54 protein-coding genes (1 of these 54 only partly in view) are annotated in these 57,671 nt (G+C 56.7%); 20 read left to right on the forward strand and 34 right to left on the reverse strand.

Annotated features, from left to right (window positions below; genetic code table 11):
- Positions 1–156, forward strand: partial view of a LysR family transcriptional regulator gene (locus QA646_RS27405; protein WP_283060898.1) — the final stretch only. It extends 819 nt beyond the left edge of the window; the window shows 156 of its 975 coding nt (coding positions 820–975); its start codon lies beyond the left edge, outside the window; it ends in the stop codon at positions 154–156.
- A gap of 529 nt (positions 157–685) precedes the next feature.
- Here the strand turns inward: QA646_RS27405 and QA646_RS27410 are convergent.
- From QA646_RS27410 to QA646_RS27420, 3 genes are all read right to left on the reverse strand, one after another.
- Complete coding sequence (locus QA646_RS27410; RefSeq protein WP_283060899.1) at positions 686–1,099, reverse strand: DUF4168 domain-containing protein; 414 nt, start codon at positions 1,097–1,099, stop codon at positions 686–688.
- Between the two features lie 287 nt (positions 1,100–1,386).
- Complete coding sequence (locus QA646_RS27415) at positions 1,387–2,415, reverse strand: LLM class flavin-dependent oxidoreductase (protein ID WP_283060900.1); 1,029 nt, start codon at positions 2,413–2,415, stop codon at positions 1,387–1,389.
- A gap of 214 nt (positions 2,416–2,629) precedes the next feature.
- The gene (locus QA646_RS27420; RefSeq protein ID WP_283060901.1) at positions 2,630–3,742 is read right to left on the reverse strand and encodes a histidinol-phosphate transaminase; all 1,113 of its coding nucleotides are present in this window, start codon (positions 3,740–3,742) and stop codon (positions 2,630–2,632) included.
- A gap of 1,329 nt (positions 3,743–5,071) precedes the next feature.
- Between QA646_RS27420 and QA646_RS27425 the strand changes: the two genes are divergently transcribed.
- The gene (locus QA646_RS27425; protein ID WP_349254281.1) at positions 5,072–5,980 is read left to right on the forward strand and encodes a glycoside hydrolase; all 909 of its coding nucleotides are present in this window, start codon (positions 5,072–5,074) and stop codon (positions 5,978–5,980) included.
- Between the two features lie 277 nt (positions 5,981–6,257).
- Here QA646_RS27425 and QA646_RS27430 read toward each other — a convergent pair whose 3' ends face one another.
- The 3 genes from QA646_RS27430 to QA646_RS27440 form a co-directional block, all read right to left on the reverse strand.
- Positions 6,258–7,247, reverse strand: a complete 990-nt coding sequence (locus tag QA646_RS27430) for a LysR family transcriptional regulator (protein WP_283060903.1) — start codon at positions 7,245–7,247, stop codon at positions 6,258–6,260.
- Positions 7,248–7,360: 113 nt separating this feature from the next.
- Positions 7,361–7,951: a NodA family N-acyltransferase gene (locus QA646_RS27435; RefSeq protein ID WP_283060904.1), complete on the reverse strand. Its 591-nt coding sequence runs from the start codon at positions 7,949–7,951 to the stop codon at positions 7,361–7,363.
- A gap of 564 nt (positions 7,952–8,515) precedes the next feature.
- On the reverse strand, positions 8,516–9,271 hold the full coding sequence (locus QA646_RS27440) for an aquaporin (RefSeq protein WP_283060905.1): 756 nt from the start codon (positions 9,269–9,271) through the stop codon (positions 8,516–8,518).
- A gap of 659 nt (positions 9,272–9,930) precedes the next feature.
- On the opposite strand from QA646_RS27440, the gene QA646_RS27445 reads away from it, so the two are divergent.
- Positions 9,931–10,389 (forward strand): phasin, encoded by a 459-nt coding sequence (locus tag QA646_RS27445; RefSeq protein ID WP_283060906.1) that lies wholly within the window; start codon positions 9,931–9,933, stop codon positions 10,387–10,389.
- Positions 10,390–10,869: 480 nt separating this feature from the next.
- The gene (locus tag QA646_RS27450; RefSeq protein ID WP_283060907.1) at positions 10,870–11,175 is read left to right on the forward strand and encodes a DUF982 domain-containing protein; all 306 of its coding nucleotides are present in this window, start codon (positions 10,870–10,872) and stop codon (positions 11,173–11,175) included.
- A 111-nt stretch (positions 11,176–11,286) separates the two neighbouring features.
- Here QA646_RS27450 and QA646_RS27455 read toward each other — a convergent pair whose 3' ends face one another.
- On the reverse strand, positions 11,287–12,543 hold the full coding sequence (locus tag QA646_RS27455) for an ROK family transcriptional regulator (RefSeq protein WP_283060908.1): 1,257 nt from the start codon (positions 12,541–12,543) through the stop codon (positions 11,287–11,289).
- A 276-nt stretch (positions 12,544–12,819) separates the two neighbouring features.
- On the opposite strand from QA646_RS27455, the gene QA646_RS27460 reads away from it, so the two are divergent.
- The 6 genes from QA646_RS27460 (at position 12,820) to QA646_RS27485 (ending at position 18,784) form a co-directional block, all read left to right on the forward strand.
- Complete coding sequence (locus QA646_RS27460) at positions 12,820–14,286, forward strand: extracellular solute-binding protein (RefSeq protein ID WP_283060909.1); 1,467 nt, start codon at positions 12,820–12,822, stop codon at positions 14,284–14,286.
- Positions 14,287–14,355: 69 nt separating this feature from the next.
- Positions 14,356–15,285, forward strand: a complete 930-nt coding sequence (locus QA646_RS27465; RefSeq protein WP_283060910.1) for a sugar ABC transporter permease — start codon at positions 14,356–14,358, stop codon at positions 15,283–15,285.
- 1 nt (position 15,286) lies between these two features.
- The gene (locus QA646_RS27470; RefSeq protein ID WP_283054622.1) at positions 15,287–16,117 is read left to right on the forward strand and encodes a carbohydrate ABC transporter permease; all 831 of its coding nucleotides are present in this window, start codon (positions 15,287–15,289) and stop codon (positions 16,115–16,117) included.
- 33 nt (positions 16,118–16,150) lie between these two features.
- On the forward strand, positions 16,151–17,176 hold the full coding sequence (locus QA646_RS27475; protein ID WP_283060911.1) for a Gfo/Idh/MocA family oxidoreductase: 1,026 nt from the start codon (positions 16,151–16,153) through the stop codon (positions 17,174–17,176).
- A 76-nt stretch (positions 17,177–17,252) separates the two neighbouring features.
- Positions 17,253–18,419, forward strand: a complete 1,167-nt coding sequence (gene ugpC / locus QA646_RS27480) for a sn-glycerol-3-phosphate ABC transporter ATP-binding protein UgpC (RefSeq protein ID WP_283060912.1) — start codon at positions 17,253–17,255, stop codon at positions 18,417–18,419.
- A gap of 170 nt (positions 18,420–18,589) precedes the next feature.
- Positions 18,590–18,784, forward strand: coding sequence for a helix-turn-helix transcriptional regulator (locus tag QA646_RS27485; RefSeq protein ID WP_283060913.1), 195 nt, complete (start codon positions 18,590–18,592; stop codon positions 18,782–18,784).
- A 62-nt stretch (positions 18,785–18,846) separates the two neighbouring features.
- Here QA646_RS27485 and QA646_RS27490 read toward each other — a convergent pair whose 3' ends face one another.
- The 4 genes from QA646_RS27490 to QA646_RS27505 all read right to left on the reverse strand — a co-directional run bounded on the left by QA646_RS27490 (position 18,847) and on the right by QA646_RS27505 (position 22,578).
- Positions 18,847–19,563, reverse strand: a complete 717-nt coding sequence (locus QA646_RS27490) for a GntR family transcriptional regulator (RefSeq protein ID WP_283061016.1) — start codon at positions 19,561–19,563, stop codon at positions 18,847–18,849.
- A gap of 269 nt (positions 19,564–19,832) precedes the next feature.
- The gene (locus tag QA646_RS27495) at positions 19,833–20,336 is read right to left on the reverse strand and encodes a GNAT family N-acetyltransferase (RefSeq protein WP_283060914.1); all 504 of its coding nucleotides are present in this window, start codon (positions 20,334–20,336) and stop codon (positions 19,833–19,835) included.
- A 212-nt stretch (positions 20,337–20,548) separates the two neighbouring features.
- Positions 20,549–21,217 carry an HAD-IA family hydrolase gene (locus QA646_RS27500; RefSeq protein WP_283060915.1) on the reverse strand — a complete coding sequence of 223 codons (669 nt, stop codon included), beginning with the start codon at positions 21,215–21,217 and terminating at the stop codon, positions 20,549–20,551.
- A 74-nt stretch (positions 21,218–21,291) separates the two neighbouring features.
- Positions 21,292–22,578, reverse strand: a complete 1,287-nt coding sequence (locus QA646_RS27505) for a DegT/DnrJ/EryC1/StrS family aminotransferase (RefSeq protein ID WP_283060916.1) — start codon at positions 22,576–22,578, stop codon at positions 21,292–21,294.
- A 531-nt stretch (positions 22,579–23,109) separates the two neighbouring features.
- Here QA646_RS27505 and QA646_RS27510 point away from each other — a divergent pair.
- On the forward strand, positions 23,110–24,234 hold the full coding sequence (locus tag QA646_RS27510; RefSeq protein WP_283060917.1) for an ROK family protein: 1,125 nt from the start codon (positions 23,110–23,112) through the stop codon (positions 24,232–24,234).
- A 22-nt stretch (positions 24,235–24,256) separates the two neighbouring features.
- Here QA646_RS27510 and QA646_RS27515 read toward each other — a convergent pair whose 3' ends face one another.
- Positions 24,257–24,553 carry a hypothetical protein gene (locus QA646_RS27515; protein ID WP_283060918.1) on the reverse strand — a complete coding sequence of 99 codons (297 nt, stop codon included), beginning with the start codon at positions 24,551–24,553 and terminating at the stop codon, positions 24,257–24,259.
- A 390-nt stretch (positions 24,554–24,943) separates the two neighbouring features.
- Here QA646_RS27515 and QA646_RS27520 point away from each other — a divergent pair, with 390 nt between their 5' ends.
- The 3 genes from QA646_RS27520 (at position 24,944) to QA646_RS27530 (ending at position 26,746) form a co-directional block, all read left to right on the forward strand.
- Complete coding sequence (locus QA646_RS27520; protein WP_283060919.1) at positions 24,944–25,384, forward strand: SyrB-like regulator; 441 nt, start codon at positions 24,944–24,946, stop codon at positions 25,382–25,384.
- Between the two features lie 142 nt (positions 25,385–25,526).
- Positions 25,527–26,120: a hypothetical protein gene (locus tag QA646_RS27525; protein WP_283060920.1), complete on the forward strand. Its 594-nt coding sequence runs from the start codon at positions 25,527–25,529 to the stop codon at positions 26,118–26,120.
- A 32-nt stretch (positions 26,121–26,152) separates the two neighbouring features.
- A complete protein-coding gene (locus tag QA646_RS27530; RefSeq protein WP_283060921.1) occupies positions 26,153–26,746 on the forward strand; it encodes a hypothetical protein in 594 nt (197 codons plus the stop codon).
- Positions 26,747–26,899: 153 nt separating this feature from the next.
- Here QA646_RS27530 and hypE read toward each other — a convergent pair whose 3' ends face one another.
- From hypE to QA646_RS27610, 16 genes are all read right to left on the reverse strand, one after another.
- On the reverse strand, positions 26,900–27,946 hold the full coding sequence (gene hypE / locus QA646_RS27535) for a hydrogenase expression/formation protein HypE (RefSeq protein WP_283060922.1): 1,047 nt from the start codon (positions 27,944–27,946) through the stop codon (positions 26,900–26,902).
- On the reverse strand, positions 27,943–29,100 hold the full coding sequence (hypD, locus tag QA646_RS27540; RefSeq protein ID WP_283060923.1) for a hydrogenase formation protein HypD: 1,158 nt from the start codon (positions 29,098–29,100) through the stop codon (positions 27,943–27,945). Before hypD ends, hypE begins: the two co-directional genes overlap by 4 nt.
- Positions 29,097–29,324 (reverse strand): HypC/HybG/HupF family hydrogenase formation chaperone, encoded by a 228-nt coding sequence (locus tag QA646_RS27545; protein WP_283060924.1) that lies wholly within the window; start codon positions 29,322–29,324, stop codon positions 29,097–29,099. Before QA646_RS27545 ends, hypD begins: the two co-directional genes overlap by 4 nt.
- Complete coding sequence (hypF, locus tag QA646_RS27550; protein ID WP_283060925.1) at positions 29,315–31,588, reverse strand: carbamoyltransferase HypF; 2,274 nt, start codon at positions 31,586–31,588, stop codon at positions 29,315–29,317. The genes QA646_RS27545 and hypF overlap by 10 nt, the downstream gene beginning before the upstream one ends.
- 2 nt (positions 31,589–31,590) lie before the next feature.
- Positions 31,591–32,463 (reverse strand): hydrogenase nickel incorporation protein HypB, encoded by an 873-nt coding sequence (gene hypB, locus QA646_RS27555; RefSeq protein ID WP_283060926.1) that lies wholly within the window; start codon positions 32,461–32,463, stop codon positions 31,591–31,593.
- Positions 32,463–32,804, reverse strand: a complete 342-nt coding sequence (gene hypA / locus QA646_RS27560; RefSeq protein WP_283060927.1) for a hydrogenase maturation nickel metallochaperone HypA — start codon at positions 32,802–32,804, stop codon at positions 32,463–32,465. The genes hypB and hypA overlap by 1 nt, the downstream gene beginning before the upstream one ends.
- Complete coding sequence (locus QA646_RS27565) at positions 32,797–33,906, reverse strand: nickel-dependent hydrogenase large subunit (RefSeq protein WP_283060928.1); 1,110 nt, start codon at positions 33,904–33,906, stop codon at positions 32,797–32,799. The genes hypA and QA646_RS27565 overlap by 8 nt, the downstream gene beginning before the upstream one ends.
- A complete protein-coding gene (hybE, locus tag QA646_RS27570; RefSeq protein ID WP_283060929.1) occupies positions 33,903–34,301 on the reverse strand; it encodes a [NiFe]-hydrogenase assembly chaperone HybE in 399 nt (132 codons plus the stop codon). The genes QA646_RS27565 and hybE overlap by 4 nt, the downstream gene beginning before the upstream one ends.
- Entirely contained in the window at positions 34,298–34,993 is a 696-nt protein-coding gene (locus QA646_RS27575; RefSeq protein WP_283060930.1) for a hydrogenase expression/formation protein, read from the reverse strand. The genes hybE and QA646_RS27575 overlap by 4 nt, the downstream gene beginning before the upstream one ends.
- 355 nt (positions 34,994–35,348) lie before the next feature.
- Positions 35,349–35,642, reverse strand: coding sequence for a HypC/HybG/HupF family hydrogenase formation chaperone (hypC, locus tag QA646_RS27580; RefSeq protein ID WP_283060931.1), 294 nt, complete (start codon positions 35,640–35,642; stop codon positions 35,349–35,351).
- A gap of 145 nt (positions 35,643–35,787) precedes the next feature.
- The gene (locus QA646_RS27585; RefSeq protein WP_283060932.1) at positions 35,788–36,378 is read right to left on the reverse strand and encodes a HyaD/HybD family hydrogenase maturation endopeptidase; all 591 of its coding nucleotides are present in this window, start codon (positions 36,376–36,378) and stop codon (positions 35,788–35,790) included.
- Between the two features lies 1 nt (position 36,379).
- Positions 36,380–37,096 (reverse strand): Ni/Fe-hydrogenase, b-type cytochrome subunit, encoded by a 717-nt coding sequence (gene cybH / locus QA646_RS27590; protein ID WP_283060933.1) that lies wholly within the window; start codon positions 37,094–37,096, stop codon positions 36,380–36,382.
- On the reverse strand, positions 37,093–38,883 hold the full coding sequence (locus QA646_RS27595) for a nickel-dependent hydrogenase large subunit (protein WP_283060934.1): 1,791 nt from the start codon (positions 38,881–38,883) through the stop codon (positions 37,093–37,095). Before QA646_RS27595 ends, cybH begins: the two co-directional genes overlap by 4 nt.
- On the reverse strand, positions 38,880–39,992 hold the full coding sequence (locus QA646_RS27600; RefSeq protein WP_283060935.1) for a hydrogenase small subunit: 1,113 nt from the start codon (positions 39,990–39,992) through the stop codon (positions 38,880–38,882). The genes QA646_RS27595 and QA646_RS27600 overlap by 4 nt, the downstream gene beginning before the upstream one ends.
- A gap of 95 nt (positions 39,993–40,087) precedes the next feature.
- The gene (locus QA646_RS27605) at positions 40,088–42,106 is read right to left on the reverse strand and encodes an FAD-dependent oxidoreductase (RefSeq protein WP_283060936.1); all 2,019 of its coding nucleotides are present in this window, start codon (positions 42,104–42,106) and stop codon (positions 40,088–40,090) included.
- 711 nt (positions 42,107–42,817) lie between these two features.
- Positions 42,818–43,840: an L-histidine N(alpha)-methyltransferase gene (locus QA646_RS27610; RefSeq protein ID WP_260305691.1), complete on the reverse strand. Its 1,023-nt coding sequence runs from the start codon at positions 43,838–43,840 to the stop codon at positions 42,818–42,820.
- Positions 43,841–44,593: 753 nt separating this feature from the next.
- Here QA646_RS27610 and QA646_RS27615 point away from each other — a divergent pair.
- The 3 genes from QA646_RS27615 to QA646_RS27625 all read left to right on the forward strand — a co-directional run bounded on the left by QA646_RS27615 (position 44,594) and on the right by QA646_RS27625 (position 47,574).
- Positions 44,594–45,772, forward strand: coding sequence for a cytochrome P450 (locus QA646_RS27615; RefSeq protein WP_283061017.1), 1,179 nt, complete (start codon positions 44,594–44,596; stop codon positions 45,770–45,772).
- Between the two features lie 34 nt (positions 45,773–45,806).
- Positions 45,807–46,025: a ferredoxin gene (locus QA646_RS27620; RefSeq protein ID WP_283060937.1), complete on the forward strand. Its 219-nt coding sequence runs from the start codon at positions 45,807–45,809 to the stop codon at positions 46,023–46,025.
- A gap of 514 nt (positions 46,026–46,539) precedes the next feature.
- Entirely contained in the window at positions 46,540–47,574 is a 1,035-nt protein-coding gene (locus QA646_RS27625) for a porin (protein WP_283060938.1), read from the forward strand.
- A gap of 118 nt (positions 47,575–47,692) precedes the next feature.
- On the opposite strand, the gene hemN is transcribed toward QA646_RS27625, so the two are convergent.
- Together hemN and QA646_RS27635 are read right to left on the reverse strand one after the other, a co-directional pair.
- Entirely contained in the window at positions 47,693–49,039 is a 1,347-nt protein-coding gene (gene hemN / locus QA646_RS27630; protein WP_283061018.1) for an oxygen-independent coproporphyrinogen III oxidase, read from the reverse strand.
- A gap of 771 nt (positions 49,040–49,810) precedes the next feature.
- Positions 49,811–50,263: an SgcJ/EcaC family oxidoreductase gene (locus QA646_RS27635; RefSeq protein ID WP_260305697.1), complete on the reverse strand. Its 453-nt coding sequence runs from the start codon at positions 50,261–50,263 to the stop codon at positions 49,811–49,813.
- A 465-nt stretch (positions 50,264–50,728) separates the two neighbouring features.
- Here QA646_RS27635 and QA646_RS27640 point away from each other — a divergent pair, with 465 nt between their 5' ends.
- On the forward strand, positions 50,729–51,556 hold the full coding sequence (locus QA646_RS27640) for a calcium-binding protein (RefSeq protein WP_283060939.1): 828 nt from the start codon (positions 50,729–50,731) through the stop codon (positions 51,554–51,556).
- Between the two features lie 228 nt (positions 51,557–51,784).
- Here the strand turns inward: QA646_RS27640 and QA646_RS27645 are convergent, their stop codons facing one another.
- The 4 genes from QA646_RS27645 to QA646_RS27660 form a co-directional block, all read right to left on the reverse strand.
- Positions 51,785–52,081, reverse strand: coding sequence for a hypothetical protein (locus QA646_RS27645; RefSeq protein ID WP_104827840.1), 297 nt, complete (start codon positions 52,079–52,081; stop codon positions 51,785–51,787).
- Positions 52,081–53,706, reverse strand: coding sequence for an IS66 family transposase (locus QA646_RS27650; RefSeq protein ID WP_104826329.1), 1,626 nt, complete (start codon positions 53,704–53,706; stop codon positions 52,081–52,083). Before QA646_RS27650 ends, QA646_RS27645 begins: the two co-directional genes overlap by 1 nt.
- Positions 53,707–53,769: 63 nt before the next feature.
- Complete coding sequence (gene tnpB / locus QA646_RS27655; RefSeq protein WP_104826328.1) at positions 53,770–54,117, reverse strand: IS66 family insertion sequence element accessory protein TnpB; 348 nt, start codon at positions 54,115–54,117, stop codon at positions 53,770–53,772.
- Entirely contained in the window at positions 54,114–54,494 is a 381-nt protein-coding gene (locus tag QA646_RS27660; protein ID WP_145677531.1) for a transposase, read from the reverse strand. The genes tnpB and QA646_RS27660 overlap by 4 nt, the downstream gene beginning before the upstream one ends.
- A gap of 690 nt (positions 54,495–55,184) precedes the next feature.
- On the opposite strand from QA646_RS27660, the gene QA646_RS27665 reads away from it, so the two are divergent.
- Together QA646_RS27665 and QA646_RS27670 are read left to right on the forward strand one after the other, a co-directional pair.
- Positions 55,185–56,123: a LysR family transcriptional regulator gene (locus QA646_RS27665; protein WP_283060940.1), complete on the forward strand. Its 939-nt coding sequence runs from the start codon at positions 55,185–55,187 to the stop codon at positions 56,121–56,123.
- Positions 56,124–56,312: 189 nt separating this feature from the next.
- Positions 56,313–57,362 (forward strand): AraC family transcriptional regulator, encoded by a 1,050-nt coding sequence (locus tag QA646_RS27670; protein WP_283060941.1) that lies wholly within the window; start codon positions 56,313–56,315, stop codon positions 57,360–57,362.
- The last annotated feature ends 309 nt before the right edge of the window (positions 57,363–57,671 follow it).

Raw genomic sequence — 57,671 nt, forward strand, 5'->3', positions numbered from 1 at the left:
GCCGTTCAATGGCATGAACTGCACGATAGTGATCCGGGAAGCGTCTGGATGCGCGAAATGCTGTTTGAGGAGGCGGCCCGTATGGGTTCGCCAATTGGCATGACCGCGCCCCTCAGCAACCCAAACCAACACGAACGTTGTCCGGCGCACCTGTGATCCGAAAACTTCATCTTGCCATGGCGGTTATATGGCTGCCATAGGCCCGCCGTGCGTTAATGCTGCCGGTAAGCTTGTCCGTACCCACACGGTCTCGGCGACTGCTTTGACGATATGGAATTAGGTTAACACTGGGGATGTCAGTTCAGCGGGCAGCCGCGGGCGATCATCTCTCATCCAATGACCTCGATTTTTACCGGTCTGTCTTTCGCCCAACGATGTGGGAGATGCGACATGGCCGCGCGAGCTTCAACTGGAATGGTCTATTGGACAGTGGCACTTTGAGCTCCATTAGCAGATCCGGATAATGCACACGCGCGGCCGAAGAGTAGATGATGGAGTCCATCGCTCGTATGGTGAGTTGGCCGCCGGCAATTTGCCGCAGAGTATCAGTTTGACGTGCTCACTGCCCAGTTGAATCAATGTCGCGGACATCGCCATGAAGAACCCTGGTTAATGCCGCGGCAAGATTGTAGCATCAGCGCAGCCAATGGTGAGTGATCGATTTGGTTGGTAATGGTGGCGTTGCTCACTGCTGTGCGGGCGCGGGTTTCTGCAGTTTCTCCTGAACTTTCTTAACGAGAACAGGATCCTTCTGTGCAGCCGCCAGAATTGCGTTGTATTCGTCCACCGAAATATTGGGAGAGGTCTGAACGGCTTGTATCATCTGTTTCCGCGCCTCGCTCCGTAGCTCTTGCTTCGCTGTCTCATCCGCCGCCGCCTCGATCTTGGTCGCGTACTCCTGCCTGATCTTGTCGACCTGGAGATACGCGACGGTAAAAGCTTCGATCTTTTCGTCACTAATGGCCGCAGCCACACCATTGCCATTTGGTTGTGCTTGGGCGGGTTGCGCCGCTTGCTGCGCCAACGCAGGATTGCTGAGAAATATCAAGCCCAAAACTGCAACTGTCAATGAGGCGGCAGAGATGTGACGATCGATCATTTTAAATTCCTCTCATGTAGTGCGGGGACAACGCTTCTTTCCCACCGTAAAGCCAACAGCGGCGATATAGCCGGCAACGGTTGACGGGGATTCGGCGATTTGGCCTTCAACGCTTGCCGTAGGACAATCGCGAGGCGATCTGCTGACTATGGAGGGCCATTTGCCGAGAACGTTGTCATCATTAGCATATTAACCGGATGCGACGGCGAGGATTGTTGCTTGACATCTCGCATCCAATGGGGCGACCAGCACGGCGTAGGAAGATGTCGCTCGGGCTCCAAGGCGCATCAGTCAAGACGAGTCATAAATTCGGATTGAATGGTGGCTGCGGTGTAAAGGGAAGCGTCCAGCGGCAGGGTCCCAAATGCAAGTTGACAAAGAAGGTAGTTGGCGCCTGCCTCTTCTATCTGGTTCTGTAACGTTTGCCTCACCGACGCCGCCGACCCTGCGACGCATAACTCATTCTCAACTGCCTCGTCGAAAGTCAGCGGCAGGTTTGGTGGAGTCTGCAGGTCATTTAGCTCGTAAAGAAATTTAAAGCTGGTGAGCCAGTGTTCGTAGGCCGACGCTGCGAGCACACAGGCATCGCGATCAGAACGCCCAATCACGATCATGCGAAGCAATCCACGAAATGATGATTGATCATCTTCGCCCGTGTTCTCTTTTCGATGGGCGCGGAAGGCATCAGTAATTCTGCGGACAGAAGAAGACGGTCCAAGGCACGCGATGTTTGCGCCATTCGCCGCGGCCCAGCGGGCCGACTCGGGTCTACCTGTGGCAATCCACATCGGTGGATGCGGCCTTTGATGAGGTCTTAGTGTCAGTGGTATGCTGCTCAGCTCAAAATGCTGGCCCTTATGGGATAGCGTGCCGCCTCTCATTGCATTAACAAGAATTTCACTGGCTTCCGCATAGCAGCCTGGTGCCGCGTCAGCACACATCCCGAAATAACTCAATTCGATCGGGAGAGAACCGCGTCCAATCCCGACCTCAACTCTGCCGCCGCTCAATTGGTCCAGCATACAGATTTCTTCAAAAGCCCGCAGCGGATGATAAAGGGGCAGCAGCATGACGAGTGGCCCGATGCGAATCCAACGCGTACGCTGTGCGACGCTCGATAAAAACAAATTTGGCGATGGCCCTCTCCCATGCGGAGTACAGTGGTGCTCAGCAAGGTGATAAGCATAAAAACCAAGGCCGTCGCACGCTTCGGCTAACCTTAGGCGATCTGAGTATTGCTGGGCTATGTCGCAGCCGTTGTCGTCCAGATGATCGAAGATGCCGAAGGTCAGATTAGAAGGAACGGCATTTCCCATTCGATTGTCTCCAATGTTTGACGAAAGATATCGATTCAAGCGATCAAGAGGCCGGTCTATGCTCCAGCCATGGTTCTCCAGGACCAGGCCATCCAAAAGCACTACGGCCAGTGCAAATCGCAGATACGGGTGGTGTCGACCTAATTTGGTGCGGAGATCCCGGTATCGGCCAGGCAGCCTTGGCTGTCTTTATAGTGTGGGTAAAAAACGAAAATTAGCCGTGCTTGACCGGCTGCATCTTCAGGCTTTCAGAAATGTCAGCGGCGGCTGAAAGGAATGCATCCATTTGGGTTTTTGAACCGATGCTTACGCGAATATAATTTTCCAAGCCGTCATCGGGAAAGACGGCCACAAGTATCTTCTGTCTTCTCAACGATGCTTGCCACCATGTGCCGTTTTGCCCAGCTGGTACGCGAGCAAGTAGGAAATTGGCATGAGAGGGGGTCACCGAAAATCCAAGTTTAGAGAGGGTAGCCGTCGTTCGGTGTCTTTCATCTTTGATATGTTTGTGGTTCTCGGCGTAGGCGGCGCGGTGCGAGAGGATACTAGCACCGATCGCGTGGGCGATAAGGTTCATATTGAAGAGATTTTGGCTATTGCGTAACCTTCCGACAAGTTCAGGATGACCCAAGCCGAAACCAATGCGAATACCGGCGGCGGCGTAGCTTTTAGAAAATGTTCTTAAGACCAGCAGGTTCGAATGGCGATTAATAAGTCGTAGAGCATCGTCGGGCGCAAAATCGACATACGCCTCATCCAACACTATCAATCGGTCGGATTGCGCGGCGAGCCTGTCGATCTCGGCTATCGGTACAAAGGTTCCGCTCGGGTTATTCGGATTGGCCAGCAGGATGAACTTTGCATCCTTTGCGGGACCGAGAAGCAACTGCTCTGTGGGCAACGAATAAGATTTGCCCCATCCGATTTCGAGAAATCGAGCACCCTGTAACATGGCCAGTTTGCGATTGAACGAAAAACCTGGCGACATCATCGCCACGCTGTCACCCGGGGCAAGGAAAGCCCTGTAGATGAGCCCCAGCAGTTCCGACGATCCATTGCCGGCGATCACCTGATCGCAGGAGAGGCCATACGCATGGGCGGCCGCTTCCCGCAAGCAGCGGTTATCATCTTCGGGATAAAGATAATGCCGTTTGAGCGCGGCAATCGCGCTTCGCATCACCAGCATTGGCAACGGAAATGGATTCTCATTCGTGTCCAGCTTAATGCAATTGGCCTCCGGAGCCGGCTGTTTGGACGGAATAGCGTCTAGCTGTTTCACCGTCTGCGAAAGAGCGGAAAGCACGCCTTGCAGTTTTGCATCAGACATATTTTTTCTCCGTTTCAGTTAGTCGAACCCGCTAGCACGTGATCGGCGGTCCCAGCTGAAGCCAATGTGGCTTCGTTCCGCTTCGTCGAGGGCAGCAACGATCATCCTGTCCGCAGATCGCCACGCACCGCTGACCGTCTAAAACCGCAATTTGCCCAAGCCTTCGAAATAAGAGCGGCGCCTTTGGACCAATCGCCTCTCACGGTGCGATCTCAGGGGCCAATGCTGGCAGCTCGCCCCCGCCGTTTTCGAATGCGGCTAAACCGGCCCACAGCGTAAAAAGACAAGTGACGGAACGGCAGGCGAGATCGACAGCGTCGGGACTGGCGGCGACGTGCAACTCGCTTGGCTGATCACCACGGAAATCTTCATGCGGGGCCTCCTGGAGAATGAAATTATAAACTGAGAGCTGCGGTCTCGATCGAGACCTCAAAGACGGCCATAAGAGCGAGATTGATACCGTCGATCGGCGTATCAGGCATCCTGATCTGCTCATACCGCCGCCGCCGAGCCGACCATCGCCCTTGGGATCAATGGGGACATCACTGCCGAGGAGGCTTATCGTCATGTGTACCACCACTGATTAGCATTGTCGGACCACGTTCGGTGGAGCACTTCATCGCCTGTTTACTCTTGATCGGCCCATTGGGAAAATCGATTGATTTAATAGGACTCATCCAAATGTCGGATGGTTCCGGCACGCTTCGCCTCAAAGCGGCGAAATCCATCGACCAGCGCGGCAGGTCACGTCGGTTCGTGCCCGCGGCTGTCCAAGGCGGCGTCAGTCGCGGTAATGCAATAGACTGCCGCCCCTGGCTCATGAGGGCTCCTCGGCTCAAGGCCTCTTCGATACGGCAATATTCAAACCATGATCGCCTCGACACTCTACCTCTGAGACTGATGTTGGCCCTACCTCACTGTTTTCACTGGAGGATTATCTTATCGTCGAATTAGGTCATCTCCGGCCGGCTCCGCTCGATGGTGTTGGCACCTTTGGCGGCGCTGGCGAGGAGACCGACCGGCTGGACCGGGTGTTCGAGGAAGGGGCCGGACCATCGAAGCGCGCGCTTTTCTAAAGCAAGCCTGACCTCCGGCGCGAATGACATATGTTGATGTAAGCGCCGCTGCGAGCAGGGTCCCAACGTCGAGAAGCATGTTGTCTCCAGCCGCATGTCACAATCCGCCTTATCCTTTGGACAAAGGCGTATGCCGCGCAAATGCTCACCACCGCAGACTATCGTCGATAAATATATCCGTCGGTTCTTTCTTGGTATTTGGCACGGCTGTTGCGTCGCGTTTCAGGAAGACAATGCTTAAGGAAAGGTCATGATGATTCACGTATGCTCGATGGGGATGGTCCTGTGCGGTGGATATCTTCTTGCTGCATCCGCAGGGGGACTCGGCGGCACTGAGAATGGTTTATCTGCGTCGACATTGTCGATGGCTGATATATCCAATTTCGATACTTTCATAGTTCGCAGCCCACCGCCATCACTCGGCCTGGATCCGTTTTATGCCAAATATGCTGACGCAGCGGGCATACCCATTATCTCATCCGAAAAGGTTCCAGACACGGCACTGTTGATCGCACGTGACATTGTCCTCTACATGTTGTCAGAACGTCGTGATGTCCGCGATGCATTAATCCGGGCTGGGGCGCGGGTCGGCATCATGGCAATTGACGAGACGACGACTGACATTCCCGAGCAGCGGGATTGGCAGAAGCCGGCGCTCGATGATCCGCGCCTTACCCCAGACGAACGGCGAAATTACGCCAGCACGATTGCCAAGATGACTGCCCAGGAATACTGGGCCCAAAGGGCGCGCGGCATGGGCGGGCTCTACACGACGGGGGCCGTGGAAAATTTGATGGGCGTGCCCGGCACGCGGTATTACGGAGGAAACATTCTTGTTCACGAATTCTCACATAATATCTTCAACGCGCTTCGCACGGTGGATCCTGATCTCGTTGCACGAGTTGAAAAAGCCTATTTCCACGCCCGCGAGAAAGGACTCTGGGCGCGGTCGTATATGGAGAACACCGTCGATGAGTATTGGGCCGAAGGCACGCGGTTCTGGTTCAATACGAATATGGCTTACAGCCATGGTGAACTCACCGTTGCCACATCAGACGACTTCGAGGTTCACGATCCAGAACTCTACAATATCATGGCTGAAGTCTACCGTCATGATCACCACATTCTGGCGGATGTGTTTTACCGGCATTCGGCAAAGTAACAGCTAACGTCGATCGGCCTCGATAACGGCCGCTGCGCCTTCTGCCTGCAACCGCAATCGCAATCGCAATCGCGACCCGAGTTATGGCTGCTCGTCCTTCTTGTCTATCGGAGCGCTGCAATACGAATTTCCGTTCAACTGGAGCATACATGCTATTCTGCTGCGGCCGGACGCAAACTAATCTTGCCACCGGTTATCGCCGCGGGGGTCGAGCCCTGAAATCGGCTAGTGTAAATCTTAAACTGAAGGGCAAGCTAGATGACTTTTCCGGCCGATATCAAGTTCGCTGATTGGAAGTTGGCCGGACAGGGCTGGTGCTAATCCGGGTAATATGGGGCTCGGCCGCGGCAAGCGGCGAAATCATGCGGGACGCCTCCTTGAATATGAGTTCGCGTATCCATAGGCTTGCCGGATCACTATTGTGCAGAGCGGGCCATTGTACGGCTTCGGTGAACGGAAGGAGTAGTGGCAGCGGAAGCTCAACGATTTGCAAAGGTATCGTTTTTGCGAAATGATGTGCCAGCCGTAGGGGCATGGTTCCTATACGTTCGTTGCCCGAAACCATCGGCGGAATCATGCTGTAGCCATGTACGACGACGTCGATGCGTCTCTTGTGACCATATTCGAGCAAATACCATTCCTCGATGCCAGGCCTACGGACATTCCCGAACTTGACCACAACGTGTCCCATCGACATGTATTTCTCGAATGTGAGTGGCTCTGCCAGTTGCTTGTTCGAGGTGCAGCCTACGCACACGTGGACATCATCGAACAGCCTTGCTCGGGGCTGGGCCTTCGACGCGAACATTTCCGGCAAAATGAGAAGATCGACGTCGCCGCGCCGGAGTAAATCCTCATTGTCGTCGCCCGGGGGCCGAAATTCGAAGCTGACGGCAGGAGCTTCCCGCGCCGCGCGCTCTACGACTTTCTCGAAAAATACCAGCGCGACGTAATCGGAAAGGATAACCTTGAAGCGACGATCCGATTGGGCGGGGTCAAACGGCTCTCTGGAAATAATGGAGAGCTGAACATGGAGCAGAGCATCGCGCACCGCGGGCGCCAGGCTTTCTGCCCTAGGTGTGGGGATAAATTCGCGCCCAGCTATGGTAAACAGCTCATCTTGGAAGAAGGTGCGCAGCCGGGCGACGGCCGCGCTCATGGCCGGTTGGCTCAGGTTGATGCTGCGCGCCGCCGCCGTCAGATTACGCTCGCTCATCAGGGCGTCGAGCGCAACCAGAAGATTGAGATCAAGGCCATTGAACCGCATATCTCTTCATCCGAGGGTGGCCGGCACGATTCTGCCGATCGCCGGACCATATTGCGCTTGGGACCTTGAGCTCCACGAGGAGTCTATGCACTTCCGCAAGCAGTCGAGATAGGTCATAACTCCGGTCCGTTCCGGTCGATCATCGTACCGGGGGGCCAGGCGGAGATGGGCTGTCCAATAGGCAGAATGATGACAAGCGGATCCTCGACACGGGTGGGCGGCAAGTCGATACGCGCGTGTGGCAGCGTGGATCGCACGCTCACCTGCGACACAACCGTCAGCGGACTGTGTCGGCCAAATCTTTCAATGTGTTTTCGCAGCTCCGGCCGAACCGTACCGAAGGCGAATGGAACTTGAAACTTCTGCAATGTTGGAAGCATCACCTGGATCGAATGGGCGATGCCGAGCCCCTCAAGATCCGGGCGCACTCCATATAAACCCAGTTCAGCCACCAAAAGATCGACCCCGTCAATTTTGATGAAGCGGCGCAGTAAGCCCAGATGGGCCGCAACACCGATCGAGTCGTACGCGATCGCACGAAGCTCAGGTCGTGCGCCGGCCCAGCTTTGACTGCCTTGGAACGGCTTTGCGTTAAAAGCCCCAGTCGGCCCGTAGGTCTTTCGAAAGAACTCAGCGAGTTCGACATGATCGGAGAGTTGCAACTCATTTTCCCAGCACAATTTCCACTGCACGTCTGCGCGCATAAAAGACCTCTTTTTTGCCGTTGGCCGGACGATGTGCGGCTTAAGGTTATAATTTATGTCTCTAGCCTCAAGCGCAGGTTGTATATCAGCATACGTACGGCCCGATGGCTTTTCCGCCCAGGCTCACGCTCTTCGTCCTATCGTGCCGGGGCGAAGGCGATATTCCTTGACCCCAGCGGCCAATATCATGAGGCAAACCAAAACTGAAATGGCTTTTCTTCATGGAACTATGAGCAGCATTCATAATGTTCAGTGGAATATTCACATAGGCGAAGCCGTACCACTTTCGGAGGAATTCCTTGCAGGAGCATCGGCCGCAATATCGATCTGAGGTCTGTTTTCGGCCGTCGGACTAGGGTCTGGACCCATGTTTTTCAGATCATGGCCGCCGTCTGATTTTCTTCTTGTGAAAGAAGATTGATCGCGCGCCTTTAAAGGCGAAATTGGAAGCAGCTTAGGTGACTATCGACGGGGAGAAACCAATTGACATGTAGCCCCAAATGTAATGGCTCGGGGGCAGGGCGCTTGGCGGTCAAAGGGACGTGAGGTGCGTTCAAATCTGGATCAGGGGCGGGACCGGAAGTGGCGAACTGCATCAGCTCTACTTCGCCCCGCAAGAGTGGTGCCGTTGCGCTTCAGCGGATTGCTTGTTGGTCGAAACGCGAGAACTTCACTGAGTTGCAGAAGGCCCGCCGCGACGGCACCGAGCATTGGTGCAATTATGTAAAGCCAGAGTTGAGCGCGCGCCGTCTCCCCTGCGAAGAGTGCTGGGCCGAGCGACCGTGCAGGGTTTACAGAAGAACCCGAAACCGTAATGCCGGCCAGATGGATCGCAACGAGGGTAAGACCAATCGCAAAACCTGCTACAGTGCCCGAGCCATCCTCGGCCGTGCTTTTGAGAAATACCGTCACGAACAGAAACGTGGAGATGAACTCAAACAGGAACGCAGATCTTGCCCCATAGGCTCCCCAGCCGTTTTGAGCGAAACCTTCTACCGCGATGTTGTAACCGCCGACTTTGTCCATTGCTATAACGTAGAGTGTGCCTGCTGCTGCGATAGCGCCCGCACTTTGAGCCAAGACATACGCGACGAATTCCCACAGTCCAAACCGCCGGGAAACGAGAAAACCGAGGCTGACGGCGGGATTGAGATGAGCGCCTGATACTGGACCAATCGCGCAGGCCATCGCTACCACTGTCATCCCGAAGGCAAGAGCAACACCAAGGGGGCCTGCCTCCGAACGCATAAAGAGGAGTGTGCCGCAGCCGAAGAAAACGAGCGCAAAGGTCCCTAGCAATTCGCAAAAATATTTATTCATCCTTAACTCCGTTGATTGCATCCCCACGCATAGTCGTTGCCATCCTCGACATTCTCGCCCCCGGCCGGGATTTTTGACAGGTTATCTATGCGGTGTTCGCCAGAACCCTTTGACACCCGCAGGATCCATCGTCCGGTTCAGGATGTGCGCCCTCTGTCATTGACTTCAAATTTTGCGACGACCAGCCGAGATCAGAACCGGAGCCTTTGCTGCGGCTTGCTCCCGGCGTCCGCTACAGGCACACAAGTTTCGTGCCAAACAAAAAAATGGTTTTACGGCAAAGCGATCAGACTGATGGTCGCTCTGTCTTTGCGTCCAAAAATGTCTTGAGTCCGACAATGAACGACATAGCAGACGCGCTGCAGTCTGGAGATATGCGCTTCTGGAAGGACCTTTTGAAAGCGTGTGCATAGTTGGCATCGAGTTTGCACGTACTCGTCCTTAGGCGGCAAGACGCAGCCAAGGATAGGACCGGTTTCCAAAACCAGGCGGGTACTGGAGCCAATTTCGGACTCTCTCGGATCCGGATTCTGAAAAACGCCGTCAAACCGAGTTCTGCATTCGTGCATGTACAAAGGGCAGGCGATACTCTCAGCGTCAGATTTTTCAAGAATATCGCCGTGCCTAGCAACCCATCAAAACGTGAGAAGGAAAACGCTATGACCACCAAGGTTTCAGAAAGGTCCTTTGAAACAATCGAAAATTCAGCATCATCGCCCCTCAAGGTGGCCGATCAAATCGGGGCATCCGTCGAAAAGGGGAACAAGCAGTTGACCGAAGCTTTCTTTAAATTCGCCTCGAGCGCTGAAGAGGCACAGAAAGTGCTCACTCCGATCTTCGAAACCGCAACACTAGTCAGTTACGAATTGTCGCTTAAGTCTGTCGCCGCGTTGCAGGCTAATGCGGTGGCCGGTTTCTCGCATTTGCAAGCGTTGCTGGGCGCGAATTCGCCGTCACAAGTCTTCGAACTGCAATCGGCGTTCCTGCACAAGCGCGTAGACACCAGCATCGAGAACGCCAAGGAATTCCGGGCGCTGGCGAGCAAGGCGGTGGCGGAGATCGCTAAGCCGATCAACAATGCTTTTGACAAATTTTTGGCGGACCTCAGACCGGCATAAATTGGCTGGCCACTGCAACAACGCCTATGGGACCTGTTGTACACTCCGCCCTTAATTAGAAGGAAGACGAGCGGTACCCTACGATCCATTTTGTTCGCGATTTCATCAATCGACGGATCATGATCCAAGCTTCGTTTGGAGGGTCTAAGGAGGCTCAGACTGCGAAGGGGCGGTGGAAGATGGTAGTGGCGACTCTCCTCTGCGATTGTCAGTAGGCGCGATCTTAGCAAACGAGCGGTTGGTTGGCTGGACCACGCAAATTAGAAAAAGGCTTTGCGATTATTGCCGGCGGCCGCGCCAAGATTTCACGGTATCGCGTCGCATCCTAATAAGCGGCGTTTGCGACCCGTTTGGCTTGAGAGTTGCCCCTGCTGGCTCGGTCAATGCGGCTTTGCGTCGTCGCGACACTTGAACGCTCGGAAGTTATTCCAATATTTGTTGATGACCACAGGTGACGTTGGAAAGGAAAGGAGGAATAGGATGCCGACAACCGATGTTTCCTGGACTCGTCTGGTCACTATCCGACTGCAGTGCGGTCTTGAGCGGACGTTTGCGGGCGTTTACGACGCCTTGGATTTTCTCGAAAACGAATGGCCATTGCGTTATGGCGAACGCCATCAGCGTGCCATTAAGACCTGTCGCGGTGCCCTTAATGGCGCCGTAGCCGCCGTCGTTGCACGAGAGGCATTCATGGCCGCTTGCCTCGAAGCCGGCATGGCGGCCCCTTTGAAAGCCAAGCCGAACGCCCACGCGGGGCGAACCCCTCGGCGGGCTCTCGTGCAATGATTTGGATGGTCCCGCGTCGCTTAAGGCGGGACTTGCGACGAGGGCCACGAATTCGGACTCATTGTCGATCGGCGTTCCACGAGCCGTGCGGCCGTTACGACCGTATCCTGCCTAAATGACCAGCTTCAGATGGCTGGACAAGACCAAGCCAGCAGCCCCTCGCAACGCGGTATGACCTTCTCCGATGCCATTCACCGTGACCGAAATCTCCTGGTTCGGCCGCTTCCTGACCAGTCGTTCGACATGCTGCTTGACGCGCTCAGCGGCGTCGGCGCCGCCGCTTGCAATGTCCCCATGCAGGACATAGGAGTTGAGCGACAGGGTTTGCTGCAGGTTGAGGATCCCGAACGCGACGTTTCGGGTATAGCGGTCCAGCAGACCGTTCGCAGCTTCGGAGCCTTCTGCTGCCTCATTTACGAGGCGAGCGCAGGTGACGCTTTCGGGGTCTGCGAAGCCAAGTCGAGTCGCTTCACGCCGCAGCCAGGGTAGGGCGGCGACGGTTTCCCAGCATCCGTGCTTGCCGCAATTGCAGAGGTCGCCATCGATCTGCACCACGGTATGGCCGAGTTCGCCTCCGGAACCGGCAAGCCCCCGGTAGACCCGTCCGTCGATGTAGAAAGCGCCGCCCAGAACCTCCCCGGTATAGATGGCCGCGAACGTCTGCTGGCCACGACCCGGCCCGAACCACCGGTCGCCAACGAGAAGCGCGCGCGGATGATGATCGATGACAACAGGCAGTGAGAAATGCGCCTGCAGGATATCGACCAAGGGGAGGCCCGTCAGAACGGGCGCAAGATTGACGGCGAGGATCACCCCGTTGTCGCTGTCGATCATGCCTCCTGAGGCAATACCGATCCCGAAGGGCGCCTGGTGCGCTTGGGAAAGCGTCGCGGACAATGTGTCCTTGATGATCGCCAGGAATACATCCCTGTCCCCATGCGGATCGAATTGCGCCTTGGTGAGCGCTTTGATCTCGCCGCTGAGCGTCACGAGGCATGTCTGGATCCTGCCCGGCAAGAGAAGCACGGCGCCGAGCATTGGGGCTTCAGGATTAAAGTAGATCGGACGCGCCGGCTTGCCGCCCTTGAAGTCGGAAGGCACCGCGTCGCCTTCGACGAGCAGGCGCTCCTCGATCATCGGTTGGACGATCCCCGTGATCGTCGTGCGATTGACGCCTGCGAGACGGGCAAGCTCGGCGCGGCTTTTAGGACCGTTGTCGTACAACGCCTGCAGCACCCGGCCGCGATTGATCTCGCCGAGGGTCGACTGCGAAACGAGTGTCACATTGCCACCTTCGCCAGCAAGCGCGTCCTTGTTGGAAGGGCCGCGCTGGCCGAGCGAATAGGATGGCTGATTCTCGAACTTCAACTTGCGTCTCCGATTTGCCAGTCTTGTCTTTCTAGCCTGTGGGCGCTTGCTCGACCAGATGGCGCTTTCCTGCTTACTGCGACCCGATCCGGATAGCTGCGAGGTCACGCGGAACATCAGATCGAGACTTCTTGACAGTATCATAAGTTTGTGCGAAGTACAAACAAACTACTGGAAAGGCAGATCGAGGGGTAACTAATCGAAATCGAGTTCGGCGCCGAGAAGGCTTCCGTCATCGAATGCGGTTGGAATTTTAGAACAACTGAGGAGGCACACATGATATTCGATATCGGAAATATGTCGCGCAGGAACATGCTGAAGTCGGCGTCTGTCGCGACTCTCTTGGCATCAAGCGCAAGTTCTCTGCTCACCCCAAAACGCGCAAGCGCACAAGGCGCCACGACCGTCCGCGTTCTGTCGGTCGAAGATCCATTCTTTTTCTCGATGAAGGCCATGATCCCGGAATTCGAGAGGGAAACCGGCATCAAGGTAGAGCTGGAGAGCCTATCCTATGACGCGCTGCAGACCCGTCTAGTCTCGGCGTTTGTCGCCAAGACGTCGGATGCGGATGTCATTGCGGTTGATCAGATGTGGCTCGGCCAATATCTCGACAACGGCTGGATCATTTCGCTCAACGACTACATTGCCAAGGACAAAGACATCGATCTTGCTGACTTCATTCCCGAGGTTTTGTATTCGTCGAACATGTGGCGCGGGCAGATCGGCACGCTTCCGGTGGCAGCCTATGCGCAGGGCGTGATGTACCGCAAAGATATCTTCGCCAGCTTCGGCATCGCCGAGCCGCCGACCAAGGCCTCCGAGGACTGGACTTGGACGAAGTATGTCGAGACGCTAAAGGCGCTCGAAGGCAAGTCGTTCAACGGCAAGGCGCTGTTCCCGACGGTCGTCTGTGGGTCGCAGCCGTCCCCGATCACGCACATGTTCACACAGCTTTCCGCGAGCCACGGCGCGAGCTGGTTCAAGTCCTTCCCGGGCGCGCCTTGGGATTTCTCGCCGCAGCTCACCGGTCCCGCCTGGGCAAAGTCGGTCGAGGTCTACCGGCAGCTCTACAAGCTCTCGCCGCCTGAGGCGATCAACTACGTATGGTTCGATGCCGGCACCCGTTTCGCCAAGGGCGATATCGGCATGTTCTACTGGTGGACGCCGTACTTCTATCTGGTCAAGAATTTGGGCTACATGACCGGCAAGAAGTCGGACGTCATGGACAAATATGCGACCGCGGCGCTTCCGAAGGCCAAGGGTGTGGCGCAGACGGTCAGCCTCGGCGGCTGGAGCCTCGGTGTTCCCTCCAGTTCCGACCGGCAGGACAACGGCTACGCCTTCATCAAATGGGCGACCTCGAAGGCGACACAGAAGAAGATGGCGCAGTGGCCGGACCTTAATTTCCAGTTCTCGGATTTTGCCCGCAAGTCGCTTTATGAGGACGCAGATGTCAAGGCGATCTACCCCTATCTCGATGTCCAGTACGACATGATGAAACAGGGCAACGGCAAGATCACCCGCCCACCGGTCCCCGGTTACACCGCGGTCGAAAGTGTGCTCGGCCTCACGCTCAACCAGCTTCTGACGGGCAGTGAAGATCCGAAGACGGCGCTGGTGCGCACGAACAACCTGTTCGAAAGCATCCTCAAGGGCAATTTGATGATCCCTTATCAGAAGGAAAGCTATACCGACACGCTCGATGGCGCCAAGGACCTGATCGGTAAGCTCGGCAAGGCGTAATAAATTCTTCTGTTGCCGGCGCGGACAAGATCGCGCCGGCAGTCACGTGTGAAGAACTGGACTTCTACGATGCACGCTCCAACCATTCGCTCGCCGCAGGCGCTTGCGCCTGTCAGGCGAGGCTTCGTACGGCGAAACCTGCCCTATTTCCTGATCGCACCTTCAGTGATCATGCTACTGGCGCTGATCGCCTACCCACTGCTCTTTGCGTTGAAATCGAGCTTCTATTTCTGGAACCTGCAGGTCGGCCCGCAGCCTTTGGCTTTTGTCGGCTTCGACAATTATGTCGAGGCGCTCAATGCCTTCGATTTCCGCGCGGCCCTTACTAACACGCTGATCCTGTCGATCCTGGGCACAGCGATCGAGTTCTCGCTCGGCTTGGCGATTGCGCTCGTCCTGCTCAAAGCGCTGGCTGGCATGAATGTCGTGCGCGCGCTTCTAATACTGCCGACCACCATCGCGCCGATCGTCGTCGGCTTCCTGTTTCGCTACCTCTATGACCCGGGCGGCGGCCTTGTAACTTGGGTTCTGCAGTCGCTCTTACTGCCGGTGCCGGCGGAGGGCATTCTCGGCTCGCCATCGACGGCGCTTGCCGCCATTCTCTTCGTCGATATCTGGCAGTGGACCCCCTTCTTCGCCATCGTCCTCTATGCGAGCCTGCTTGCCGTTCCCGACGAGATCATCGAGGCCGCTAGGCTCGATCGCGCATCGGCCTGGACGATCCTGATGCGCATCAAGCTGCCGCTCATCCGGCGCACCGCCATCATTATCGTGATGCTGCGTTTCATGCAGATCTTCAACACCTTCGACACCGTGCTGGTGTTGACCCGCGGCGGGCCGGGGACGTCGACGCGCACGCTTGGCTATTCGCTCTACGAACAAGGCCTCGTCAACTTCAATGTCGGCCTTGTCAGCGCTCAGACGTGGATCGCGGTGCTGATCGTCAACATCATCGTCGTCCTCTACGTCTTCTTCGCCTTCCGCAATGAGGAGTGGTGACATGAAAAGCCGCACGACCTTCTACACGGCGCTCACCTATGCCGCCGGCCTATTGTGCCTTGCCGTCTTCATCGGCCCGATCCTGTGGTTTCTGGCGCTCGCGATCCGGCCGGCCGAAACGGCGTTTGCGATGCCGCCGCAACTGACCTTCGAGCCGACGCTCGATGCCTTCCGGCATATCCTCGTCGATCCCGGCACCAATGCGCCGCAACTGGTCAACTCTCTCATCGTCGCGATTGGGGCAGTGCTGCTCAATCTGCCGTTCTCGGTTCCTGCGGCTTACGCGCTCTCGCGATTCAAGATGCGCGGCAAGAAGAACATCATGCTCTGGTATCTCGGGCTGTTGATGGCGCCGCCGATCGCTTTCCTGATCCCGTATTTCGTGCTGATCACACGCGTTGGACTTCAGGGCTCCTACTTCTCGATGGTACTGGTTCTCCAGACGCTGACGATCCCGTTTTCGGTCTGGCTTATGAAGAGCTTCATCGATGAGGTGCCGGCGGAGCTCGAAGAGGCTGCCCGCGTCGACGGCGCCCGCTGGTACACGATCATGTGGCGGATCACGCTTCCGATCGTTCGCCCCGGCATCATCGTCACCTCGATGTTCGCCTTCGTCTTTGCATGGAACAACGCGGCCTTCCCGCTGGTGCTGAGCTCGCGCTCGACCGCCACTCTTCCGATCGGGACCCTCGGATACTTCGCCACCAGCGGCGTCACCTGGAACTACATCGCCGCGGCCGCCGTGCTCGCGATGATCCCGCCGATGATCATTTTTCTGGTTTTCGACCGCTACGTCGTCCGTGGCCTCACCTTCGGTTCGGTCAAAGGTTGACCCTTTTCTTAGTTCTGAATGGAGCAATAACGAATGAGCAAACTTCGCATCGGCGTTATCGGCGCCGGCCTTTGGGGCAACAATCACGCCAACACCTTCAACGTCCTGCCGGAGACCGAACTTGTCGGCGTATGCGACCTTGACGAGGGCAGGGCGCTTAAGATGAAGGAGAGTTTCGGCGCGGCGGAAGCGTTCACCGAGTATCGTAAGCTGATCGCCAGCGATCGCATCGATGCCGTGTCGGTGGCAACACCAGACTTCACCCACACGCCGATCATCCTTGCCGCACTCAAGGCCGACAAGCATGTGCTCAGCGAAAAACCGCTGGCAACGACCGTGGAGGAAGCAGAGGAGATCGCCGAGACCGCCGCAAAGTCGAAGGGCAAGCTGATGATCGACTTCCACAACAGGGTGAATCCGATCCTGGCGCAGGTCCGCGACATGATCCAGGACGGCCAGATCGGGCTTGCCAAACACGGCACGGCGCGGCTTTCAAACACGACCTTCGTTCCGTTCGAGATGCTGAGCTGGGCGGCAAAATCCTCGGCACTATGGTTCTTAGGCAGCCATCTCGTCGACGTGCTGCGTTTCATCCTCGAAGACGAAGTTAGCCGCGTTTACGCGGTGGCCCGTTGCGGGACGCTATCTGCCCGTGGCGTCGACACCAAGGATTTCCATGCATCGATCCTCGAATTTTCCAAGGGCACCGTCGTGACCATGGAAAACAGCTGGATCCTGTCCCGCGACAACCCTTCCCTCGTCGATTTCAAGGTCGAGTTCGTCGGCGAAAAGGGTCAGATCCAGGCTGATCCCACCCATAGTGGCGGTCTTCGCCGCATTGTCGACGGCGGCATGAAATTCCATGATTACATCGGCATGACGCCGACCGGTGCAACGCGCATCGGCGGCTTTGTGCAGGAGTCCATCGCCCGCTTCGTCGACAGCGTCGTGCAGGGCGCACCCCTGCTTGCCGACGCGAATGATGGCCTCGCCAACACGAAGGTTCTCGCAGCGATCGAGGAGTCCGTCGCCAGCGGCAAGGCAGTGACCATCGGCTGATGCGGTGACCAATCCCGTGTGGCGTCCACCCGACCGGATGGACTGCCTCGCCTGTTGATACTGGGAGTAGAACTATATGGCGTCCATGACCTTTGAAGGGATTGGGAAAACCTATCCGGACGGTACCGTCGCCGTTGCCGATGTAAGCTTCACGGTCGGCGACGGTGAGTTCGTCGTGCTGGTTGGACCGTCAGGCTGCGGCAAATCCACGCTTCTGCGGATGGCGGCCGGGCTCGAATTGCTCAATAGCGGCCGCCTGCTTATGCACGATCAGGATGTCACCAACACCGAGCCGCAGGACCGCGACATCGCCATGGTGTTTCAGAATTATGCGCTCTATCCGCATATGACGGTCTACGAGAACATCGCCTTCGGCCTGCAGCAGCGCAAAATGCCGAAAGACAAGATCGAAAAGCTCGTCCGCGAAGCGGCGGAGATGCTCGATCTGACGAAGTATCTGCACCGCAAGCCTGGCGCCTTGTCGGGCGGCCAGCGACAGCGCGTCGCTATGGGTCGGGCGATCGTCCGTCATCCGATGGCGTTCCTGATGGACGAACCGCTGTCCAATCTCGACGCCAAGTTGCGCGTCCAGATGCGCGCCGAACTCAAGCTGTTGAACCAGCGCCTTGGCGTCACCACGCTCTACGTTACCCACGACCAGGTCGAGGCGATGACGATGGGGGATCGGGTTGCTGTGCTGAAGCCTGTCGGCGAGGCAGGGGAAAGCAACCTGCAGCAGATCGACACGCCGCAGCGGCTCTACGACCGGCCTGCCAATCTGTTCGTTGCCGGTTTTATCGGTTCGCCGTCGATGAATTTCGTCCGGACCGACCTTCGGGAGGAGGGGGGAATCTTGCACGGCATCATCTCAGGAACCGATATCACCTTTCCAGTTTCAGCGCGGCCTGCGCTCTCTAACTATGTCGGACGCCAGGTCATTGTCGGAATTCGGCCCGAGATATTTGAGGTGTGTCCCGACTCCGAGACGCTATTCAATGAGCCAATTGCCGTTGTCGAGGCGCTCGGCGCCGATACCTTTGTCTTCTTCGATATTGCCTCGCCGCCCGTCAAAGTGAGCGAGGCAGCAGATTCGGAAGACTTAAGGCAAGGAGGCAGGAGCCGTCTGGTGGCGCGCATCCCTCCGGCGTCAACGCCGTTAATCAGCCAGCGGCTTCCGCTGACAGTCGACCTGAAAAAGCTGCACTGGTTCGATCCGCTGACAGGAGCCGCAATTCGCGACTGATGCGTATGAGAAACAATTGCAATCCTTGCCTCCCAGGGCGTTGGGGCTGCCGTGCGGACCTGTCCGACGGCAGCCCCTTTTTTTAGAAAGGAGCGCAGCTTGACATTTGGTGAGCCGTTCGAGCTGAGACAGGATTCGTTGACGCGGACCAGTCAATCCGCCGAGTGTTCATGACGATCTGGAAGCTTTCGCCCATTGAACGTTCGTGCCTTCGCTGGATATCGCTCGGTTGGAGCGTGTCCGAGATTGCACTGCTAGAGGGTAAGAGTGAAGCTGAAATACGATCATACATAAATCGGGCGCTCGTCTCTCTCGGCGCGACTTCATTGCAGGAAGCGCTCACGAAGGTGGATTGTCCCTCCTGAGCGGCTAAGCAATTACGTTTGGTCACAGGCTGAGCCACTCGACGATGATCACACTTGCGTATTTACAAACTTCTCACCAGCCGAGGAAAACTTGTCGACCGCTGCCTGTTTAGTTCACGTACGACGCGTGCGAGTGCGTTCTGTTCGAGATCAAGGTGACTCATCAATGCCGATTCCACCGCGCCCGTTGCCTTGCTCAATAACGGCATCGCGTCGATCAGCCTTGCAAGGCTTTCTTCGTAGGAAGGGCCAAGCTCCGAGGTAATTATTTCCATCCGGACAGGACGTGAGCAAAAGCAGAATTTGTCGACAATTCTACAAATTTCGCAATTTGCCGACAGCTGGGCGATTTGGGCAAAGACGGTTTCCGCATGCATCGCGAGGTGGTCGCGGGGCGGCTTGTCACGTTCGCCGTCGGTATCCGGCACATGCGGCCGCATACGCCAGAGCGCGTAGGTGAGGGTTTGACGTGCGATACCATATAAGTCCAACAGTGCTCCCTCCACGAGCGGCCTGGTGAAATAGCCTTTCTGAGGGATCGAAAGAATCTTGCCCTCCGCCGCAAGTCGGATGAGTGCTTCGCGTATCGGCGTCCGACCGAGGTCCAGTTCGCAGGCAAGCTCCTGATCACTAAGATGTTGCACCGGCACGCGAGCATAGCTGTAAAGCAATTGAAGAACCGCATTGTAGGCAGCGTCAGCCTTTGCGGGGACCTGTTCATCAGCGGAAGTTGGAACGGCTATTCCGCGACATTGGAGAGCATTCTCGCAAAGCCACATTTTTGGGTTTCCTCTGTCGATGCAATTTGAAAAACGGATGACGCTTGGCGATTCAATCGCTTTGGGCTGCTTAAAGGATTCGTGGGAGCGTGATTTTTGAAGGCCACTATAGACGACAGTCTGGCTGAGGTCACGCCTGCCATAATCTGATCCGTCCGAAGCACGATTCATGGCAGTCTCCGATATGTTCACGCGGACAGGTCAGTTGAGTCCCGGAGGAGATTTGGGCACCCGCGGACCAACACCAGGCACCCCCTGGTTCGTCAGACCTAGACTGTACGTGCTCCGAGCAACATCTTTGTCATTAAAGTTGCATCGCCATAAGGTGTCTGTACGTGGTCCATTTCCGACCAGCCATTCTTCGCGTAGAGGAGCTTTGCGCTCTCGGTGGTGAGATAAAGCCTTTCGTAGCCGAGGCGCAAAGCTTCCTGTTCCAGCCTTTTGACCAGCAATGAAGCTGTACCCTTGTTGCGGTGGAATGGATGGACGTAGAGCGATTTCAGCCACGGCGAAAGATCAGGCCTTCCTTTAAAATCATAATTGGAAAGGCTGATCATCCCTGCGGGTCTCCTATCTTCGAGAGCAACCAAAGTCAGCGGTAGAGAACTTCTTGAGGACGCTTGGAATTCACGCTGCGTCTCCTCGAATGATCCATTGGCCTGACAACCCCATTGCCCAAAGGACCAGCTTGCACAAACCGGGAACAGATCGCGCCAATTCTCCAGATACTCAATCACTATTGGAGCTTGAATGTGTGCTTGCTTTTCAGCCATCGTCTTTTCCTATTTGCCAAGTGCCGGGTGCTTTAGATTGAAGCCTTTCCCAAAGAACCTTGCAGCGGGATGACCCTGACGCTGATTGGGATCCGCAACACAAAAGGGACATTTGGGGTCCTCACTTGCGAAACTCTCCAATGCAAAAGCATTGTGCGCCTTTGGTTCGCCCGTTGCGGCTTCAGCCTGCGGGCGGACCATCGCCCAAACCATCAACCTGCAAGAATTTCTGGCAGCGCCGCCATCTGGCTGAATGTTCTCATGGCGCCTGCTTCCAGCAATTTCTCAGCGTGTCCGACAGGACAATGAGAACCGCCGACGAAACCAACTACCCGCATTTGGGCCGCCACCGCCGCCTGGACCCCGGCAACGCTATCTTCGATGACCAAACACTTGTCCGCCGACGTGTTCATTGTCTCAGACGCAAATAGAAAAAGATCCGGGGCGGGCTTGCCACGTGAGACTTGGGAAGCACTGAATACATTTGGCGAAAAATAATCATAGAGGTCTGTTAGCTTGAGCGCAAAATGCAGCTCCTTCAGATTGCTGCTCGATGCCACGCATCGCGCCAAATCAATCGCATCCAGAACTTGATTGACGCCTGAGATGGCTTTGAGATCGCTGGCATACCGTCGGCCAATTTCTGCCATAACATATTCATGATGACCCTCCGGCAAGGACAAGCCAGACTCAGCTTCGATGATTGAATAGGTTTGCCGATCAGTCATGCCTGTGAAGCGACGGTTGTAAGTCTCGGCCGCTATATTATATCCGTGCTCTGCCAGCACTTCGACATGCACCGCGGTCGCAATGATTTCGCTGTCGATTAGGACGCCATCACAATCGAAAATCAGAAGTTTTGGCATTTTGGACGAGGTCATGGGATTACTCCGTTGTCGTTCAAAAACGACATTGCAAGAGAGCCAGCGTGGAGGTGACTTTGCTTTAGGCCTGCCTAGATGGTTGTGGTGATACTGGAAATCTTTGGGCCAATCTTGGAAAGAGCCTTCCAGACCCGATGAAACGCTTCAGCGTAAAGTTCCATCACCCCGGCTTCATTGGGCGGCGCGATCTCCGATACGCAAAACATCGTATCCAAGAGTTTTACCGTGTTAGGAAAATCGGCGGCTTTCCAATCCTTGGCAATATTCGGCAGATATTCGAACACAGGCTTCCTGAGCCAGACCAAAACGGGCACCCCCTCCGCCTGCAGCAGTTTGACGATGGTGTCCCTTGCCGCCGGACCCGAACCAAAACCGAGAGCTTCCGGTTCGATGCGAAGTGGGAAGCTGAGCATGGACTGACTGCAGTCAGATGGGTCGAAGACGGGAAATATACCGGAGAGATCTTGGATCATCTCCCATAGAATTTTCCCATTATTTCTTCGAATCTGAAGTTGTGTCTCGAGGTTTCTCAATCGCATTTTTGCGATAGACGAAGAGAAGACGTTCGGACGGTAGTTATAACCTGCTGAAGACGGCGAAAATGCCCGATCTCCGTTTCGAGATGAACTCGTCAGCGAAACGCAGTCCACGTGTTCAATTAGATCTTTGTCCTCGGTAATCACGAATCCAAGCTCGCCCGCTCCAAGGTGCTTGGCGCCGTTGCCGGACAAAGCGAGGGCGTCTGTATCGATGTATGCCCCATTTGCGATCGCTTTAATGGCGCCGATCGATTGGCAGACGTCATCAATCACGGCAATGCCTTGGGCGCGGGCGGCAGATCTTGCATGAGGAACACGAATGTTATTCCCGAAGAGATGGGTGATGAGAACCGCTCCGACGCCGGGTCCGTATCGGTCGGCTGCCGCATCTTGATCGATCCCGGCGAGGTTCATGTCGACGTCAACGAAGTCGGGCTGAAGGCCAGTGATCGCAATTGGCCCCACCGCGCCCGGCCAATTTAGCGCCGCAGTCACCACGTGCTCGCCTCTACCTTTAAAATAATCGAGTTCGATATGGATTGCCGCCGTACCGCTGCCGACGGCGCGCACCTTCCACTTCCCCGTCCAAGTCGCGAGATCCTGCTCCAAATCGGCCACGACAGGGTGATTGACCCGATGATACCTTCCACTGTCTACAACTTCGCGCAGGGCATCCAAATGCTCTGTCTGTGTGGCTGGCCAAGGCGTAATCCGCCCGGAAGGAACGATGGGCTCCCCGCCAAGGAGAGCGAGATCCTTTTCCCGCCAGTGCCCTCCGGACTCACAGAGGTCCAGATTATTGCTGGCAAATTCGTTCATTTATTCCTCCGGCGATTGGATTACGTCGATGTCTGTCGATTTGCCGAAGAGTTCTAGTGTTTTAGCAGGCCAAATCAACAGTATTTCTAAAATATATTTAAAAGTATATTTTGCATTGGCGAATATTTCTGTTGTTGTGTTGGTGTTTCTAAAAACATTTATCCGAAGAATGCACATATACTCGAAAATGCTTCTTCGTTGCCGACATGAACATTCGGATGGCGGTGGAGAAACTCAGCCTGTGTGACGATTGCTATACCGGCTCCCGGAAGCGTTCGGCAACGACGGCAGGGCTCACGCGGGAGTGGCGTGAAGACAATCGAATTTCGATAAAAGAGAAAGTCGGATCAAATGGAGTCCATGATAAGAAAAACGGAAAAACCATCAATTGCGCGAAATGCGAACACTCGAGATGGATCTGGCAATCGCCTCATCGGGCCAGTCGAGGGGGACCAGAGCGACAGTAAAGGATTGAGGCCAGCTCATCCTCTAATCGCCGCGCGGACGCTAGGGATTGCAAATCGAGGGCGCTTGCTACAGGCCCTATACGATATGGGCCCTTCCAGCCGGGTCGAGCTTGCGCGCGTCACCGGTGCCAACCGAGCAACCATCGGCGGCATCGTCCAACCATTGATCAATCAGGGTATTCTTGCCGAAGGCGACGTAGTTCCCGCCAATCGGACCGGCGGAAAACCCGCTACCAAGCTCTGGTTCTCCAAGGAGGCCAAGCCGATCTGCGCAGTTCGGCTGATGCACGACGGTGTCCACGCATGCTTGGTTACTCTGGAGGGTGAGACCTATGCTCAACACGACGCGAATTTGGCGAAAGATCTGACAGATGTTGTCGATGCTTTTCAGATCGTCAGTGCTTGCATTGAAAAGTCAATCGCCTCTGCCCACCAACCGGTCCTAGGCATCGGTGTGGCGGTTGCCAACGAGCTCAACCCGCAAACGGGCTCGATCGCGGCCATGGATCTTGCGCCGCACCTTCATGGATTTCCGATAAAAGCGCAGTTAGAAAAGCGTTTCGGAGTTCCGGCTTGCGTCGACCAAGACGCCAGAGCCTTGCTTGTTGGCGATCGTTGGTTCGGGCAAGGACGTGGGCGGAGAAATTTCGCGGTCGTCTACATCGGTCAGTCGTTGGGCGCGGCGCTCTATGTCGATGGATATCCTTACAGGGCCGCAGGAGGTAAGCACTGCCAAATCGGCCATACTATCGTGCAACTCAATGGCCAAATGTGCAGATGCGGACGACGCGGATGTTGGGAAACGATCGCCACACTGCGATGGCTAAGAGGCGAAGCAAAGGCCAGGAGCCTGCCGCAGGCTGGCTCGTTGGATGCGAGCCGTTTGGTGTGGCTCGCTGAAACTGGCGTTAAAGGGGCAAAAGAACTGCTTGAAGAGTACGCGTCCAATATTTCTGTCGGGCTGGCGAACCTTCAACAGCTGATGGCACCCAACTGCATCACTTTGCATGGTGACATCGTGCGCGGCGGAAAAATGATGTTAGATCTTATTGGAGAGAGCTTCAGGCAATTGATGGTCAATCCTGCGGATAACGAGATCGTCCTTGCCCTCGGCGATCGGGAGGATGTCGCCGGCCTGCGCGGCGCGGCGGGTCTCGTTATCTGCGAATTGCTGAATTTTATGATCTAAGCAGAGAACTCGGGGGGCAAGGCTAAGAAAAAAACGAGACGAGAACGGACAACCAGATCAAGACGACTCCCAGCAACAGCGCTCGCCTGGCGGCTACGATTTTTTCCTGGCTTTCCTCTACGACGGGGGTCGTTACAATCCAGGGAACCGAGCCAAGCGCTGCAAAACCGACGAGCGCCAAGATCACGACGATCAAATCGGACCTGTGCCAGCCTCCTGGCTCATACACTCCCCAATAGCCAAGGAACGCCATTCCCACAGCGAACATGGTGGCGGAAGCAGAGCAAAGTCCCGGAACAGAACCTGATGGCGCACGCATCTCGTATCCTCTTTGTCGGTCGAACCAAGGGCGATTTTTATGACGGTGCAAACCGGCTTTGCACAATCTGTCAGGAATCGGGGTGCCAAGTGAAGCATCGATCTATTGCAAATGATTTAGGAAAATCCGAACATTAAATGAAGTGACCGATCGCAGAAACTGGCAGGAGAGCTCCCTTTTTTGGCAGCGTGCGAACGCGGACTAGTCGTGAAACAGACGGTTCGACCTCGCAAGCTCGGCATTTTTTTATTCGATTGTCCGCAGGCTGCCGCTCGCCTTCAGGCACGCTTTTTGACAGGTGCTCTCCAAAAGGCGGGCCACCAACGCAGCAATGTTGACTCTGTCTTTCACTCGGTCGAAAAGAACTCCTGCCGACAGAGGGAGATACTCATGGCTGACGAGAATAATACTGGCGCAATGACCGATATGGCAGGCACGAATATACCGGCAAAAACGCCGGCGCCTAAAAAACAGCGCGCTCCGCGACGCCCGAAAGTAGCTGCTGAGGCAGCGGGTACTACGCAAGTTGCCAAACCCGCGAAGGCGCCGCGAGGTCGCAGAAAGCGTAGCGAACAACCCGCGGACACAAAGTCCGAGCCTGTCGAAATGCAGGTCGCCGACATCTCCGTCAAGGAGAGCACAATGGATACTGCAGCCAAGAGCACGGCACAGCAGTCCGAGCAAAAAGTTACGACGCCTGTTGTTTCAGCAAGGGACGAGATGGCGGATCTTATTCAGCTGGAAGAAGAGAATAAGCGGCTGCGCAAACTCTTGGCAGAGAAATTGCGTGCGGAAAATGCCGATCTGCGCAAGCGGCTCGGGTTAGATTGATCGCCGATCAACAGCGGGATGGTGGCGAAATCGACCTGAGCTATCCTTCTCGGCAGAAGATGCGTTCGCCGGGCTCGCCTTCCGAGCCCGGTTTCACGCTGCGGCGCTATTTTGGATACGGACTGGTCGAGGTTGAAGCACTATGAAATTACCGTGGAAATTCCTTACTCGATTAACTTCGCGGCGACAGTCCGCCCCCAAAAGCCCGATTGAGCATGGTGTCGACACCGACGCAAGCCAAAGCGAAACACAAGACGTCCCGGAGCTTGCGCTAAACCCACCAGAGCCATCCAGCGGCTCCGAGCCCGATGAAAGCCGATCTATTGAGCTCATAGCGACCGATCCAAAAGAATTCGAAGGTGAGGTCGAAACTGAGGGTGCGGCACCGGTTGAAGGTGACAAGGTTCAAGAACTGTCGCCTTCTGAGGTCGGGCGGCCGGGCGCTGAAGCCTCTGCGGTGCCGCTTGAAAGCGATACGCGCAATGAGGCTCCAGGCACCCGGCGGACGAAAAAGCCGGCACATGCGAAAAGCGTTCACATTGACGTGACCGCGCAGAACACAGCTGTCGCAATCAATGCTCAAAATGCAAAATCCCCATCGCCTGAGGACGGCCTTTTCGAAGAGGTGGCAGGCCTGGACGAGGAGATCACGCAACTGAGGATTCAACTGGCTCAAAAGCTGCTTTTGCAGAATGATCAGCTTAGAAAAATGCTTGAGCGATTCGACCGATCGTAAATCCTCCTTACGATCTCAAAGATGGGACATATATGAAAACACAGCAGCGAAAATTCGTTGTCGAGCTCAAATCGGCGCGCCGCAGGACAACGATCCAGCCAACTTCCATCTGGGGTGATACCGACCTCAAGGCGCTGGCACGCGAGGCGGAAGCTGACGCACCGCATCTTTTCGAGCCCAACATCGTCTCAGATGTTCCGAAGCATGAAAGCGAGCCGTGGGCGGATCCAAAACCAGAAACTCACCTCAACGACTACGTTGAAACCGGCGACGATCAACGGATTTCGGCGTCCTCTTTCGAAACGGAACAAACCTGCGCGTCTCAGCAGGACAATGGTCCGATCTTCACTTCTGTTTCACCGTTGAAAGACGGCTCTTCCAGGCGGTCTCGAAAGAACACAAAGCGTCGACGTGAAGCAAATATCGATCATAATGCCGACGAAACGACAAGCACGGTCAGCGCCCAATCAAACGCCGGCCACATCGATATCTCAGGCGACGAGCTAATTGCGCTCGAAGAAGAGAATCGACGGCTTAAGGCTTTGCTGATGGAACATCTTCTTCAAGAAAATATGCAGATTCGACAGATGCTCGCGCGATTTAGCGATAACCGCGAGATCTTGTGAACCGATCCAGTTTGCGTGGCAGCGCTTAGATCCCTTCATGACCATCAGGAGGGAGTGCATGCGATTTACCGCAAAGTACGCATGATAGCTGCACATCAAGCTCGTTGCTGGCTCCGGGCATGCATTCTTGCGCGAAGCGATGCACAGCCGTGCTCAGCAGATTCGCGGCAACTGTTCGCCCCATAGCCAATCGACAATGCGACTGCCGCCCAACGACGTCGCCATCTGGACGAAGCAACGGTCGTCAGCCTCGGCATGGCCGATCAATGCGGCCTCAGCACCCAACGGATGCGCGCGCATGACGGCGAGCAGCGCATCCGCAAACTCTGGCGCCACCACGACGACGAGCTTGCCCTCATTGGCGACGTTGAGCGGGTCGAGGCCGAGCAATTCGCAGGCCGCGACTACTTCCGGCTTGATCGGAATGGCCTCCTCTTCGATGCGGAAGCCGACATTTGAGGCATTGGCGATTTCGTTGAGTATCGCCGCAAGTCCACCGCGTGTTGGATCTCGCATAAGCCTAATTGACGATCCGGCGACCTCGACCATTGCCGCTACCAACCCGTGTAGCGCCGCGCAATCCGATATGATGTCCGTATCGAAATCCAGGCTCTCGCGCTTCGACATCACAGCGACGCCGTGATCGCCTATCGAACCCGAGATGATCACCGCATCGCCTGGCCGCGCGGCATCGGAGCGCAGGTCGAGACCGGCTCGAATTATGCCGATGCCGGAGGTGGATATGAACACGCCGTCGGCCTTGCCGCGCTCAACCACTTTCGTATCACCAGTGATGATCGGCACACCCGCCTCGCGGGAGGCTGATCCCATGGCTTCTGCAATTCGATTAAGGTCTGCGAGCGGAAATCCCTCTTCAATGATGAAACCTGCCGAAAGATAGAGCGGGCGCGCGCCGGCCATGGCAATGTCGTTAATCGTCCCATACACCGCAAGCGAGCCAATATTGCCGCCGGGAAAGAACAGCGGCGAGACAACATAGCTGTCGGTGGTCATCACCATGCGCGCTGCCGGAACGGCAAATGCCGACTGATCGTTGCCAGCTCTGAGCCAGTCATTGTCGAAGGCCTTGTGGAAAATGTCCTCGACCAACTGGCCCGTGGCGCAGCCGCCCGCCCCATGCGAGAGATCGATGCGTCCGTTCCGGAGGTCGAGCCTGGACCTTTTGGCTTTCACGGTCATGCGACCGTCCTCCAGCTTTCGTCCGCCTTTCCCTGTCTGCGGAAACGGCCGTAGATCCAATGCGCGGCGCAGGCGCCTTCCGACGACACCATGCAGGAACCCATCGGCGAATCGGGCGTGCAGACCTTACCAAACAGCTTGCAGTCGGAGGGCTTCTTTATACCGCGCAGGATGGCTCCGCATTCGCAGGCCGGATTGTCTTGCGCTGCCGGCGTCACCATCTCGAAACGTTTCTCGGCATCGTATTTGGCATATTTGGACCTGAGGCCAAGCGCACTATGGGGTATCGCGCCCAGACCGCGCCATTCGAAACTTTCCCGCAATTCGAAGACGTTTGCGATCTCGCACTTCGCCTTTTCGTTGCCAAGGGTAGTCACGGCGCGGATATACTGGTTCTCGACCTTATGGACGCCGTCATTGACCTGGCGGACCAGCATCAGGATTGAATAGATGACGTCAAGCGGCTCGAAGCCTGCCACCACGATCGGCTTGTTAAATTCTTCGGCAAGGACTTCAAATGGCTGCGTACCAATTACCGTGCTCACATGTGCAGGGCCAAGCAATCCGTCGATCTTGATAGGGCCGAGCGGGTGAACGTCGGAGTTTTCGAGAATAGTCTTGATCGCAGCCGGTGTTAGCACGTGGTTTGAGAAGATCGAAAAGTTTGCGAGGTCCTTCGCGATCGCGAACCGCAGCGCCAGCGCCGTCGGCGGCGTCGTGGTCTCGAAACCGATGGCGAAGAAGACGACTTGCCTGTTCGGTTCGGCTTCGGCGATGCTTAGCGAATCGAGTGTCGAATAGACCATTCGAATATCGGCGCCGGCCGACCTCGCCTTGAGCAGACTTAAGCCGTTTGAGCATGGCACACGCATCAAGTCGCCATAGGTGCAAAGCGTGATTTCTGGGCGTATGGCAAGCTCGATCGCTGCGTCGATGCGGCCGATCGGGAGCACACAGATTGGACAGCCCGGTCCGTGAATCATCTGCACATTGGATGGCAGCAGGTCTTCAAGGCCATAGCGCGAAATTGCATAGGTGTGGCCGCCGCAGAATTCCATGAAATGATAGCTGCGTGCCGGATCTACCGCCGCTTCGATCTGGCGAGCAATATCCTTGACGAGCTTGGCATCGCGGTATTCGTCGATATATTTCACGCCGCACCTCCGAGAGTAGCTTCGCGGATCAAGGCAAGGGTCCTCTGCGCTTCTTCCGTGTCGATCTTCGCAAGCGCGTAGCCGACGTGGAGGACGAGATAGTCACCGGGCGTGACATCCTCGACGAGCGCAATCGATATGACCTTAAAGATGCCGTCGAGCCCTACTTTGGCCATGTTGTCTGGCAGCAGTTCCATCACCTGGACCGGTAGGGCTAGGCACATGTCCGGTGCTCCGAGATCCGCGCGCAGTCGTGTTTGATCACGTGCCGCGCATGGGCGGCCTGACCGAGCGCTATGCCCCCGTCATTGGGCGGAACCCGGCGCGGCAGATAGGGCTCAAGGCCGTGGTCGCGCAGGGCGCGGGAAAGACCCTCGGCCAGAACGCGGTTCGTGATGCAGCCGCCGCCGAGCATGATCGTTCGCGTGCCAGCCTTTGATGCACCAAGGGCGGCCCAGTCGGCGAGGCCGCTGATCAGCGTGCCGTGGAATAGGTCTGCGGCCTGGCGGCGGTCAAGCCGCCGCTCGGCCAGATGGACGATGAGGGGTCGGAAATCGAGCATGCCATCGGCAAGCCTGTAGCCTCCTGCAAGACATTGCGGATCATCGGCAAGTGCTTCGAGCTCCATTGCTGCCTGCCCCTCGTAGCTCTGGACGAGGCGGACGCCCGCGATCGCGGCCACCGCATCGAAAAGCCGCCCCAAGCTGGACGTCTCGGTTGGTTGCAAGCCGCGGGCAAACATCGTGTCAAGGTGCGCGACGCCGGGATGCCCAGGCCAAAGCGTGGCCGCAAGGTCGCGGCGGCCGGCGGCCTGGAGCGCGGCAATTCCCATGCGCCAGGGCTCCCGCGCAACCTGGTCGGCGCCTGGCGCCGGCAAAGGAAGAAGCGAAGAGAGCCGCTGCCAGCGAGGGCCGTCGACGACAAGCATTTCGCCTCCCCAACTGCTGCCATCAACGCCATAGCCATGGCCGTCGAGTGCAAGCCCGAGGACCGGCCCGCCGGCATGATGTTCCGCCTCAACGGCCGCGATGTGAGCGAGGTGATGTTGCACAGGCAGAACCGGCAGATCCAAATTTTCCGCTATACGCGCTGAACGGAAATCCGGATGCAGATCGCAGGCGGCAAATTCCGGCCTGACATCAAGGATAGAGCAGAGATGCTCGAGGGCTTCGCGCTGGAAGCGGATCGCTTTGACACTGTCGAGACCGCCGATGTGCTGCGACAGGAATGCCTCCCGACCCCTTGTTACGCAGATCGTGTTTTTGAGGTCCGCGCCGGTGGCAATCACGCATGGGCCGTCCTCACCGAGATCGACTGGCTCGGGCACAAAACCCCGGGCGCGCCTCAGAAAGCTCGGCGCGCCGTCAATTACCTGCATGACGGAATCGTCAGCACGAATGGCGATGTCGCGGTCATGTGTGACGATCAGGTCGGCAATCCCGGCAAGCCGATGCATGGCATCGTCGTTGTCTGATAGGAGCGGTTCGCCCCCCGGGTTGGCGCTGGTCGCGATCAAAGCGGCGGGAGCACCTGCCGCCTCTGCGGCAAACGCAGCAAACAACAGGTGGTGCACCGGCGCATAGGCGAGCAGCAGACCGACCCGACTAAGGCCCGGAGCAATGAGCTTGGAAAGGTGATCACGCGCCTCGATTAGGACGATCGGGGCGGCGGTCGAGGCGAGCAAATCCTCCTGTGCCCGCGATGGCCTGGCGAGTAGCCGGGCTGTCTCAATGTCCGGAACCATGATCGCGAACGGCTTCTCGTCGCGCATCTTACCTCGTCTAAGACGATCAATCGCCGCATCATTGCGTGCGTCGCAGAAGAGCTGGAAGCCGCCGATGCCCTTGATCGCAATGATCTGGCCATTCATGAGCCGCGCGGATATCTCAGCGATCGGATGGCTAAGTTGTGGCCCGCAAACCGGGCAGGCGAGGGGCTCGGTATGGAAGCGCCGGCTCTCCGGGTTGCCATAATCTGCGCCGCAGGCGCTGCAGATCGGGAACGCAGCCATCGATGTTTGGGCGCGATCATAGGGGAGGGCACGGGTGATGGTGAAGCGCGGGCCACAATGAGTGCAGTTGACGAAAGGATAACCGAAAAAGCGGTTGTCCGGATCATTCAGTTCGTGCTGGCATTCGACGCAGGTCGCGGCGTCGGCGCCAATGCGCGTGGCGCCACGGCCGCCGACGCTTTGGAAGATTTCGAACACTTCGTCGCCCGCCGTCTCCAGTTCCAGCTTGTCGACGCAATCGACACGGGCAAGCGGCGGCGCCTCTTTCCAGACGCGTTCCGCGAAGCAGTCGACAGCGGCGCCCTCGACCTCGATCAGCACGCCGGCACTGTCGTTGAGCACGAAGCCGGTAAGCTGCATTGTCCTCGCAAGCCTATAGACGAACGGCCGGAAACCCACCCCTTGCACGGCACCGCGCACACGCACTCGCAGCCGCCGGACACGATCTTCCGCCATGGATGCCAAGGCGCGCACCATCGTCAGACTTCCTGCGAAGCTTTTGCGACCCGGGCCACCGCACCCTCCAGCCAGAAATAGAACGCTTCCATGCCTTCGCCGCTGCGCGCAGAAACCGTGAGAGTGCGAAGGCGCGGATTGACGCGGAGCGCATTAGCGATGCAGAGCCCGACATCGAAGTCGAGATGCGGCAGCAGGTCGGACTTGTTGAGAATCATCAGATCGGCGGCCGCGAACATGTCGGGATATTTGAGCGGCTTGTCCTCGCCTTCAGTAACCGAAAGCACCACGACCTTATGAGCCTCGCCAAGATCGAAAGCGGAGGGACAGACAAGATTGCCGACATTTTCGATGAACAAGACCGAACCGGGCTCGGGCGCCAGGTCCTCCACCGCGTGGCCGACCATGTGGGCGTTAAGGTGACAGCCCTTGCCGGTGTTGATCTGGATTGCAGGAACGCCGGTCTTGCGGATACGTGCGGCATCGTTGGAGGTCTGCTGGTCGCCTTCAATCACGCTGATCGACATCCGGTCCTTGAGGTCGGAAATGGCGCGCACCAGAAAGCTGGTCTTTCCCGATCCGGGGCTCGAAACGAAATTCAGTACAAAGATGCTGTTGCGGCCGAACCGAGCCCGGTTTTCGACAGCATAGGCATTGTTTTTTGAGAGGATGTCCTTTTCGATCTGGACGATGCGCTCGGGGTTCACGCCCGGGACATGCACGCCGGCAATGCGCTGACCGTGTTGGAGCCCACCGTCTTGCGCGTAGTGACGATCATGATGATGTCCATGATCGTGAGGGTGGCCACGATGATGATCATGGCGCTCGCCCTGCGCGCGGGGCTTGCGCTTGCCATCTTCCAACGTTGCCATTTCGCAGCCGCATACCGTGCACATCAGATCACCTCCATGTCCTTGATCCTCAATTCATCGCCCGCCGTCGTCTGCACCCTATACCGTCCGCAGTCCGGGCAGGCGCCGAACCGCTTATCGAGGGGCACCGTCTTCCCGCAATCGAGGCACCAGCCCTTGCCGGCGATGCGGTTGATTTCGAGTGCGGCATGTTCGGCAATCGTGCCACGCCGCACAGCTTCGTAGCAGAACAGGAGTGAATCCGGATTGATGTCGCTCAAAACACCGATATCGAGGCGGATCGATTTGACTGCGCTTGCGCCATTCAGCTGCGCCATCTCGCAGACGATGGTGATCACGCTCTCCATCAATGACATTTCATGCATGGGCGACGTCGCGAATGTTAAGCTTGAACTCGACACAGGGATCGAACAGCGCCACGAGGCGAGAAACCGACCGGGCCGCCGATTCATGCGCACAGATCCGTGATGACAGAAGGGTTTCGACAAATGGACCGGCCGGATGAAAATTCCACTCGGTCGGGGCAAGTATGCGGTAGGCGCAAAGTTTCCCGTTCGCGTCGATCTCGGCCTGATGATAAAGTCTGCCACGCCCACATTCCACCACGCCAAAGCCGCCGGCGCCGGGCACCGGACCACCGGCCATCAGTTCGGAAGGATCATTCTGGCCCTTGGCAAGATGCGCGAGTTGCTTCAAGCAAAGGCCAACGTCGCGTATGCGCGCCATGAAGCGTTGGGAAAGATGCGGATCGTCTGACCTGCTGGTGCCGCAAAGCCGGGCATAAGCACCGGTTTCGACGACCCGACCGGCAAGATGCGGCAAGGCGCAATAGTGCGCATCGTTGCAAAGATGGGTAATAACTTCTGCATCATCGGCGGCGGTCAGCGGATCAGGACGCCGGCCTGGAAAAGTTCGGTCATCCTTGATATCTCGAAAAATCGCCGCGCAAGCCGTGTCATCCGGCGGAAGGCCGTCGTCTTTGGCGATGCCGAGCCCGTCTGCTGCATCGGCAAGCCGCCGCGCGTTGGCAGCCAGGGCGCTACGGTTTGCTTTTTTCTGTCTCGATTCGCGGATGATTGCCTGCGACGCGGTCAGGGCGCCGCGCAGATATTGGCCCGCCTGAGCCACCAGACCTGCCGACATTGATGACGGCCAGTGCAAAATCAGTGCCCTCAATGTTTCGAATATCCGTTCGGCCAGCAATCCGGCCATCGCCGCGAACTGCTCCTCGATGGGCATCGGCAGGCCGGCCGCATTCAGTATGGCAAGGCGCGCGGCCACCGATTGCGAACAGCCACAGAGTGAAAAAACCCGTCCTGCAAGTACGGGCGCCTCTTCGGGTCGGCGGCCGATGAACATGCGTGCCAATTCTTGCGGGCGGTTGACCCTCACTTCCACGAAACGGGCAAGCGCTTGCGACACTGTGACGTCGATCCGGATCGAGCCGGGGCCAAGGAGATAGGTCATGCAGCAAGCTCCCGCGGCGCTCGGATATTCCTCCAAAGCAGATCACGGCGCATGGGGCTGGCGGTTGGAGTGGGCGGCGGCGCGAGCGCAACAATGTTGGAAAATGCGCGCTTAGCCTTCAAAGCCGTCCTCATCGTTCCGAACTCAAAGACCATGGAAAACAGCAAGCAGCCATCAACACCGCCAGTCGTCTCGGGTTTGCCGGCGATGAATTCGATCATGCCTGCCTGCTGATTGCGAGCCGTGCCTGCAGCAGGCAAGATCATGAACCATGGCGTCGCGACGATGCCGGTCGTTCGCCCGACGAACGCCAGCAAGCTCGTCTCCGCAGCGCCGAGCGCGGGAACGACTGTCGCCCTTTCCTGAAGGCCGGCGTTCATCGCCAAGCTTGTCATTTGAAATAGGCCTCCTCGACATCACGCAGGTGTGCCGCGGAGTCGCGGAAATCCTCTTCGGTGGCGATGGCGACGGCGGGGATGTCGACGATTTGCAGCATGTCGACAACGATCTTACCCATGTTGTCGTAAAACTGTACGGACCAGACGTTTCGGGCGCCTGCTGCCGCCACGCGACAGGGGCGGTAGCCGCGCGATGTCAATTGTACGGGACCTGCTCCGAGCGTGACCTGCAGGAAATTCACATCCTCGATGCTCATCGGAAACAACGACAAAATGATAACATGCGCCGGATCGCCATCCCGATACTGGACCATGCGATCACCGATCTCCGTCATGAGGGGCATAACGTTCATAGCGCCGGGCGGCGCAGATCCATGTGAGATCAAAGCCGGTAGCGCCGTGCAGGCCCGCCGCACCGCCATGGGAATGGGGGCGACCTCGATATATTCGGCAATGAGGTCGCCGGCGGGGTCGGTAAAGCGGATATGCCAGACGCCGGCCATAATCGCTTCCTGGAACTGCGCCAGGACTCCGGAGGGCAGCGCCGCCACCCCGCACACCTCGCCGTTGCCGAGCGTCTGCGTGATCAATTTCTTATCATCGTCATCGAATTCGAAAATGTCGAATAGCCGCCCCGGCTGGCCGCCCTTTTGCACCGCAAGCGTTGCAACAATGTCGGATATGAGCATTGCGGTTTGCCGGCTTCTGCCGTCTACGGAGCCAACTCGGTAGGATGGCATTATCTGCTCCAAATCAGCTTGTCATTCATTCCCGCACTTGGGGTTTGCAAGCGCCGTACCACTTGCGGAGAAGGTTGGATCGCATTGATCTGAAGGAAAATTCCGGCCGCGGCCTCATGGGGTGCGCACTCGAGCGCCGATACCGAGGCAACCCATTTTGCCTCGCAATATTCAGCACGGAGGCAGTCCGCCCGCAGGAGGCACGATCGATCCCGTGCATCTCCGGCTGCCGTTGACGACAGTTCACATGAACATGTGGGCGAAAAGAATGAGGAGATTGTATTCGGTAGCGAAATGCGAACTGTCAGTTTTCGCGCAAATGAGACGGTAATTCCAGCTCGCGGGAGATAAGATCGGCAAACAGCGTTTCGAATGACCGTCCTTCGACGGCTTCAGCAAGACCGGCCAACGCATCGTCTATCTTGTGTGCTTCGTCGGCATCGAGCACCCGGATCGCAGATCCTAGATGGGTAAGAACGTAGGTCCCAACCGGTTGCGGGCCGACCAGCACCATCGAAATCGCAAAAACGGATCCGTTGCGCTGGCACTGCGCTGTAAATTCGCCGCCCGTCACCTGCATCGGAATTCCTATGCACACAAATCAGCTCCTTGATCCGCCTGGGTTCATTGGTATCGGGAACCTGAAGGGTTCCCGTGCGGGTCCTTAGGTTTTGGAAAGATTTGGGCAGCCAGCGAACAGCAACGCAACTGACGACTGCCTCGGTCGCATCGGAAACTCCTCCTCAACCGGTCAATTCGCCCGGATTGGCGCGCCGCTCATAATGTGCAAAATCGATGTCGTTGGCGAGAAGAGCGGGCGCGGCGGCGCGGCGCGAACTAATGGCGACGCCCCATCGCTCCAGGATGCCGGCGGCTACCATTACGGCCGCCGGTATTACCGCTTTGACTGGCTCAGTCACCGGTCCGCCCCAGTTCTCGAGGTCCACCGGTTGGCAGCCGATCAACGCGAGTCTTGTGGGATAGCGATCGAGAAGGTCGGCAGCGCTTAGAACTTCCTGGAAGCTTGTCTGGTGCAGGCTCATCTTTTTGGCGCCGGTAAATTTCGGCACTTCGTCATTGTCGACGATCTTCAGCGTGCCCGGCGCGAGCCCGTAGTCGACAGCGTCGAAGACAATCAGATGATCGGCTTCGGTCACATATTGCACGAGATAGAGGCCCTGGGTGCCGCCGTCGAGCACGGTGACATTGGTCGGCACCGCATAGGCCTGGTGGAAGGCTTCGACAGCGCGGACGCCAAAACCCTCGTCCGCCCAGAGGATATTGCCAATACCGAGCACCAGGACGTTCGGTTTGCGAGAGTTCGTTTCGTCCATGCTAGTCCTCGTTGTGCCTGGACAGCCGCTCGCCCGAAATCATCGACGAAACGATGCTGTCGCGGCTGACGATGTCCTCGCGCACCGCGACATAGATATGGATCATCACGAAGATCAGGATCACCCACATTCCCAGATGATGAAAGCTATGGACTGACTGGCTGTTCGGCGAGAGCCAGAATACCCAACCGAACAGCCTATATTCCCAACTGTCGCCGCCGACGCCTTCGCCATAGAGCGCAAATCCGCTGATCACCATGAATGTCAGCGGCAGCGTGAACATCGCGAACATGACCAACTGCGACAGCGGATTGTGGCCGGCATATTTCAGCGGGTTTTGAGGGAGGAATATGTAAAAGCGCACCTCGTGCAGCCATTCCCTCCAGAACCGTGCGCTCCAAAAGGGAACGTAGAAGATTTCGCGTGCATGCACATTGCCCACGAAGACCCAGTAGATTCTGAGGATCAGGGCCACGGCCAGGATCTGTCCGGCGGCGAAATGGGCAAAACGGATATAGCCCATCAGGAAATTGGCGCTCGCCTCGCCGGGTACCGTCGGCAATGGGCTACCGATAAAATAGCCTGTCAGTGCCAGCGCCAGGATGCAGAGAGCGTTTATCCAGTGCCAGAGGCGAACGGGCGCCTCGTAGGCATACACGTTTTCGTGCTCGCAATCGGCCTTTGAGGTGGCAGAGATGCTCATGATCGTCCTTCTCATCTGACCTGGACCTTGGCCATTTCCTGACCGTCCGGGCTCATGATATGCGTCGAGCATGCAAGGCACGGATCGAAGGAATGGAGAGTTCGGAGTATTTCGAGCGGCTGCGACGGATCCGACATCGGCGTGTCAATCAGTGAGGCCTCGAACGCGCCGATATTGCCGTTGGGATCGCGCGGACTTCCGTTCCAGGTGGTCGGCACCACGCATTGATAATTGTCGATCTTGCCGTCCTTGATCTTGATCCAATGGGCGAGCGCGCCGCGCGGGGCCTCAGTGAAGCCGACGCCCTTGACCTCGCAAGGCCAGGTCTGCGGTTTCCATTTGTCGATGAAGGCGGTGACGCTGTCGCCGGCCTTGATGTTGGCGACCAGCTTGTCGTGGAAATGCCGCATCTGCCGGCCCGCCCAAACGGATTCGAGCGCGCGAGCGGCGGTGCGCCCCAGTGTCGAAAATAGCGCCTCAGTCGGCAGGCCGAGGTCCTTCAGGATCTTGTCGATCGGATCCTTGAATTCTGCCTTTCCCTGGGCGTAGCCTAAGACCCAACGGGCAAGCGGGCCGACCTCCATGGCGTGGCCGCGCCAGCGCGGTGCCTTGATCCAAGAATATTTTCCGCCTTCGTCCAGCTCTTGAATGTTGGTCTTGGTGCCCTTGGCATTCGGCCCAAGCTCGTAATGCGGCACGGTGACACCGTCCCAGGGATGCAGGCCCTTGGCCTCGTCCGGATATTCGTACCAGGAGTGACTGACGAATTCCTGGATCTGCTCTGGATCGCAATGGTCGACCGGCAGGACTTCATTGAAATTGCCGTTAATGATCGCACCGCGCGGGAGCTTCAGGCTCGCCTCTGTGTAGTCATTTGGGTGTTCCGGCACGTCGCCATAGGCAAGCACGTTCTTGCCCGACAACCCGCCGCCGAAGAGCCAACCCTTGTAGAAGGAACCGATCGCCATGATATCGGGCAGGTATACCTTCTCGTTGAACTCGATCAGCTGGTCAATCACCGACGAAATTAGATTCAACCGTTCCATGGTGATCGCGCCGACGGCTCCCGTGCCGTCGAGGTTGATCGGACAGGGCACGCCGCCGACCAGCCAGTTCGGATGCGGGTTTTTGCCGCCGAAGATCGTGTGGATCTTGACAATCTCCCTCTGGAAATCGAGGGCTTCGAGATAGTGCGCTAGGGCCATCAGGTTCGCTTCCGGCGGCAGCTTATAAGATGCATTGCCCCAGTAGCCGTTCTTGAACGGACCAAGCTGGCCGGATTCGATGAACTTTCTGAGCCGTGTCTGGATGTCTTTGAAGTAACCAGGCGAAGACAATGGCCAACCGGACACCGATTGCGCAAGCGCCGAGGTGGCCTTCGCATCGGCCGTGAGGGCAGACATGACATCCACCCAGTCGAGCGCATGCAGGTGATAGAAATGCACGACGTGGTCATGAACCTGCAATGCCAGCTGCATCAGATTGCGGATCGAATTGGCGTTTTCCGGAATGGTTATGCCAAGCGCATTTTCAACCGCCCGCACCGATGTCAGCGCATGGGTTCCGGTGCAGACGCCGCAGATCCGTTCGGTGAACGCCCATGCATCGCGTGGATCACGATTTTTGAGGATGACTTCAATGCCGCGCCACATTGTGCCGGTGGAAACGGCATTGCGGATGATGTTGTCTCCATCGACATTGACCTCGACGCGCATGTGGCCTTCAATGCGGGTTACCGGATCGACCACAAGACGCTTGCCGGAGTTGTCGAGCGCGAAGCCATCTGGCGTTTGGATAGTCATCGTGATCTTTCCTGTCCCTGGCCGTCTTTAGGATCGGTTTTCCCGCGCTTGGCGGTGACCTGCTTGACGGCAGTGATTGCAGCGTGGGCAGCAATCGCCCCACCGACAATGCCAGCTGCGGCCATGCCCACCTGATCTGCAGTAGCTTCCACGCCGAATTGGTTGACCTCGGACAGTCGGGAGTAGAAGCTCCCTGCGTCCCAGAAATTTTGTTCCGAGCAGCCAATGCAGCCATGACCCGACTGGATCGGGAAGGAGACGCCCCCATTCCAGCGAACGGTCGAACAGGCATTGTAGGTGGTCGGGCCTTTGCAGCCCATCTTGTAAAGGCAGTAGCCCTTGCGCGCACCTTCGTCGTCCCACTCCTCGACGAACTGGCCGGCGTCGAAATGAGAGCGCCGATAGCACTTGTCGTGGATGCGCTGCGAATAAAACATCTTCGGCCGGCCCTGATGGTCGAGTTCGGGCAGCTTGCCGAACGTGGTGATGAAGGTGACGACGCCGGTCATCACCTCTGCGATCGGCGGACAGCCAGGCACTTTGATGATCGGCTTGTCGCGGATCACTTTATCGATCGGCGTTGCCTCGGTGGGGTTGGGTTTGGCGGCCTGAACGCAGCCCGAAGCGGCACAGGTTCCCCAGGCGATGACAGCCAGAGCGCCTTCGGCCATCCATTTGAGCTTCTCGACGAAGGGTCGCCCGCCATCGATGCAGAACATCCCGCCTTCGCTAAGCGGCGGATTACCTTCGACGGCGAGAACGTACCTGCCCTTGTACTTTTCCCTGGTCTCTTCGAGGATCGCCTCGGCCTGGTGGCCGGTCGCCGCCATGATTGTATCGTCGTAATCGAGTGAAATCATCGACAGGATCACATCCTTGACCAGCGGATGGGCCGAGCGGATGAAGCTTTCCGAGCAGCAGGTGCATTCGAGCCCATGCATCCAGATCACTGGCACACGCTCTTTGGATTCGAGCGCCTCTGCCATTGCTGCCGCCGTATCGGAGCCAAGGCCGAGGCAGGCAGCCGTCAGGCTGCAGAATTTCAGGAAACTGCGCCGGGTTATGCCCTGGCGACGGATAACATCGTAAAACGTTTCGGTCGCGGCCATCTTGCTCCTTTCAGCCTTCCACCCGTGAGGCCGTCTTCCCCAGTCAGAGATTTTAATCCTCGATCTCAACCGGACCTGTGAGTGGTGGCTGCTTTTCAAACCGCTTCAGCCGACGCCTTTGACTGGGCACCGACGTTTCCGATCGTGTGGTAGTCACCGAGATCTGCCTCCTTCGTCTGCTTCCAATAGTCGATAAGACGCCAAGGGCTGTTCGTTACGATCCGCCCCCGGTCGTTGCGGAAATAGGTGGACATGCCCGGATGGCTCCAGATCATCTTCTGGTGCATTTCTTGGATCGTCCGATTGTAGCGTTGATAAACGTCTTGCCTGCATTCCACCTCGGCGAGCTTCTTTTCACCCATCTGGCGCAAAACGCTCAGCACGTAATCCAGCTGGCTTTCGATGGTGAAGATGAAGTTCCCGCGATGACCGAGGGCTGTATTTGGGCCGTAGAGCATGAAGAAGTTCGGGAAGCCCGGCACGACGGTACCAAGATATGCCTGACAGTCGTCATCGTTCCAGGCCTCACGTACTGTCACGCCATTGCGTCCGAATACCTGAACTGGAAGCAGGAAGCGTGTGATATCGTAGCCAGAGGCGACGATGAGAACATCTGCTTCATGACTGTCGCCATTTTTCGCTTGGATCGACTTGCCTTCAATCTGCGCAGCAGCGCTGTCCACCAGATTGACTTGCGGCTTAAGAAGGGTTCTGTACCAGCCATTGTCCAGGAGCATTCGCTTGCCGAACGGCGGGTAGTCGGGAATGACCTTGGCCAGTAGCTCCGGTCGCCCTGCCAGCTGTTCTTCGATATATCGAGTACACGTCTCGCGGTGGCCGTCGTTCAGCGCATTCACAGAGCGATCGGGATGCGGCCACGCCGGGTCCTTCTGCAGGGACTCGTGCACTTGACTGTCAAAAATCCAACTGAGCCGCAGCCTGTAGAGCCATTCGTAGTGTGGTACCGCGCGGAGCAAGAACTGCATCGGCTCGGGAACCGGCATAAGAAATTTGGGAAAGGGTGCCGCCCATTGGCGCGATCGCTGGAAGATTGTCAGGGCACTCACCCGATCGGCGATGGCCGGGACAATCTGCATTGCGGAGGCTCCATTTCCGATCACAGCCACGCGTTTGCCGTCGAGGCTAGCCCCGGGATCCCAATTGGAGGTGTGCACCACTAGTCCGTCGAAGTCACGCAGGCCGGGAATGTTTGGCCATTTCGGCGTGGTAAATCCGCCCACGGCTGAAATGACCACATCGGTTACAAGGGTTTCTTCCCGCCCGTCTGGCAAGCGCAATCGAGAATGCCAAGTGCGGCTTTCCTCGTCATAACGAGTGGACAGGCATTCCGTATCGTAGCGGATTGAGCTTTCAATCCCGAACTCGCGGGCGACCCGGCTGAGGTATTCATCGATTTCCTGCTGCAACGGGAAGAATTTCCTCCAGTCGCCACTGGCAAACGTGAAGGAGTATAGATGCCCGGGTGTGTCGACCCCGCAGCCAGGGTAGCGATGTGAATGCCAGACCCCGCCGGTGCGGGCTTGCTTTTCGATCTGGATGTAGGAAACGCCCAGTTGTCGCAGCCGAACTGCGGCTGCGATACCGGACATGCCGGCTCCGATGACAAGTATGCGGAAATTGTCCGGCAAACACACCGGATCAGGAACCGCGCCTGAATACCTGCGCAGCTTGTGGATCATCATGTCAGCAAATTCCGGCGGAATAGGCTCGGCCTCTGACATGGATAGCATGCGGATCAACTCTTCCGCCGATAAGTCTGCCCTGGCGATGGGAACACCTTGGCGCCAAGCCGTGATGGCGCTCAGCGCTGCATCGCGAATCTCCGCCTGCAAGTCGCTTGGCAGGCCACCGGAGTCATTGTCGTCCCAGCCGCTTTTGGCGGGAATAAACCGCGGGCTTAGCCAATATTCTCGTCCTGTGAACTGATAAAGCAGGAGCAACAGGGTCGGGATATTGGCCGAAGGGAGTGCTTCGGCGATTCGCTGGCAAAACTGGTCGACGTCTTCTAAGTGAGCCATTGCTTGGGTTCCTGCGGTTGAAAGGATCTGGACCAATCGGCCAAGGCGTCGCGCCTGGGTGCGATTGCTGTCCAACTTCGCGGGTTCCACGACGGGCGTGAGATTCTGCAGCAATTTGGCAAGTATCTAATTCAAAACGCGCAGGATCGGTCGGCATTGATCGCTGCGAGCGAAAAGCCGCTTATGAGGCGCCGTCAGATTAGAGGTTATGACGGTGATGAGGGTTTGCTCGTGCTTCGTCGCGCCTACCCACGCACCACCTGATGCGTCTGCGTGGCCACGGCTCGATATTCCTCGGCGAACATGGCCTGCTTCTTCCGGGTCTGGAGCGTTCTGCTCCTGGCTGACCGGGCATGGGTCCCGGTAGATAGTTTGGTGCTAACATTTCGACATCTCCATGCGGTACCGTCGGACCGCGACGCGTCTGCAAATGCTTCGCAGCAATACGCATGCCAAAGGAAAAATGTTTTTCTAGATCAACATAGTCGATCAAACCGCCCGGCGTGCATAACCAGCGTTTGTCGCACATCGGACAAGACCCAAGCGACCTTGACCTGTTAGCCGCCTGGCGAACACGAGAGCCTGCTGTCGATCTCCTCGCCGCGACATTGAGTTCGCGGCCGAGCGTCTCGGCCGTGAAAGTTGCCCAGTTCTAAACGCCCGACACTCCATCCCGCTATGAATGACAGGGACCATACTTGCTGCCAGACATGGGCGGAATGGCCGGTTATTGCCAATTGCGTGCAAGGCTTGGCTCTTCGCCGACAGCGGCGAAAAGACTTGTTCTCAGGTCGCCTTTTCCAGCACGTGAATGTCTGAGCCGGCGTCATCTGAAAGCACATCAACCGACATAAGCCCTGCGAGGTTCGCGCATTCCCTGAAGAAATCTTCGGAAAAAGAAAACGAGTTCTTTAGATGTAACCGATCACCATCTTTCAATTCGATGCTTTTTCCGTTGAGCCGAAACGACAAACTTCTATTCACGATCGCGGTGTGGATCACCTGCATGAAGTTGTCGTCGCCTCTTATATCCGCCTCATACTCAAACACTTCTGGATCAAAGTTATCGTCGATGGGTAATTCTGCCTTCATTCGATAGAACACGTTCAGCTGAAATTCTGGATGCGCTTCGTAGTAAGCTTTTGCGACATGCCACCTGAGATCCGAGCCAATTGAGATCGCAAGCCAGCACCTCTCAGCGCTGTTCGATATCCTTCTCAACGCCTGGACGACCGCCTCAACCGGAGGGGCCTCACTTATGGCGGCTGCGAGGTTCCCAAATGTGCGTCCAAACATGACGACCAATGCCGTTTCCTCATCGGAAAAAAAGCGTCGCCCAGAAAATATGTCATCTCGTATGAATTCGATCTTCAGGTCGAACGGTGGCGGCGATCGCTCTATGTCCCCGAGGAACTCGTTCGAGCGATCAACCAGTACGCAACGTGAGGTCTTTCCGCGCAACTCCGTTGCAAGGGGAAGGGTCTTCTGCTGAAATGCCCGCACTGTTCCGGGGCCGAAGTCGAGAATTGACACCCCTTTTTGAGATCGCTCGCCCCGAGGCCATCGGACATACTCTTTTACTCTCTGCTGAAGTTCTTGCGCCAACTTGATCTCGGCGTCCACCATATTGGTTGTCCCGGTATCGCGCGCATTGTTCATCCTTTCGGTTTCAGCCCTTGCCCACAACAGTGCGCCGCTCATCGAATTGCCGTCCCGGTCACGTCCAGTGTGGTGAGCGTATTGTTCGGGACCCAAGTCTGCCGCATATTTTTGCTGAAAAAGCTTTGAACTTGTTTCAAGAAAGCTCACAACTGCTCTCCTCTGTGAGTGGCGATGGATAGGGCGACAGGCGAAACTTCGCACAGGAAATTCATTCCCCTTGCAAGCATTGAGGGCCTGGTTCGTGGCGACGGTCTTCTGCGCCATGCGCATGGCGATGTATTTGCGGCTACCCGCCTCCTTGTGGGGCCGATTGTCGGATTTTCCTCAACCAGTAGGTTGGCGGCGGTTTAGGCATTATTCAGGCCAAGCCAGAACATCGTTTTAAAACAATGAAATGATACTCGCGCATCTTTGACGGTGCCGGCGCTGTCGGAAGTGCGACACCGCTACGGCGGGCGTTTGCTCGTCGACCGCTATGCCAGTTTCTTCCGCGAGCGCGATCGCACTACGTCGATTTTGTTAGCTCCCCGACACAAGCTTTTTCAGCTTGCTCGGATCAAACAGCCGAAGAGCGCCGGGAAGATTGCTTTTCGGCCGACCAACGGACCTGGCATGAATTTTGAAGTCTCTATACGAGGCGATCGGCGCGTCCGGCACGTTTGGGTGGCCTCCTCATTGGGGGAGTGTCGGGTCGCAATCGACCGGACGACCAGATTGCGACTGTCACGAGCCGGAGTTGCCGAATATCGGCAATCTCGCCCTCTTGGCTTTTTGATGGGCAGGTGAACCGCGACAGTGAGACTTCAGCTGCCAAAGAACAACACGGCGCAACGCAGCCGGCCGCCGTAAAGGAGAAATCAACTCGTGAGTGACCCGATTCCAGATCATGTTCCGCGCGAAATGGTGAGCGACTTCAGCTTGTTCACGTCACCCGGCATGCAACGCATCCCCAATGGCGATCCCCATGGAGCCGCCGCTCGTGTTCACGCCGGACCTCCAATCTTTTATTCACTCCACAATACGCGTGATGGTCGTGGCACTTGGCTCATCACCCGGGCCAAAGACCAACGCAAAGTGCTGCAGGACCTCGATACTTTTTCCAGCCACCGCAGCCTTTTCGCCTCTGCGCTCGGTGACGACTGGCCGTTGATCCCACTTGAGCTCGATCCACCGGCCCACGGCATCTTTCGCTCCCTGCTTAACCCCCTGTTTTCGCCAAAACGAGTGATGGCGCTGGAACCCTCTATCCGTGCGCGAGCAATCACCATTGTCGAAAAGATCTCCGAGTCGGGCAAGAGCTGCGAGGTGATGAAAGACTTTGCCATTCCGTTCACAGTTGGCGTCATTCTTCAGTTTTTGGGACTATCGGCTGAACGGCCCGACATATTTGTCGGCTGGGCGAAAGGCCTTCTTCAGGGAGACAAGGTCCAGCGATCGGCAGCGGCTCGAGCTATTCTGGAGTTTATCGATGAGCTTGCGGCCTTGCGCCGCAAAGAACCGGCCGACGATTTCATGACCTTCGTCGTGCAGGCACAGATTGATAACCGTCCGCTGACCGACAAAGAAGTCCGCGGCATCGGCGTATTATTGTTCGTAGCGGGGCTCCATACGGTCGCAGCCGCGATAGGCTTTGACTTAGCCCATCTGGCGCGCAACCCAAAGGACCAGAGTTTATTGCGCAGTGAACCGGAACGGATTGTGCTGGCAACCGAAGAATTGTTGCGGGCCTATTCGACCGTACAGATGATCCGGGTGGCAACAAAAGATATCGACTTCGAAGGCGCGCCGATTCGCAAAGGGGATTATGTTTGCTGCGCCGCGATGATTGCCAATCGTGATCCGGCGGAGTTCGAGGATCCCAACGTGATCGACCTTGCACGCGAGGACAACCGCCACACCGCGTTCGCCTCTGGTCCCCATCGTTGTCTTGGTTCGCACCTTGCCCGGCGGGAAATCATCATCGGCTTGGAGGAATGGCTGTCTCACATCCCTCATTTCCGTATCAAGGAAGGTACGGCCCCCATAACCCATGGCGGCCATGTGTTCGGGATCGAGAATCTCGTCCTGGACTGGTCATAACTCGAGCGCCGCTGTGCAGAATCGGAGGTTAGGCATGCACATCATCGTCCACAATGCCAAATGCCATGGGCACGCGCGATGCTGGTCCCAAGCGCCGGAGATCTTCAAGCTGGATGAGGACGGTTATATCCTGCCCGGCAATATCGACGTTGCTGCAGGGAACGAATTTTGCGCATCACGGGGTGCCCGATCATGCCCCGAACGTGCGCTGGAAATCAACCGCTCATCCGATACAGCGCCAGTCATGGCGTGAACTGATGCTTTGGACTTGCAAGGGATGAGCAGACGTTTCGATCGATGATCCACAATGTTTTCAAATGCCGCTAGCTGCAAACACGGGTCGATGTCGCTGCGCTCTGTCGGCTATGCGACAATGGCGAACTTGCAAGCGAGCTGTTTCAAAAAAGTTACATTGCAAACAAAGGATTTTTACTGCGGCATGCATATTGCTGCGAGCCATTTGCGAACGCTTCCCGATCAAAGTTAACAGAGCGGAAATGTCGAAAATGTCAGAAAAATGCTCTCTGCCGCGGCCTAGCTCCTGTCGTCAGATTTCCAGACGCAATGGAGGGATCTGGCCCTGTTTCCAAGGAATAGCCAGGCCGAATTGTTCCTTTTGAAAGCGTAGCCAGGCCAGGCCTGCTCAAGGGCGTGAGTGAATCCCTGATCCCGATTCAGAAGCATAGGAATTCGCTTTCAACGACGATTGCTGAGCAGGCGTTCAGCGCGCGTGATGAATTCTCGTTGACCTAAACATTGGAGCTTCAGTGAATATCAGACCCATTCTTCTCGGCGCGATTGCAACACTTTCAGTCGCGCCTTCCGTACGCGCTGCCGATCAAGTCGTCGCCATAGAGCCGGAACCGGCTGAACTTGTCCGTATCTGCGATGCCTACGGCAAGGGCTATTTTTATATCCCCGGATCTGAAACCTGCATGCAACTCGGCGGCATGGTCCGCACGCAAGCTTCGTCATACAATCTTTATGCCCCAGTAGAGCCCAGCGGTACCACCTGGCTGACGCGAAGCGAGATCTATGTCAATACGGTGACGGAGACTGAATATGGCCCCCTTAAGACGACGACGACTCTACGGTTCGATTATACGGACGATAGTAACACGCTCGGCGCCGATCTGCCTTTGGCGAATATCTCGCTTGGCGGTTTCCTTGTCGGGCGCGCCGGCTCTCAATACAATGATTGGATCGGCTATGCCGGCAATGTCGTCAATCCGGATGTGATCGGCAATGGCCCTATCAAGTTGAACCAACTTTCGTATTTTTATGACTGCGAAAACGGCATGTTCGGTGTGGTCTCGATCGAAGACAGTTTTTCGACGAGTGTGAATCCTAGCAGCGCAGATCATTATGCGCCGGACGCAGTAGCTGGTCTTGGCTACAAGACTGGTCCTTGGTCGGTAAGAGTTGTCGCTGGTTATGATTCCATTGTCGAGGAGGGCGCAGTCAAGGCTCGTATCGATGCCGATTTTGGCCTCATCAGTGCATTCCTCATGGGAGCTTGGAATACAGATGGCAGCAAGATCAACAAATATGCGAACGGTGACGTTACTGGAAGCAGCGGCGATTGGGCGCTCTGGGGCGGCAGCACGGTCAAGATCAATGATAGGTTAAACTGGAATACGCAGTTCGCATATGCCGACAACAAGACGTTCCAGGCGGCGACAACGGTCGAATGGTTCGCAACCAGAGACCTGAAAATCGAGCCGGAAATATCGTACGTGAACTACGACAGGATTAAGAATGACACTTGGGCCGGCGCGCTTCGGATTCAGCGGTCGTTTTAAAATTTACCCGACGGGGAGGGAGGACGGATGGTCTCCTGCCAAACATCTCGGGAAGCTCGCGCTCGACAAAGTCCCATGATTGCTTATTAAGCTTGTTTGCACTTGCTTTTTTGACGGGCTAGAGGGGTGGGCGGCCAAGATAAGCATCGAATGCGGAGGCGACAGCGCGAAGCGCAAAGCGACACTCCTGTCGGACACGGACCAAACCGTTGTCTATGTCCACTATCCCGTCCTCAGCGAGGTTGTGCAACTGCTTAGCGGAACTCAGTAAATGGATCGGATCAAATCCGTGAGCCGTACAGATTGCTGGTACGTCTGCTTCCAAGTAGCACATGAGTTGCTCGATGATCGCCGCCCGTACGCGATCTTCTACGGTGAGACGATAGCCTTTTGATGTCGCCAAGTGGCCGGACGCAATGGATCGGTTATAAGAGTCTTGTGGGAGTTCGTTTTGAACGTAACCTTCGCCGCAACGACCGATCGCCGACGCGCCGAAGCCGATCACAGTTTGGCGTGTTTCGGCCGAGTAACCAAGGGAATTGCGCCGAAGACGACGAGTCCTCTGCGCCAGCGCAAGCTCATCATCCGGCAAAGCGAAATGGTCGAGCCCGATTTGCAGATAGCCGGCGGCAACTAATGTGTCGGCCGTGACTGAGGCCTGCTCGGCGCGCGCGGCTATATCGGGCAATGCTGCCCGGTCAATCAAGCGCTGATTTTTTCTATAGGAGGGAACGTGCGCATACCCGAAAACCGCGAGACGGTCGGGACGCATCTCAATAGCTAACATCGCGCTCTGGCGACAGGACTGGACTGTTTGATACGGTAAACCAAACATCAGGTCGAAATTGATGCGCCCTATTCCGTGCAGGCGCAGGTTCTGGACGGCAGTCATCACCTGCGCCTCGCTCTGAACCCGGTTGATCGCTTTTTGTACGATGGGATCGAAGCTCTGCACACCGACGCTTGCGCGGTTCACACCGGCTTTTTGCAAGGCTTCGGCCATATCGGTGGTGAACGTGCGCGGGTCGACCTCGATAGCGATGTTAGCCGCTTTCTCGAACGCGAAGCGGCCGCGCAGGAGTTCCATAAGCGACAGGAAGTCTGCTGGCGGCATGATGGTCGGGGATCCGCCTCCGAAGTGCACGTCGCTCGCCGGGAGTGCCTGCGGCGCTAGCTCGGCGACCAAGCGGATCTCCTCGCGCAGCACTGCGAGATAATTGATGATCAAATTATCCAGACGAGTGATGCTCGTCGGAAAACCACAATACCAGCACATCGAGCGGCAAAATGGAATGTGAAGATAGAGCGAAACAGCGTTATCGGTTGGCAGGCTCCTCAGCCATTCCTCATAGGTCTCGGCGCCGATTGCTGAGGAAAACTCCTGTATCGTCGGATAGATGGTATACCAAGGTAAATGCGACCCGCTATGTTTTTTCGAGATGAAAGTTGATGACGATGCGCGCAATGACTTTCGTCTCCAGTCCGGCTTGTCATGTCCAGATTTCACGCGCCGTCTTCCTTTCGATCATGGGGTTCTGTGCTTGAGGGGGCGCTTTCGCGGCCAGGCATCATGGCTTCCCGCGGTCTTTCACCGAGCAAAAGGCATGCCATTCGAGTTGAAGATCGAGAACTTGGATCGCGTATGGCGGAATGTTTATTGACAGCACGGAGGGATTTCGCAGCAAGCGCTTCAACTTTGAGGACGGCGAGCGGGTCATCACTTGCGAACAACGCCCGGCGTTTTCCGTGGCGCCGAAGCGACCACGAAATGCGGAGATTGCACCCTTTCGGCTCTATTGCGTTGCGGCGCCAATGTCGATGCCAACGACGTCCGCAATCATTGGATTTCGCAATGTGGATTTCGAGGAAAAGTTCGGTGCGCATCCTTTCGTTTCGATCTGCGGCAAGGCCGTCTATCAGGTGGACGGGCTGCGTCAGCCTCTTCTTTGCCGGCAATTTCGATCAGTACTTTTGCAGGAAAGGCGGATACGACGGAATACGACATGTCGACCAGGCCCCCGAGGTCGGATCTTACAAAGATGGCGCCGGCATGGACCTTTATGCCCTCACCCTGGCAGCCGGTTTCAAGCTCACGTTCTAGCCCGTTGTGACAATGGCAATTCGCTTCCGAAGAAATGCAAGTGATGCTCGATAAGAGTTCTGGCTTGGAATGATGAGCTGGAGTTCATCCCAAGCGGGGTGCTGGCATTCGCCAGTACGCGTAGCTGTCGCACCCCTAGGTCTCAGGCATCGCTGAGGAGTGATGGGCTGTAATCATCCATTTTCCGTCCATGAACTCATAGGTGTAGGTGTAACGCGCGGGAATTTTTGTGCCGTCGGCGAATGAAAAGGTATAAATGCCGCTGTCCGTTGCCATGTTGCATCCGATCCTAATTACGCGCAGATCGATCGATCCTTTCGGCCGTTTTTTGAGAAAGTGGTCGAAATAAGCGGCTCGCTGCTCGTGCGTCAGACGCGGTGTGTTCGACAGCGTCGGCAGCAGGATCGCATTTTCTGCATAGTTCGCGGCAACTTTTTCGGAATCGAGCGTTCTGAGCGACGCATTCCAGCGATCGAACAATTCAGCAACCTGTTGCTCGGTGATCGGTGCGCAGTTTACAGTCCCAGCGACGGCTTGCTGCAAAGATAAAGTGGAAAGTACCGCCGCGGCGGCAAGTGTAAGACGCATGCTTCATCTCCGGTTTTTAATTGCACGGGTAGGTTCTCGGCAGGGGCTTCTCTTGATTGCTTTCAGCATCACCCGTGTGCCGTCGACGCCCCTGATTTTCGTCACTCAATAGGCCGTCTGATGCAGCACGGCCGTCAATTCGTAAAATCGATTGTTTGGATAACACGCATCCACGTCATCAATTTACATTTTAAACACCCCGGCCCTCGTCAGAATTGCCGAGCAAGCAAAGACCGTGCCGCGGCGGATATCAGCAAGCTGACTTCAGGGCTGCTTTTGAGCAATGAGCTCTTTCAACACAAAGCGCGGCAAATGCGGAATTAACGTTCGAGAACGAAGTGCACAGCAATCCATCGGTGACATGGATGCAACCCATCGAAACAATCAATTATGCCCAATGTCCGAATAGAAATAGGTAGGCGCCACCTGGCGTTTTATTGCGCCGCATCACAAGGAGTATTTGCGATGGAAAAATTTTTCCGAGGTAGCGAGAACGCCGATAGCCTCTTTGGCAGCAATGGAGACGATGTGATCATTGATCACGGGGGCAACGACTGGATCGACTCTCGATCAGGCAATGACCGAGCCTTCGGCGGCGAGGGTAACGACCGGATCTTAGGGGGCGCGGGCAATGATCAGGTCCACGGCGAAGACGGCAACGACTATCTCTCCGGCGACAACGGCCGTGATAAACCCCCGATTTTCGGTGAGGACAACGACTATCTCTCCGGCGGAAAAGGCGATGATGTTCTCTTCGTCGGTGACGGCAGGGATTGGCTGAAAGGGGGCGAGGGGCGCGACACGTTCGTCTTCCAGTTCCACAATCCTCAGCCCGGGGACCACAATCCGATGCCAGGGGTGTTCCCGAAACAGGGACTAGACCCGGACATCTCCACCATCCTCGATTTCGATCCGGCGCAGGATACTTTCGCGTTCGACGCGATGGACCTTTACAACGACGGCTTCGGCGCGAATTTCGTCAATCACGCGAGCGTTCAGTCGGGCTTTCCGGTGGACACCTTCTATAGCGGCAAGGCCTCGGGTGCGAACGGCGAGCACGTCGTGGTGATCACTGACCGGAGTTTCGCCGATGGCACTGCCGCCGCACGCGCGATTTCAGGCGAGGCTGCCGGCGACATCCTTGTCTACCACGACAATAAGATGCACACTGCAAATCTCGCCTATGTCACCTCGGAAAATAGCGTGGATCCATTGGTTCATTTGCCTGGTGTGCAGACTGTGGCTGATCTTGCCAATATGCATCTGACAGGGTGGGATTTCACATTCGTCTGATTGCATGATTTGCCACGAATCCTTGCCCCTTTCAGGTGCACCGTTTTGGCTTGTCCGGGAGTTCGCCCCTCGCAGCCCCTCAATTGGGTTTTTGCGGCAGGCATTGCGATATGTCGAATTCCTGAAAGCGAGTTCTGAAGGCCGCGGGTTCTTACCACATGGTCGCGGAGTGCAAATGAACTTTGCAAAATCGCCACGGCCCAAAGGGAGGAGGTAACGGCCCGATTGCTACCGCGGGGAATATGGCTTGACGCGTGCGGCGATCTCTTCGTCGAGGACAAAGCAATCGAGGAACTCCTGCCATTTTTCGGCTGACCGACGCGCCTCAGTCAGCATCTGCCTAAGTTCGTCGATGCCATCGTCTGTCAGAGCGGGTGTGCTCTCGTCATCTCCGGTCACGACGCTGATGATATTCCCATAGGTCAGGTTGTCATCATTGCTGATGATCTCCCTGAGGAGGTCGACGTCCTCATCGAGGATTTCGGCGACATAGTCGATGGTGAAGACGAAGCTGACCGTTGCCATCAAGCGGCCTCGGCGCAGATGATTGCCGCTGTCGGCTTCCAGTTCCATGGAAGCAGCTCCGCGAGGCGATTGATCTTGTGATCCTGAATGCGGTCGAGCACATCAGCCAGATAGGCCTGCGGATCAAGGCCATTCATCTTGGCGGTTTCGATAATCGTCATGGCCCGCGCCAGGGTTTCTGCTCCAGTGTCGGCACCCGCGAAGAGCCAGTTTCGTCTTCCAACGCCGATAGGACGCAACGCCCGCTCGGCGGCGTTGTTATCGATTGCGACACGGCCATCTTCCAGGAACAGGCAGAATGAAGACCACCTGCTCAAGCCGTACCGGAAAGCGCCCGCCAGATCGCTCTTGCCGGGGATACGGGTCAGTTGCGCTTCGGCCCAGACGCGGAATGCTTCGACCTTTGCCTTGCTGTGCTTCTGGCGCGCGGCAAGACGGATATCGGCAGACTTGCCTGCAATGCCGCGCTCGATGTCGTAAAGCGCGCCGATACGGTCGAGAGCCTCGCGGGCAATCTCGGATTTGTTCGAGGTCCAGATATCGTGGAAGTCGCGCCGCCAATGCGCCCAACATGAAGCCTCCCGGAAGCGGCGTTTCCCGTCCGTTCCGGCCTCATATAACTTCGCATAGCCTTTGTAGCCATCGGCCTGAAGGATGCCGCTCGCCTCCTTGAGGTGACGGTGAACGTGCTCTTCCTTCCAGTCGGGAGCAAAATAATAGACCGCACCGGGCGGAGCTATGCCCGCCCATGGGCGCTGGTCCCGGACATAGGTCCAGAGCCTGCCCTTCTTCACCCCTTTCCCCAGCCCCTTGTCGCGTAGAGAACGATCCAGAACCCGGATCGGCGTGTCGTCGGCGTGGAGAAGGTCGCTGCTCATGATCGCGGCTTCGATCAACTCGATCAGCGGCAGGAGCACCTGCATGGCGCGGCCACACCAATCGACCAACGTGCTGTCGGGGATATCAACGCCCATGCGGGCGAAGATTTCGTTCAGGCGATAGAGCGGCAAGTGGTCGTCGAACTTCGAGACCAGGATATAGGCCAGAAGACCAGCGCCCGCCATGCTGCCCGATATCGGACGGCTGGGCGCGGGCAACTGCACCATCTTCTCGCAGCAGCGGCAGGACTTCTTCAGCCGGGCGATCTCGATGACCTTCATCTGTGCGGCGATCATGTCGAGGATTTTGCTGACGTCTTCGCCGACAAGCCGCAGTTCGCCACCACAAGCGGGGCAGCACGTTCCGGGATCAAGTTCCCTGCGCTCGCGAGCGGCCTTGTCCGACACGCGCGGACGGCGGCGCATGGTCTTTTCAGGCATGCTTTCCTCAGGCGCGGCAGGCTCCGTTTCTTCGTCCTCGGCGAGTGGCTCGCTGCTGCCTTCCGAAGCGGCAATCATCAGGTCCTCGAGCGCCAGTTCCAACTGCTGGATTTCCCGCTCGATCTTTTCCGACGACTTGCCGAAGCCATGTTTCTTCAGCCTGGCGATGCGCAGCCGCAGGGACTGGATCAACTGATCATGCGCCTGCAAGGTCGCAGACATCTTCGCGTTCTTCGCCTCAAGCGAGGCGATCATCGCCTTCAGGAAGGCCGGATCATCGGGAAGATTTTGGCTCGCGTTTGACATGAACCTGACTACCACAGGTCAGGGTCAATATCCATAAAAACACGCAAATTCAGTGAGATAAAGTCAACCGACACGGGCCGGAGGAACGCCCCAGTCGGGCCGTCGCCAATCAATCCCTTCCCACAGCATTGCCAGTTGAGCAGACGTCAACCGGGCTGCTCCATCTGCTGCCAAGGGCCATGGAAACCGCCCTTTCTGCAAGATTTTGTAATAAAGGCAGAACCCCTGGCCGTCAAAATACAATAGCTTCAAACGGTCGCCCCGCTTGCCCCGAAACGCGAAGACCGCACCTCCCGTCGGCTTCTGGCGCAGCACATCCTGGGCAAGAGCAGCCAGCCCCTCTATCCCCTTGCGCATGTCCGTGACACCGCAGGCGATATAAACCCGAACACCTGTCCCAGGCCCGATCATGCCGCCTCGATTGCCCGGATCAGGCGCTTCAGTGCAACCACATCAACATCGCCACTGAAGCGAAGGCTTCGTCCGCAGCGCAGTTGCAATTCCATCATTGCAGGCAAAACCTGCATGCCATCAAAAGCCCGAGCCTCTTTGCTGTCCCCTGCCGGCGGCATGTCCAGCGGCAGAAACACCGTCGTCGACGGCGGCGACAGCAGGCCCTTCTTCCGCAATTCACGCCGCCAGGTGTAAACCTGCTGCCGCGTGACCGAATACCGGCGCGCCACCTCTGTCACCGACGCGCCGTCGACGCCTACCGACAGCACGACCTCCAGCTTGCTCTCATCACTCCAACGTCGGCGACGTTCATCGCCGAGAATTTCCACGCGCATCGCAGGTCTCGCCTAAAGCACGTCGCTAACGACGTCGTTATAGACGGGTCATAAACAAGTAAGCCGATCTCCGACAGGCGGCCACAATCGGGCGGTTACGGGAGGAGCAAGCCAATTCATTTTTTTAATGAACTGACAATTTAGCGACCGGCCGCCCGAGCGCGTCCTGTTGCTGCGCGATTTTGCCGGTACGAACGCTGAAGCTGACCGGGCAAGACGTCGCATGTTATGAGGCACGGCGCGCCTGTATACCTTTTGAAGCACGGTGTCGACATACCTTTCCACTAGCTCGTTCAAAGCCGCGTTCTAGGCAAGTTCGCCTTTCGGGATTAACGATGTGTGAGTTCGGTACCGTCACTGTCGAGCATCTGACACGCGTCCAGTTGGATGTTGAAACCATTTGCGACATCATCAATGTGCCTAAGGGCAACGGCCGGATGGAACCAAAATCAACGCCTGAAGACTGTGAAGCGCGCAACGGCAGGCGGCAGGTCATAATGTCCAAAATGTCAGGTTGCCTACAATCAAAACTAGTCGATTCAATCCCAAGATATCCGGATTACGCATCCAATGGTCTTTGCGATGCTGGTTGATCTTGCTTTGCAACTTCACGACGTCAGATCTGCCCCGCAAACATCGGAACACCACTGTTCTTTTCAACCCTCACGATAATTCTGAGGCTAAATCGGTATGCGTTTCAAGGGTCTTGACCTTAATCTTCTCGTCGCATTGGACGCTTTGACGACTGAGCGTAACGTTTCAGCAGCGGCGTGCAGCATCAATCTCAGTCAGCCTGCGATGAGTGCCGCCGTCCGCCGGCTGCGCGACTATTTCGGCGATGACCTGTTTACGATGCAGAACCGAAAACTTATTCTGACGCCACGTGCGGAAAGCCTCGCCTCCGCGGTTCGAGAGATACTCCAGCACATTCAACTCAACGTTATTTCTGCCGGCAGCTTCGCACTGGACGAACCGGAGCGACACTTCACGATTGCGCTTTGTGATTTCATGACGACCGTGTTCTTCCGGAAAATCATAAAGCGGCTGGCACGGGAAGCTCCCGCAGTCAGTTTCGAGTTGATTCCGCTCCCAGATAACCCGGACCAGCTTCTGCGGCGGGGCAAAGCAGATTTTCTGATTCTTCCGGAATTGTTCATGTCAAGCGCACATCCGAGAGCGAAGCTGTTCGACGAAAAGTTCGTGTCTGTTGGCTGTACGACGAATACGAAGCTATCTCGGCATCTTACAGTCAGAGACTATATGTCGATGGGCCACGTCACGGCTAAGTCTGGGGTTGGCCAACAGCAATCGCTTGAGGATTTTTATCTATCGGAACGAGGTGTCAAAAGGCGTATCGAAGTCGCCGTTCAGAGCTTTGGGATGGTGCCGGCAGCGCTGTTGGGCACCGACAGACTCGCGATTATGCCTCTGCGACTGGTGAAGCATCTCGCACCATCTATGCCCTTGCGGATTGTGGAAAGTCCAATACCTCTTCCAGCGTTCACCGAGGGCATCCAGTGGCCAGCCTCCCATGAAAACGATCCGGCGAGCACCTGGATGCGTGAGATAATTCTGCAGGAGGCGTACCGCATAGCAAGCCCTTCCATGTGTCGCGAAGGTGACACTTAGGAGACGGAAATGAACTTGAGCCTCCACAAGATTGCCGAGCGGATCGGTCTTTTATGACGACGAACCGCGGACGGACTTCCCTAAGGCCTCACGGGCGTATGAGCCGGGGTTCATTTCCGCGGTGACTAACCGGAAATTAGCGCTCGAAGAATGCAGTATCCAAATTGTAATCACGAACAGGCGTATCGGATGTCGCAAAGCAGTAACCCACATTTGACATTTAGGCGTGATGGATCGTCATTTGATGGCATGATCGAAACACTCGGTACCGCCTTTGGCGAGTATAAAGCCGAGCTTGTCAGCCCCGTCGATGACTTCCAATGGAGTCTTGATTTTTCCACCTGCGACTGTGCCACCGTGATCAAGGGTTTTCATCAACACGAGTTCGAGTTTCAGATTGAGCCTACCATCAACGCAGTGGAGCATTTGTCGATTGTGCTACCGCGTAGCGGCGGCATGGGAGTGACCTACGGCCCGCGCGAAGCCACCGCTCGACATGGTAAGTTGCTCTTATACAACAATCTTGAGCCAGAGAGCGTCACGATGTTCGGCCGATCGAACATCATTGACGAACTTTTGCTCGACTGGAATGTTATTCTGCAGACGCTCGATCAAACCTTCGAGACGCCATTCAGTGGATCATTAGGCCTTCTTCCGGAATTGGAAATGTCGACGTCGACGGGTCAGATGATCGGCTCTCTCGCTGAGACCGTCATTCGTGGGTTGCGCGATCCCTCGGTTCGATCCCCAATTGCAATGGCGCATATCACGCAAGCTTTGGCCGACCTGATAATACGCTTTGTCCCTCACAAGCTTTCGCACCTGCTCGACAGGAAGCCCTACATGATTGCCCCGAGGCATGTCCGGCGCGCGATTGAATATATGGAATCCAATATCGGCCAGCCGATCAGAATTCCGATGGTCGCCAAAGCCGCTGGCGTCTCGACACGCGCATTGCAACTCGGGTTCCGTGCCTTCCGGGAGACCACGCCGGCCGCTTATTTGGCGATGCTTCGCCTGCGGGCGGCGCGGGTGGATTTACTTGATCCTGAGAATGGGCACACAACGAGAGAAATTTGCGTGAAATGGGGATTTCTTCACTTCGGGCGGTTCTCGGCGATGTACAAGGCAAATTACGGTGAAAGCCCTTCTCATACGAGAAAGCGCATCAGGGGTATGCAGCCGCGCTCGCGCCGGCAACAAAAAACTTTAGTGGGCAACTCAATCTCACAGAGATGATCTCTCGCGCGATAAATGATTAGATGCGCGTGGGCGGCTGGTCGGGCTGCGTCCGTCAGTTTCCCCACCTGCCTCGCTCTCCCGTGTCATTCGGACCATTGCAAGGTTCCGCTATGACCATCTTCATTTTTTGCCAATGGGATTCCTCCCGCGCCGATTGTCTGATATAGACCGGGCGCCCTGTCGCTGGCGCATCAATGCCATCCGCGTCAGCGCACCCGCCCTGTCATTGCTTGCCACGTGGTAATGACAGGGCAACCTGGTCGATCGAGCGTAATGATGAACAGGGATCCCGGGGACGATTCCCCT

It is taken from the genome of Rhizobium sp. CB3090, from assembly GCF_029714285.1.
In the GTDB taxonomy this organism is placed as follows: domain Bacteria; phylum Pseudomonadota; class Alphaproteobacteria; order Rhizobiales; family Rhizobiaceae; genus Rhizobium.

Excerpts from the sequence above, each read along its gene's own strand:
- QA646_RS27500 (WP_283060915.1), bottom strand. The coding sequence starts at position 21,217 with ATGACCTCGTCCAAAATGCCAAAACTTCTGATTTTCGATTGTGATGGC.
- tnpB (WP_104826328.1), bottom strand. The coding sequence starts at position 54,117 with ATGATCGGGCCTGGGACAGGTGTTCGGGTTTATATCGCCTGCGGTGTC.
- hypA (WP_283060927.1), bottom strand. The coding sequence starts at position 32,804 with ATGCATGAAATGTCATTGATGGAGAGCGTGATCACCATCGTCTGCGAG.
- QA646_RS27650 (WP_104826329.1), bottom strand. The coding sequence starts at position 53,706 with ATGTCAAACGCGAGCCAAAATCTTCCCGATGATCCGGCCTTCCTGAAG.
- QA646_RS27445 (WP_283060906.1), top strand. The coding sequence starts at position 9,931 with ATGACCACCAAGGTTTCAGAAAGGTCCTTTGAAACAATCGAAAATTCA.
- QA646_RS27515 (WP_283060918.1), bottom strand. The coding sequence starts at position 24,553 with ATGCGTGCGCCATCAGGTTCTGTTCCGGGACTTTGCTCTGCTTCCGCC.
- QA646_RS27465 (WP_283060910.1), top strand. The coding sequence starts at position 14,356 with ATGCACGCTCCAACCATTCGCTCGCCGCAGGCGCTTGCGCCTGTCAGG.
- QA646_RS27520 (WP_283060919.1), top strand. The coding sequence starts at position 24,944 with ATGGCTGACGAGAATAATACTGGCGCAATGACCGATATGGCAGGCACG.
- QA646_RS27585 (WP_283060932.1), bottom strand. The coding sequence starts at position 36,378 with ATGGACGAAACGAACTCTCGCAAACCGAACGTCCTGGTGCTCGGTATT.
- QA646_RS27505 (WP_283060916.1), bottom strand. The coding sequence starts at position 22,578 with ATGAACGAATTTGCCAGCAATAATCTGGACCTCTGTGAGTCCGGAGGG.
- QA646_RS27410 (WP_283060899.1), bottom strand. The coding sequence starts at position 1,099 with ATGATCGATCGTCACATCTCTGCCGCCTCATTGACAGTTGCAGTTTTG.
- cybH (WP_283060933.1), bottom strand. The coding sequence starts at position 37,096 with ATGAGAAGGACGATCATGAGCATCTCTGCCACCTCAAAGGCCGATTGC.
- QA646_RS27670 (WP_283060941.1), top strand. The coding sequence starts at position 56,313 with ATGTCGCAAAGCAGTAACCCACATTTGACATTTAGGCGTGATGGATCG.
- QA646_RS27435 (WP_283060904.1), bottom strand. The coding sequence starts at position 7,951 with ATGCGCGCAGACGTGCAGTGGAAATTGTGCTGGGAAAATGAGTTGCAA.
- QA646_RS27645 (WP_104827840.1), bottom strand. The coding sequence starts at position 52,081 with ATGGCAACGGTCAGCTTCGTCTTCACCATCGACTATGTCGCCGAAATC.
- QA646_RS27495 (WP_283060914.1), bottom strand. The coding sequence starts at position 20,336 with ATGGCTGAAAAGCAAGCACACATTCAAGCTCCAATAGTGATTGAGTAT.
- QA646_RS27425 (WP_349254281.1), top strand. The coding sequence starts at position 5,072 with ATGATTCACGTATGCTCGATGGGGATGGTCCTGTGCGGTGGATATCTT.
- QA646_RS27545 (WP_283060924.1), bottom strand. The coding sequence starts at position 29,324 with ATGTGCCTAGCCCTACCGGTCCAGGTGATGGAACTGCTGCCAGACAAC.
- QA646_RS27420 (WP_283060901.1), bottom strand. The coding sequence starts at position 3,742 with ATGTCTGATGCAAAACTGCAAGGCGTGCTTTCCGCTCTTTCGCAGACG.
- QA646_RS27640 (WP_283060939.1), top strand. The coding sequence starts at position 50,729 with ATGGAAAAATTTTTCCGAGGTAGCGAGAACGCCGATAGCCTCTTTGGC.
- QA646_RS27615 (WP_283061017.1), top strand. The coding sequence starts at position 44,594 with ATGGTGAGCGACTTCAGCTTGTTCACGTCACCCGGCATGCAACGCATC.
- QA646_RS27415 (WP_283060900.1), bottom strand. The coding sequence starts at position 2,415 with ATGGGAAATGCCGTTCCTTCTAATCTGACCTTCGGCATCTTCGATCAT.
- QA646_RS27595 (WP_283060934.1), bottom strand. The coding sequence starts at position 38,883 with ATGACTATCCAAACGCCAGATGGCTTCGCGCTCGACAACTCCGGCAAG.
- QA646_RS27660 (WP_145677531.1), bottom strand. The coding sequence starts at position 54,494 with ATGCGCGTGGAAATTCTCGGCGATGAACGTCGCCGACGTTGGAGTGAT.
- QA646_RS27635 (WP_260305697.1), bottom strand. The coding sequence starts at position 50,263 with ATGCGTCTTACACTTGCCGCCGCGGCGGTACTTTCCACTTTATCTTTG.
- QA646_RS27530 (WP_283060921.1), top strand. The coding sequence starts at position 26,153 with ATGAAAACACAGCAGCGAAAATTCGTTGTCGAGCTCAAATCGGCGCGC.
- QA646_RS27575 (WP_283060930.1), bottom strand. The coding sequence starts at position 34,993 with ATGCTCATATCCGACATTGTTGCAACGCTTGCGGTGCAAAAGGGCGGC.
- ugpC (WP_283060912.1), top strand. The coding sequence starts at position 17,253 with ATGGCGTCCATGACCTTTGAAGGGATTGGGAAAACCTATCCGGACGGT.
- QA646_RS27600 (WP_283060935.1), bottom strand. The coding sequence starts at position 39,992 with ATGGCCGCGACCGAAACGTTTTACGATGTTATCCGTCGCCAGGGCATA.
- QA646_RS27470 (WP_283054622.1), top strand. The coding sequence starts at position 15,287 with ATGAAAAGCCGCACGACCTTCTACACGGCGCTCACCTATGCCGCCGGC.
- QA646_RS27665 (WP_283060940.1), top strand. The coding sequence starts at position 55,185 with ATGCGTTTCAAGGGTCTTGACCTTAATCTTCTCGTCGCATTGGACGCT.
- QA646_RS27565 (WP_283060928.1), bottom strand. The coding sequence starts at position 33,906 with ATGACCTATCTCCTTGGCCCCGGCTCGATCCGGATCGACGTCACAGTG.
- hypB (WP_283060926.1), bottom strand. The coding sequence starts at position 32,463 with ATGTGCACGGTATGCGGCTGCGAAATGGCAACGTTGGAAGATGGCAAG.
- QA646_RS27475 (WP_283060911.1), top strand. The coding sequence starts at position 16,151 with ATGAGCAAACTTCGCATCGGCGTTATCGGCGCCGGCCTTTGGGGCAAC.
- hypE (WP_283060922.1), bottom strand. The coding sequence starts at position 27,946 with ATGACCGTGAAAGCCAAAAGGTCCAGGCTCGACCTCCGGAACGGACGC.
- hybE (WP_283060929.1), bottom strand. The coding sequence starts at position 34,301 with ATGACAAGCTTGGCGATGAACGCCGGCCTTCAGGAAAGGGCGACAGTC.
- QA646_RS27440 (WP_283060905.1), bottom strand. The coding sequence starts at position 9,271 with ATGAATAAATATTTTTGCGAATTGCTAGGGACCTTTGCGCTCGTTTTC.
- QA646_RS27490 (WP_283061016.1), bottom strand. The coding sequence starts at position 19,563 with ATGTGGCTTTGCGAGAATGCTCTCCAATGTCGCGGAATAGCCGTTCCA.
- QA646_RS27620 (WP_283060937.1), top strand. The coding sequence starts at position 45,807 with ATGCACATCATCGTCCACAATGCCAAATGCCATGGGCACGCGCGATGC.
- QA646_RS27430 (WP_283060903.1), bottom strand. The coding sequence starts at position 7,247 with ATGCGGTTCAATGGCCTTGATCTCAATCTTCTGGTTGCGCTCGACGCC.
- QA646_RS27460 (WP_283060909.1), top strand. The coding sequence starts at position 12,820 with ATGATATTCGATATCGGAAATATGTCGCGCAGGAACATGCTGAAGTCG.
- QA646_RS27485 (WP_283060913.1), top strand. The coding sequence starts at position 18,590 with ATGACGATCTGGAAGCTTTCGCCCATTGAACGTTCGTGCCTTCGCTGG.
- QA646_RS27450 (WP_283060907.1), top strand. The coding sequence starts at position 10,870 with ATGCCGACAACCGATGTTTCCTGGACTCGTCTGGTCACTATCCGACTG.
- hypF (WP_283060925.1), bottom strand. The coding sequence starts at position 31,588 with ATGGTGCGCGCCTTGGCATCCATGGCGGAAGATCGTGTCCGGCGGCTG.
- QA646_RS27525 (WP_283060920.1), top strand. The coding sequence starts at position 25,527 with ATGAAATTACCGTGGAAATTCCTTACTCGATTAACTTCGCGGCGACAG.